Raw genomic sequence first — 56,111 nt, 5'->3', positions numbered from 1 at the left:
GGTGCTGGCGATCATCGCGCCGTACCGGCTCGCGCGGGTCATGTCGTTCGTCTCCGGCGACCCGGACACCAGCGCGGACGGTTTCCAGGCCAACCAGGCGAAACTCGCGCTCGCCGACGGCGGGTTCCTCGGAAAGGGGCTCGGCCAGGGCCAGTCCAACTGGGGCTACCTGCCGAACGTGCAGAACGACTTCATCTTCGCCCTGATCGGCGAGGAACTCGGCTTCGTCGGCTGCGTGGTGGTGCTCGGGCTGTTCGCCGGGGTCGCCGTCGTGGGCCTGCGGATCGCCACCCGCAACCTCGACCCGTGGATCCGCATCGTGTCCGGCACGCTGACCGTCTTCCTGGTCGCGCAGGCGGGGATCAACATCGGCTACGTGGTCGGCCTGCTGCCGGTCACCGGGGTCACGCTGCCGTTGATCTCGTACGGTGGCACGTCGCTGGTGATCACCATGCTCATCATGGGGATCCTCGCCAACGCCGCCCGGCACGAACCGGAGGCGGTGGCCGCACTGCGCTCGCAGGGGCCGGGTAAATTCGGACGCCTGCTGAGGCTTCCCGCGCCCGAGCCGTACCGCCCGCCCGCCAAACGCAAGGGCACCGCGGCCAGGGGAGGCGCCGCCAAGGCGGCGAGGCCCGCGCCGAGGACGGCGAGGCCTTCGCCCGCACAGGAGCGGCGCCGTTCGGTACGGGAACCCGGCAGGAGGACGGCCGCGCGAACGGCGGCGAACCGCGGTACCGCGAAACGGGGTACCGCAAACCGGAGAGGTCATAGGTGAACAACCCCGTCAGAGGTGGCGCCGCAGGCGAGGTCGCCGGCAAGGCACCGGTGGTCGTGGTCGCCGGCGGTGGTACCGCAGGGCATATCGAACCGGCACTCGCCCTCGCCGACGCGGTGATGCGCCTGCGTCCCGACGCGAAGGTGATCGCGCTGGGGACCCAGCGCGGACTGGAGAACAAGCTCGTCCCGGCGCGGGGCTACCCGCTGGAGCTGATCCCGCCGGTGCCGATGCCCCGCAAACCGACACCCGAACTGCTGAAGATGCCGCTGAAGGTCCGCGACGCGGTCAAGCGCACCCGTGAGGTCCTGGACCGGGTCGGCGCGGACGTCGTCGTCGGCTTCGGCGGGTACGTCGCGCTCCCGGCGTACCTCGCCGCGCGCGGCCGCACGCCGATCGTGGTGCACGAGGCCAACGAGAAGCCGGGCCTGGCGAACAAGGTCGGCGCGCGGTTCGCCGTCCGCGTCGCCGTCGCGGTCCCGGGGACGCCGCTGGCGAAGGCCGAGGTCATCGGCATCCCGCTGCGCCGCTCCATCACCTCGCTCGACAGGGCCGCGCTGCGCGCCGAAGCCCGTGAGCACTTCGGGCTCGACCCCGACGCTCCGACGCTGCTGGTCTTCGGCGGTTCGCAGGGCGCGGTGTCGATCAACGGCGCCGTTTCGGGCGCCGCCAAGGAGTTCGCGGATGCCGGCGTCGGCGTCCTGCACGCCCACGGGCCGAAGAACACGCTGGTCGTCCAGGAGTTCCCCGGAAGGCCCGCGTACGTCCCGGTGCCCTACCTGGAGCGCATGGACCTGGCCTACGCCGCCGCCGACGCGGTGCTGTGCCGCTCCGGCGCGATGACCGTGGCCGAGGTGTCCGCCGTCGGCCTGCCCGCGGTGTTCGTCCCGCTGCCTTACGGCAACGGCGAACAGGCGGTCAACGCCCGGCCCGCGGTCGAAGCGGGTGCCGGGCTGATGGTCGACGACGCCGACCTCACCCCCGCCAAGGTCGCGGAGCTGGTGATCCCGCTGGTGTCCGACGCCGACAGGGTCGCGAAGATGAGTGCGGCCGCGGTCGGCCTCGGCCACCGCGAGGCCGACGAGACCCTTGCCAAGATCGTGCTGGAGGCCGCAGGTGCCTGACAATCTCCCCGACACGCTCAGGCGTGCCCACCTGGTCGGGATCGGCGGCGCCGGGATGAGCGGCATCGCGCGGATCCTGCTGGCCCGCGGTGCCCAGGTCTCCGGATCCGACGCCAAGGAGTCGCGCGCGTTCCTTTCGCTGCGTGCCCAGGGCGCCGAGATCGCCGTCGGCCAGCGCGCCGAGAACCTCGACGCGTTCCCCGAAGGCCCGTCCTCGGTGATCGTGTCGACCGCGATCAAGGACGACAACCCGGAACTGGTGGCCGCGCGGGAACGCGGGATCACCGTGCTGCACCGCGCCGAGGCGCTGGCCGGGCTGATGGAGGGGCACCGCGTCGCCTGCATCGCCGGGACGCACGGCAAGACGTCGACGACGTCGATGCTGACCGTCGCGCTGCAGCAGTGCCGTCTCGATCCGTCGTTCGCCATCGGCGGCGACCTCAACGAGTCGGGCGCCAACGCGCACCACGGCGAGGGCGGGATCTTCGTCGCCGAGGCCGACGAGAGCGACGGGTCGTTCCTGGCCTACTCGCCGTCGGTCGCCGTGGTGACCAACGTCGAGCCGGACCACCTGGACCACCACGGCACGGCCGAGGCGTATGTCTCGGTGTTCACCGACTTCCTCGGCCGGATCGTGCCGGGTGGGCTGCTCATCGTCTGCGGTGACGACGAGGGCGCCGAGAAGCTGGGTGCGCGAGCCTCGGAGCAGGGCATCCGCGTTCGTCGCTACGGGCGTTCGGTCACCGGTGCCGAGGACGCCAAGGTGCTGGACTACGCGCCGGCCCCCGACGGCGGTGTCGTCCGGATCTCCCTGCGGGGTGAGGAAATCGTCCTGCGGGTCGCGGTGCCGGGCGACCACATGGCGCTGAACGCGATCGCCGCGCTGCTGGCCGGGATCGAGCTCGGCGCGCCGGTCGAAGGACTGGCCGAAGGGCTCGCCGCGTTCGGCGGCGTCCGGCGGCGGTTCGAGTTCAAGGGCCGCTCGGGCGACGTCCGCGTGTACGACGATTACGCGCACCACCCGACCGAGGTCGACGCGCAGCTGCGCGCGGTGCGGACGGCCGCGGGCCCGGGCCGGGTCATCGTGGTCTTCCAGCCGCATCTGTACTCGCGTACGAAGACGTTCTCGAAGGAGTTCGCGGCCGCGCTGTCGCTGGCCGACGAGGTCGTCGTGCTGGACGTCTTCGGGGCGCGCGAGAAGCCGGAGCCCGGCGTGAGCGGTGCGCTCATCGCCGACCAGATCTCCGGTGTCCCCGTGCACTACCAGCCCGCGTTCGACGTCGCGGCGAAGCTCGCGGCGGATCTGGTCAAACCCGGCGACCTGCTGGTGACCATGGGCGCCGGCGACGTCACGCAGCTCGGCCCGGAGATCCTGGCCGAACTGGACCGGCGGGCAGGCTAGCCATGACGCAGACCGGGGAACGCCGCCGCCCGGCCGAACCCGGTCGGCGTCCGAGCAGTGCACAACGCGCGAAGGCCCGGCGCCGCAGGCGGTCCGTGTACGACCGCCGCCGCACCGCCCGGCCCGCCAGGCACAAGGAGATGCGGCGCCGCTGGGTCGCGCTGCTGTCGGTGCTGACCGCCGTCGCCCTCGTCTACCTGCTGTGGTTCAGCTCGATGCTGGGAGTGCAGCAGGTCGACGTCGTCGGGGCGAGCTCCGTGCCCGCGGACCAGATCCGCGCCACGGCGGCGGTGCCGGACCAGAAACCGATGCTGCGCCTGGACACCGACGAGATCCGGGACAAGGTGGCGCAGATGCCCGGCATCGCCACCGTCGACGTCTCCCGGTCGTGGCCGAGCACCCTCGAGATCACCGTGACCGAGCGGACCGCGATCGCGTTCTTCGACAGCGGGCCCGGCGGCGACGGCGTGCACCTCGTCGACGGCGGGGGAGTGGTGTTCAAGACCGTCAAGGAGCGGCCCGCCGGGCTGCCCGAGCTGAAGCTGCCGTCGGTGTCGGCCGACGACCCGGTGACCCGCGCGGTGACCGGCGTCCTCGGCGTGATCCCGCAGCAGTTGCTCAAGCAGGTCACCACCGCGACGGCGAGGACCCCCGGCAGTGTCGAGTTCGCGCTGGCCGACGGGAAGACCGTGCGGTGGGGGACCTCGGCCGACACCGAACGCAAGGCGAAGGTCCTGGCCGCCCTGCTCACCCGCGAGGGCAAGGTCTTCGACGTCTCGGCACCCGATCTACCGACCGTCTCCTGACGCGTTTCGTCCTCTGAATGCGGTGGTTGGCGATACGAACTACCGCATTCAGAGGACGAAACGCGTCAGGGGTCAGCGGGTGACGAGGGCTTCGATGCCGTCCAGCAGGCGTTCCAGGCCGAACGCGAAGGTCTCGTCGGCGGCCTCGCAGGTGTCCGCGTCGTAACCGCCGCTTTCCCAGATCCGCGTCATCGCCGGATGGCGCTCCACGTCGAAGTACTTCTCCCAGAAGACCGACCGCTGCCCCCACCAGGCGTCGGTCGACTGCCCGGTCTCCTGTTCGACCTGCGCGGTCTCGGCGAACAGCGTCGCGTTGGCCTGCACGTAGATCTCGATGCTGTTCGCGGCCGCGGCCGTCTTGCGCGGCTCCAGCCCGATGTCCGACACCGCCGCGATCAGGTACTCCTGGCCCGCCATCAGCCCGGGGCCGAGCACCGGCCGCACCATCGACGTCGAGCGCAGCCACGGATGCGCGCGGAACACGGCCAGGGTGCGCTCGGCGTAGAGCCGCACCTGCTCGCGCCAGCCGTCCGGCCGCGGGTCGCCGGGGCCGGGGAGGTCCCGCTCGGCGAGCACCGAGTCCACCATGAGATCGAGCAGTTCCGTCTTGCCGGGGACGTAGGTGTAGAGCGTCATCGTGCCGGCGCCGAGTTCCTTGGCGATCTGGCTCATCGACACGGTCGCCTCGCCCGCGCTGTCGGCGAGCGCGACGGCGGTGGCGATCACCTGGTCGAGGGTCAGTTTCGGCTTTCGCCCCCTGGTCGGCTGCCGGGTTTCGCCGCGGTCACGCCACAACAGTTCGAGGCTGCGCTCGAAATCCATCCACACTCCACTCGGCCGTGAAGCTGGATTCTACATTCTCGTATGCGGTACGGTTAAAGTTATCCCGTAGGGCGTACGAAAAGGAGTGGGGAATCGTGACGATCCTGGTGACCGGTGCGACCGGAAGCGTCGGCAGGCTGCTCGTCGACGAGCTGGTGGAGGCCGGGGCGCCGGTGCGGGCGCTGACCGTCAATCCGGTGAAGGCGGCGTTGCCCGAGCAGGTGGAGGTCGCCAAGGGGTACCTGGGCAAGCCGGAGACCTTGCCGGAAGCCCTGAAAGGCATCGAGACCGTGTACCTGGCGCCGCTCGCGGCCAAGGTGGACGACTTCGTGAAGCTGGCGAAGGAGGCCGGAGTGCGCCGGGTGGTGGCGCTGTCGGGCAGCAACGCCGACGATCCGGCGGAGAACTCGAGCGGCGTTGACTACGCGATCATCGAGAAGGCCGTCCGGGAGGCGGGCTTCGACTGGACGTTCCTGCGGCCGGGCGCGTTCATGAACAACACCCTCGGCTGGGCCGAGACGATCAAGGCCGAGCGCGTGGTCCGCGAGGCCTACCCCGAGTCACGGATGACGCCGATCGACCTCGCGGACATCGCCGCGGTCGCGGCGCACGTCATCCTGACCGAAGGGCACGTCGGCAAGAAGCACACGCTGAGCGGGCCGACGGCGGTCAGTCAGCGTGAACAGGTCGCCGCCATCTCGGCCGCGCTCGGCGAAGAGGTGGTCTTCCAGGAGCTGACCCGGGAAGAGGCGAACAAGCAGTGGGCCGCCGCCGGGATCCCGGCGGAGATCGCCGAATGGCTCCTCGACGGCTTCGCGTACTTCACGGAGAACCCCGACAAGCCGACGGGGGTAGTCCAGGAACTCACCGGACGGCCCGGCGTCACCTATGCGGAGTGGGCGGTGGCGAACGTCGAAGCGTTCCGCTGAATGGTCGTGAGTGGCGATTCGGGTTCTCTGGAGGGGTAAGGGCAAAGGGGCCGTTCGGGGCATCAGGGTACGACGTTGGGGCTGCGGTGTTCCCGATGTGGCATTGGGGACGCTCAGCGCCTCCAGTGCCACATCGGGGGCGTCGAACCGGGGTGGCGAGGGCCTCCTTCACTGCTGTCAGGGTAAGCAAGGAGGCCCTCGCGGACACGCCACATTTGCCCATCCCCCTTCCCGAATGTCCATAAGGGACACTTTCGAGATAATGGTGCCCGATTTGGGTAATTTGCACGGCTTGCAAGGGGGCGTAAGTGATAAAGAGGGTTAGAACCCTGCTTGCCACTCACGGCCCCCATCGGAAACCACGCATATAGTCACAACTCGGACATTCAGCTGGAAGAAGGTGTCCTTTGTGGACACTCAGGGGCACGACCGGCTCCCTCCACTGCCTCGGAGTCAGCGAAGGGGTCCTTCACCGCAGAGGGTCGGTCACGCCGCATTTGACTACCCTCGATAACCCGAATCGCCACTCAAGACCCGCTGTACCGATGACGGTCCGGGCGGGTGATCGCAACAGCCTTACCGGTCCTCAGCGAGCCCGGCGGGGGAGGCGGGTCGGCAGTGGCGCACCACGCCGCGGCTGATCCGCCGCCGGAGCGGTCGCCTCGGCGGGCGGCGAGGACGGCCGCTGCGGCTGCGGCAAGGGCGGCGGGGCCTGTGAATCGCGGGGCCAGGCCGGGGTGATCATCGCCTGTGCCCCGACCCGGCGGACCGGCAGTCCGTGCGCCTCCCGTGCGGGCAGGCCTGGCCAGATCTCGCCCGCCTCCTTGGCGGCGTCGCGGATCGCGGTGCCGTCGAGCGAGGTGTGCGTCTCCTCGATGTCGCGGTCGAGCCATTGGACGATGAGCTCCAGCGGCCCGTCGGGCGGCAGCGGCCACAGGAAGATCTCGTGTTCGACGTGGAACGCCGAACCGCCCAGCCCCTGCGCGCGCAGCACCGGCTGGTCCGGTTTGGTGGCCGACGGCACGGAGATGGTCTCCGAACTGGCGCGCCTGCCGTCGGGGAAGAGCACTCCGACCAGCAGCGCGTTGTAGTCCGGGACCCGGCGGTGGTCGATCAGGCCTTCGCCGGGTTCGTCCAGCAGCAGATCACGCGAGTACACCGACAGCTGGAAGGACGCAGACTCCGGCCACACCTCGATCCCGCGCAGCGCCACGATGGTCCGCTCGGCGCGGCCCAGCGGCATCGACCAGGGCAGGATCGCCGGGACGATGTACTCGTGCGGCGGCTCCACCCAGGGGCGGCCGTTGTAGCCGAACAGTTCCTGTTCCGGCACCGGGAACAGGGGGCGGCTGCGCGGACCGTCCGTGAAGAAGCTCATCGCGGCGCGGCAGGACGCGGGGTGAAGCTGTCCGACCTGCCGTTCACGCCGTCAACGACCACCATGCGCTCACGGTAGCCGATGACCATGCCGGTACTGAACGGTTTCAAGGTACCTTTCGCGTCACCCGAAGCCCTTGATCTTCACTTTCGTGCCCTTCGGCACCTTGGTGCCCGGCTGCGGATCCTGTTCCAGGACGAAGTCGAAACCACCGTTTCCGCCGCCGTGACCGTTCCCGTTTCCGCGACCCTGGCGGTCGGGCTCCAGACCCGCCTGTTTCAGGATCTGAATCGCCTCCTCCATCCGTTTGAAGGTCACGTTCGGTACTTCGACGGCGTTCGAAACGAACACTCCGATACGGCGGTTGCTCGCCTTGCCGCCGCCCTTCGGGTCGGTGCGGATCACCTGACCGGCGGCGAACTGGTCGGAGAACTCCTCGCCGGCCTGGAACGGCTGGAAGCCCGCCTGCTGCAGGATCTGGAACGCGGCGTCCTTGCTCTGCCCGGTGACGTCCGGGACCGGCGGCAGCGGCTCGGGGCCCTTCGACAGGATGATCGTGACCTGCCCACCGATGTTCAGCTGCGAACCGGGGCTCGGGTCGACGCGGATCACCTTGTTCTTGGCGACGTCGCTGTACTCCTGCTCGCCCTGGACCGGGGTCAGCTGTGCGGCCTTGATCGCCGTCTCCGCGTCCTGCGGGCTCGTCCCGGCCTGGATGTCCGGCACGATCGGCCGGCCCTTCGAAAGCACGACGTTGACCGTGGAACCCGGCGCGAGCGACGTGCCCTCGCCCGGGTCGGACCGGATCACCGTGTGCTGGGCGGCGGTGTCGCTGTACTCCTCGGTGTAGGCGGGGGTCAGCTTCGCCGAGCGGAGCGCGTCCCCGGCGGCGGCCTGGTTCATCCCCGCCAGTTTCGGCACCGACGACGAGCTCGGCCCGGTGTCGTTGAGGATGAAGGCGAACGCGCCGATCAGGCCGCCGAGAACCAGCACCGCGGCGGCGATCATGACGTAGAGGCGCTTGCGCGACCCCGGCTGCTCGTCGTCGGCGGCCGGTTGGGGCCGTGGGGGAGGCGTGCGGGGTGGCTGGGCGGCGGGGATCTGCGGCTCACGGTGCAGTGCCTGCGTTCCGCGCGGGCCGGTGACCGGCATGGTCGCCTCGGCGACCGGGGTCAGCACCGTCGTCGCCAGGGCCGGGTTCGCCGCCGGGACGGCGGGGATGCCGGGAGTCGTGCGTTCGGCGTCGGTCTCCCGGTCGGCGTCGGCGGGCAGCGGCACGGGCACCGGGACGGCCGGGACGCCGAGGACGGTACGCAGGTGGTTCAGCTCGGCGAGGAACGCCGCGGCGTCGGCCGGACGCTGCTCGGGGTCGCGGCGCGTGGCGCGCAGGATCAGTTCGTCGAGCAGCGGCGGGATGCCCGGCCGCAGCTCGCTCGGGCGCGGGACGTCGTCGTTGACGTGCCGGTACGCCACCGAGAGGGCGGTGTCGCCGGTGTACGGCGGACGTCCGGTGAGCATTTCGTACAGCAGGATCCCGGCCGAGTAGACGTCGCCGCGCGAGGTGGTCGCGCCGGTCGCGACCTGCTCGGGGGACACGTAGGCGACGGTGCCGAGGATGACGCTCGAACTCGTGGTGCCCGCGCTCGCGATCGCGCGGACCAGACCGAAGTCGCCCACCTTGACCACGCCGCCCGAAAGCGCCGTGCCGCCGCGGCCGATGAGCACGTTCTCCGGTTTGACGTCGCGGTGCACCAGCCCCGCGGCGTGCGCCGCGGCCAGCGCGGAGAGCACCGGTTCGATGATGCTCAGCGCGAGCGCGACGTCCAGTGGACCGCGTTCGGCGAGCAGTTCACGCAGGGTCCCGCCGTCGACGAGTTCCATGACCAAGAACGCGCGGCCGGACTCCTCGCCGCCGGGGGTGTCGAAACCCTGGTCGTGCACCGCCACCACGTGTGGATGATGCAGCCGGGCCGCTGACCTGGCCTCCCGCTCGAAACGCTCGACGAACGACCTGTCGTCGGCGAACCGTGGGTCCATGATCTTGATGGCGACCTGGCGGTCCAGGCGGGTGTCGACGCCGCGGTACACCGACGACATCCCACCGCGTGCGAGCAGCTTGTCCACCCGGTAGCGGCCCTCGAGCAGAGTGCCCACCAGCGTGGGGTCCGTGCGTGTCACGGCTATGGATCGTACGGAAGTACCCATGTTCTGGTGTACGGGACCTGGCTCGCCGGGGATCACGATTCCCGCCATTTCGTCGAATCGGCGGTATACGTGACCGGGTGGGCACTCTCCGTCATGGTCCGGGTCGTCACCCATGCGTACTAACGGAGCGGGAGACGGAATGTGGCACAGTGTCACCTGTGAGTGGTATTCCCGTCGCCGACGACGTTCTCGATGCAGATGTGGCCGTTCTCCCGGTTCCGGAGGTCGCGACCGCGCTGAACGTCTCGGCCAACAAGGTCCGCCAGATGCTGCGCGACGGCCACCTGATCGCCGTCCGGCGGAAGGGCGAGCTGTACGTCCCGGTCGCGTTCCTGGTCAAGGACGGCGTGGTCAAGGGCCTGGCGGGCACCATCACCGTGCTCGCGGACGCCGGTTTCAGCCGGACGGAGATGCTGCGCTGGCTCTTCGCCGCGGACGAGACCCTGCCGGGGACCACACCGGTCAACGCGCTCCGCACCAGCCACGGCACCGAGGTCAAGCGACGCGCGCAGGCGATGGCGTTCTAGCTCTGACCAGCATGAACGTCGCGGCCGCCAGAAGCTGGCAACCCGCCGCGGCGCTCAGCGCGGCGGTTACGGAGAGTGCGCTCAGCGGTCCCGCGAGCGCGGCACCCGCCGCGAGTCCGGTGATTTTCACGCTCGCGGCCGTCGTGAATACCTGAGCCCGCACTCGCGCGGGCGCTTCGCGGTGCCGGATGGCGAAAAGCGCCGAAAGCTGCGGTCCTTCGGCGAATCCGGCGAGCACGGCGGCGGCCAGCAGAGTCACCCTGTCGTGCCCCGATGCCGCGAGCAGGAAGCTCGCGCCCAGCAGGACGGTGCTGGCGAGCACGGTGCGATCCGGCGGCGGCGGCCTGCGGGCCAGCACCGCGTTCGCGACCAGTGACGCGGCGGCCAGCACGGTGAGCAGCAGCGCGCCGAAGCCCGGATTCCCCAGCCGTTGGGCGCCGAGCAGCGGATAGCAGACGATGGCGACCCCGATGCCGAGGAAGGACATCGTGGACGTCGCGGTGGCGCGCAGCAGGGTGCGGTTGCGGAAGAGGACCGCGAACCCGTCGGCGAGTTGACGGCGGATCGGTGTCGCGGGTTTCGCCTCGGCCGCGGGGAGCGACCACGCGGCCGGGAAGGCCGCGGCGACCAGCGTGATCGCGACAGCCACCGCCGCCGGCGCTCCGGCGTACGCGGCCACGAGGCCGGCGAGTCCCGGACCGGCGAGGCTCGCGGCGGTGAACGTCATCGCGTCCAGGGTGCTGGCCCTCGTCAGCGGTGTCTCGCCGCGGACGTTCGGCAGCTGCGCCGTCCACCCGCCCGCCAAGGCCGGGTTGAGCAGCCCGGCCGCGACGGCCACCGGGATCGCCGCGGGGATTTCGACCAGCGCGAGCACCGCGCCGAGTCCGCCCGCGTAGGCGAGAAGCGCCCACGCCAGCAATCGGCCTGGTCTGGGACTGCGGTCGAGCAGAGCGCCGAGCAGCGGCCCGCCCGCCGCCGCGGAGATCGTCAGTCCCGCGAGCAGCGCGGATCCGGTGGCGGCCGAACCGTCGACACCGATGCCGAGCAGCAGCAACGCCGGCCCGGACAGCTCGTCGCCGGTCCTGGCGATCGTCGCGCCGGTCAAGTAGGCGGCGAGTCTGTAACGGCCTCTCATGGACAAGACGTTACAGTGGGATATGATTTCAGCGCAGCGGGATTTTTTGCCGGGCCGTTCGGCTCGGGCGGCGGCGCAACGGGCGGTGGATCTGCTGACGGTGCTGCTGGCGCCGGAACCGTCGGTCGCGTCGGTTCGCGCCGTACTCGAGGCGCACGGCGAGACCTCTGTCGAGTTGAAGCCGTTGGACGTGGCTTCGTTGCGTGAGGCGGCCGCGGAACTGCGCGACGTCTTCGCGGCGCGGGATGTCGCGGAGGCGGCCGGAGTGCTCAACCGGCTGCTGGCTCGTTACGCGCATCCGCCGCGGCTGACCGATCACGCCGACGGGTTCGGCTGGCACCTCCACGTGGACGCCGACGACGACGGGCCGTGGGGCGCGTGGCTGGTGACGTCGTCCGCGCTGGCGCTGGCGGTGTTGCTGGCGGACCGTCAGGCGCCGCCGGGTGGGTTGTGTGCGGCCGCGGGTTGCGGGAAGCCGTTCGTGCACTTGGGCGGGGGGAGCCCGCGGCGGTACTGCTCGACGCGGTGCGCCACCCGGGAGAGGGTCGCGGCTCACCGTCGCGATCGGTCCTGAACGCCATGAAAGGTCCTTTCCTTGCAAAATTTGCAAGGAAAGGACCTTTCCTAGCGCGTGTGAGAGGTCAGGACTGCTGCTTGTCCCGCCAAGCGATCCAGGACCGCAGCTTGTCGAGGTTGTAGTCCGGCCCGCCGGTCGCCACGGTGAACAGCGAGACACCCAGTTCCAGCAGCTTCGGGCCCAGCTCCTCGGGCTCACCCTCGACGGCGACCGAACGCTCGATCTCCTTCGGGTCCCGGCCGACGTCGGCGCAGTGCTGGTCGAGGATCTTGACCTTGCGCTCCACGACCTCCGGGTCGCCGAAGCCGTGCCAGATGTCGGCGTGCTTCGCGACCAGGCGCAGGGTCTTCTTCTCGCCGCCGCCACCGATCAGCACCGGGATGTCCCGGACCGGCTGCGGGTTCAGCTTGCCCAGCCTGCTTTCGATCCGCGGGAGCGCCTCGGCGAGGTTGTCGAGCCGCCCGCCCGCGGTGCCGAACTCGTAGCCGTACTCGTCGTAGTCCTTCTCGAACCAGCCGGAGCCGATGCCGAGGATCAGCCGTCCGTCGGAGATGTTGTCGACGGTGCGGGCCATGTCGGCGAGCAGCTCGGGGTTGCGGTAGCTGTTGCACGTCACCAGTGCGCCGATCTCGACCCGCGATGTGGACTCCGCCCAGGCGCCCAGCATGGTCCAGCACTCGTAGTGCAGGCCCTCGGGCTCACCGTAGAGCGGGTAGAAATGGTCCCAGTTGAAGACGATGTCCACGCCGAGGTCTTCGGCCTCCGAAGCCGCCCGGCGGATGGCCTTGTATTCGGCGTGCTGCGGTTGCAGCTGGACACCGATCCGAATCTTCCTGTTCGCAGCAGTGGTCATGTTCGCAGCCTAAGCCTGGAGTTGCTCCACGCGCTCGCCAGCATCCTCGGCAGCGCGACTCCCAGCCGGCGACGGCGCGGGACGACCGCGCGGGTGTTCAGCACGTCGTAACCCAGTGCCGCGATTTCGTCGAGGATGCCTTCGTAGAGCACGAGCGCGGTCCGCACGCAGTCGCGGGATTCCGCGCGCAGCAACGGGACGCCCGCTTCGGCGCGGCGGTACACCGCCCGGTTGCGCGCCACCGCGACGGCGAGCGCGCGCCGCACCCGCCGGTCGGGCAGCCCGCGGGCACGGGACCATTCGAGCAGTTCGCGGTCGACGCCGAACGCGGCCAGCTCCTCGGTCGGCAGGTACAGCCTTCCCCGGTCGAGGTCTTCGCCGACATCGCGCAGGAAGTTGGTCAGCTGGAACGCTTCACCCAGCGCGGCGGCGCCCGGCACGGCTTCGGCGACCGGGACGACGGTGCCGAAGACGGGCAGCATCTGCAGGCCGATCACCTCGGCCGAACCGTGGATGTACTCCCGGAGATCGGCGTAGGTCGCGTATTCGGTGATCTTGAGATCCATCGCCATGGACCGCATGAAGGCGTCGAACAGCTCGCGGTCCAGGTCGTGGCGCCGCACGGTGTCGGCGAGCGCGGTCAGCACCGGATCGGCGGGCGTGCCGCCGTCGAAGACCCGCGCGACCATGACGGCGACCTCGTCCAGGGCGACCGCGGGATCCGTGCCGGGCGCGGGGTTGTCGACCACTTCGTCCGCCATCCGCGCGAAGCCGTACAACGCGTGCGCGAACGGACGCGTCCGCGCCGGCAGCAGCCGGGTCGCGAGGAAGAACGTGCGGCCGTAATGCGCGTTGATGCGGCGGCATTCGGTGTACGCGGCCCGCAACGACGGCTCGGTGATCCCCGCGGCGTCGAGTTCGTTCATCGGCCGGTGACCCTTCCCGCCGCGAGCCTGCCGGAGATCACCACCGGAGGGATTCCGACGCCCGGTGTGGTCCCGCAGCCCGCCAGTACGACATTTTCCGCCGCTCGCACGAGGTTCCCCGGCCGGAACGGGCCGGTCTGGGCGAAGGTGTGCGCGAGTGAGAACGGTGTGCCCGCGGTGAGCCCGCGCTCCGCCCAGCCCTCCGGGGTGATCGCCTCGTCGACGGAGAAGTCGTCCGCGAACCCGGTGAGGCCGCGCTTTTCCAGTGTGCGCACCAGTTCCGCGCGATAGGCGGGACCGACCCGACGCCAGTCGATCTTGCCGCGGCGCAGGTTCGGCGCCGGGGCCAGCACCGAGATCACCTGGCCGCCGCCGGGGGAGAGGCCCGGTTCGGTCGCGGTCGGCCGGGTCACCAGCAGCGACGGGTCGCTCATCAGCTTGCCTTCGCGGATGATCTCCGAAAACGTCTCTTCCCAGGCGTGACCGAAGAAGATGTTGTGGTGGCCCAGATCCGGCCAGGAGTCCGGCGCGTGCCCGTGCAGGACGACGGCCGATGGCGAGTACCGCAGCGGCAGCGGCCGCCGGGGGCGGGCACCGAGCAACCGGTAGGCGGTGCCGAGTTCGGTGGCGAGAACCACGGTGTCGCAAGGAATCCGCTCGCCCGAGCGGGTCCGCACCGCGCGTACCCGCGAGGAAACCCTTTCCAGCCAAGCGGCTTCGGTGCCGAGCCGCAGTTCCGCCCCGGCGCGCTCGGCGGCGCTCGTCATCGCCCGCGCGATCTCGCCCATCCCGCCCGACGGGTAGTAGACCCCGCCGACGGTGTCCATATAGGAGATGACGCCGTACGCGCCGATCGCGCGCGCCGGATCGAGGCCCGCGTAGAGCGCCTGGAAGGAGAACAGGCGGCGCACCCGGTCGTCGCGCAGGAACCGGCCGATCTTCGGGCCGAGACGGCCGAAACCGCCCAGTGCGGCCAATTTCGCCAGTTCCGGGCGGACGAGATCGAGCGGGGAATCGAAGTTCGCGCCGATGAAGTGGTCCTTCTGGACCGCGTACAGCTCGGTCAGCCAGCGCCGGAGCCTGCGGTAGCCGTCGGCTTCGGCCGGGCCCGCGGCCGCGCGGATCTCGGCCTCCATCGCCGCCGCCTCGGTGTGCACGGCGATCGTGCTGCCGTCGGCGAACCTCGCGCGGTAGGCCGGGTCGAGCCGGGTCAGCGTGAGGTTGTCCGCCACGGATTCGCCGACCGCGGAAAAGGCCTCGTCGAGCAGCTCCGGCATGGTCAGCACGCTGGCGCCGGTGTCGACGGTGTTGCCGCCGAAATCCGCCTGACCGGCCCGGCCTCCAGGGCTCTTGTCCTGCTCCAGCAGGGTCACCCGGCGGCCGGCGCCGAGCAGGTGCAGCGTCGCCGACAGCCCGGCGAGCCCGCCACCGATCACCACCACGTGGTCACTCGGACCGGTGACAGTGCGCATCAGTACGTCCGCTGGGTCGCCTTGACGACCAGCCCGGTCAGCGCGGCGGGAGCGGGCTCGGCCAGGTGAGCGCGGTCCAGCGTCGCCATCGCGGAGTCGGTGAGCTCGTCGATGCGGCGTTCCACCGCGTCGACGGCGCCGACGTCCTGCAGCGCCTCGCGCACGGTCTCGACGGCGTCTTCGGACAGGTGAGCGTCGCCGATGGCGTCGGAGATGACCTTCGCCGCCGCGTCCTTGCCCTGCTCGGCCGCGCCCTGGAGACCCAGCGCGACCAGCAGTGTCCGCTTGCCCTCACGCAGGTCGTCGCCCGCGGGCTTGCCGGTGACCGACGGGTCGCCGAACACCCCGAGCAGGTCGTCCCGCAGCTGGAACGCCACGCCGACCTCGTCGCCGAACTCGCGCAGCGTCGCGATCAGGGCGTCGTCGGCGCCACCGAGCGCGGCACCGAGGTGCAGCGGGCGCTGGACGGTGTACGCGGCCGTCTTGAGCTTGCAGATGTGCAGCGCAGCCTCGGGGGAGGCGTCGCCGGTGGCCTGGGTGCGGACGTCGAGGTACTGGCCGGCGAGGACCTCGGTGCGCATAGCGCGCCACGCCGGCCGCGCCGCCGCGAGGGCCGCGGGCGGCAGCGGTGCCTCGGCGAACATGTCGTCGGCCCAGGCCAGCGCGAGGTCGCCGACCAGAACGGCGGTCGCGAGCCCGAACGTGCTCGGCGAACCCAGCCAGCCGCTGTCGGCGTGGAGCTTCGCGCCCGCGATGTGCACGGTCGGTGAACCGCGGCGCGAGTCGGAGGAATCGATGAGGTCGTCGTGGATCAGCGCGCACGCCTGGATCAGCTCCAGGCTCGCCACCGCCTGCAGCACGCCTTCGACGTCCGGTCCCGCCGGATCGCCGCCCGCGCCGCGCCAGCCCCACCAGGCGAAGGTCGGGCGCAGGCGTTTTCCGCCGCCCAGGACGAACCCGGCCAGCGCGTCGATCCCGACGCCGACGACCGGTTCGGTGCGGCGGATCTCGGCACCGGCGCGCTCGAGGAACCCGGCCAGCGCCCGCTCGACGTGGGCGGGCAGATCGGCGTCGTAGGCGGACGTGTCCATGAGCACATCCTCCGGGAAGCACGTCCCCGTGACCCAGTCGGGTGCCTTCGAATGTGGCGGAACTCGCCGCGTTTAGTCCTCTGAATGCGGTAGTTGCACGCGCAAGGACCGCATTCAGAGGACTAAACGCGGGTCTTGTCGTAGTGCCGCTTCGCCCGCGCCCGGTTGCCGCAGTCCGACGAACTGCACCAGCGCCGTGACCGGTTGCGCGTGTGGTCGGTGAAGACCCAGCCGCAGCCCGGCCCCTCGCATTCGCGGATCCGTTCCATCTTCGTGGATCGAAGCAGTTCCTCGGCCTCCAGCGCGAGGAAGTGCGGCAAGGCGGCGTCGCCCGTCAGCGGCACCGTCCACCGCAACGGCAGGGACGGCGCGAGCTCGGCGTGCCGATACGCCGCGAGCAGGGGCTTTCGCAGTGCCGTGGGGTCCGGCGGAGCCGAGACGAGGACGCGGTAGAGCGTCTCGCGGAAGGCCTTCACCGCCTCCAAGACGGCTTCGGAGATCTCCAGCCGTTCGGTGCGGGCGCCGACCAGGACCACCCACTCGGACAGCCGTTCCGGGGCCGAAAGCCGGTCTTCCCGCCGGGCCGGATCGCGCCGCCAGGAAACGGTGTTGACCAGGTCCAACGGCACGCTTCCGCCGATGCTGTCGTATCCGTTCCAGTGGCCGTCCATGGTTCTCCTAATGGTCAAAAGCAGTTTAGCTTGTTAGTGTCGAGGTCATGACGACGCTCCGGCGGAACTATCTGGCCGGCGCCCGCATCGGGCTCGGGCTGGGTGTCGCGACCTTCGTTCTCGGTGTCACCTTCGGCGCGTACAGCCAAACGCTGGGCTGGGGGATCGCGGCCCCGATCGTCGCGTCGATCCTCGTGTTCTCCGGCTCGGCCCAGTTCGCGATGGCCACCGCGCTCGCGGGCGGCGGGAACCTCGCCGTCGCGGTCGGCGCGGCGGCCCTGATCAACGCCCGGTTCCTGCCGATGGGCGCCGCCGTCGCCTCGGATCTGCGCGGTGGACGCCTGCGTCGCGCGTGGGAGGGCCAGGCCGTCGTCGACGGTTCGTGGGTGGCCGCCCACCTTGGCGAAGGGCGCTTCGATCGCGAAAAGCTCATCGGTTGCACGGTCGTCCAACTGCCCGCATGGGTGCTGGGGACGGTGCTGGGCGTTCTGGCCGCGCCACCACCGGACGTCGTCTCGCGGTTCGGGCTCGACGTCGTGTTCCCCGGCTTCTTCCTGGTCCTGCTCGTCGACGAACTGCGCCGTTCACGGCAGGCTGTCCTCACCGCGGCGCTCGCCGCCTGCCTGGCCGGGGTCCTGGTGCTGTTCGTCCCGGTCGGGCTCGCGCTGATCGGCGCCTCCGCCGCCGCGCTGCTCGGACTGGGGGCGCGGCGATGACGCTCTGGCTCGCCATCGTCCTCGTCGCGCTGGTCAGCATCGGGTTCAAGGCGGCGGGCCCGGTCCTGCTCGGCGACCGGACGCTGCCGCCGCGGCTCGCGAGCGTGATCGCGCTGCTCGCGCCCGCGTTGCTGGCCGGTCTCGTGCTCACGGACGTGGCCGGTCCGGCCTGGTCCGGGCTCGACTGGACCCTCTGCGCCGGCCTTGCCGCGATCGCGGTGACCTACGCGCTGCGCGTGCCGGTGCTCGCCGCGATCCTCTGCGGGGTCGTCGTCACCGCCGTTCTGCGCTTCCTGGTCTAGCTCCAGAACGGGCCGCTCAACCCGGCCTGGGCGAAGTACGCGGCCGCGGCGGCCGGATCCCGGCGGGTGTACCCGTGCTCCAGCCTGCCCTCGTACCACCCCGCCGCGAGCCGCCACAGCGTCGCCAGATCCATGACGTATCCCTTGTCCTGCCCCGTTTCCGCCAGCCATCCGTCCACACAGGACTCACCGCAGAACAGGCGCTGGTTGTCGCAGGTGTGCACGACGTCGTCCCACATCCGCGCCACCGGCACCAGGAAGTGCGCGACCAGCCTGCCCTTCGGCGGAGTGCGGTCGTTCACCAGCAGGGCGTGCGGCTCGCCGCAGCCGCGGCAGCGCGTGGACACCAGCACCTCGGGTTCGGCCTTGACCAGATGGGGGATCGCGAACGCGTCCCACGCGCAGCCGCCCCACCACAGCGTGTGCGCGCCCATCACGGAGAATCCCAGCGGAATCGCCGCGAACGGATGCGCCAGCACGACGTGTTCGCATTCGTCGAGCACGAGATGCCGTCGCTCCGCGAGCCGGTGCAGTGCCTGTTTCGCCACCGCGAGTGATCCGTGGGCGGCGTCGGCCAGTTCGGGGGCCGTCGGCGGCCTCCCGTGCTCGGCGAACGCGCGGTAGACCGTGACGCGGACGTCCTCATCCCAGCTTGTGTCGGTTTCGGCGCTCATGGCGGCTCCCTGTGCTCGTCACCGAGTCTCCCCAGCCCGGCTCCACTCGGCAACCGCTCGTACGTGGCTGAAGTCGCACGCCCATAGCCTGAGAGGGGGCTCCCAGCCAGCGGACATTCCCCCCTAAAATGGCGGAATGACTTCGGTGGTCGAGCGGTTGCAGGGTGATGGACCCGTGTTCTCCATCGAGTTCTTCCCGCCCCGCGACGCGGCAGACGAGGCCGTGCTGTGGAAATCGATCCGGGAACTCGAGCCGCTGGACCCGGCGTACATGTCGATCACCTACGGCGCCGGCGGCTCCAGCCGGGACGGCACGATCCGCAGCATCGCCCGCGTCGCCACCGAAACCACGCTGGTGCCGATGGCGCACCTCACCGCCGTGAACCACTCGGTCGCGGAACTGCGCAACGTCATCGGCTGGTACGCCGCCGTCGGCGTGCGGAACATCCTCGCGCTGCGGGGCGACCCGCCGGGCGACGTCTACGGCGACTGGGTCCCGCATCCGGAGGGGCTCAACTACGCCGAGGAACTCGTCGAGCTGGTGCGTTCGCTCGGCGACTTCTGCGTCGGCGTATCGGCCTTTCCGTACGGCCACCCCAGGTCGGCGAACCTCGAAGCCGACACCGAGTACCTCGTGCGCAAGCTCCGCGCCGGCGCGGATTTCGCGATCGCGCAGCTGTTCTTCGAGCCGGAGGACTTCCTCCGCCTGCGCGACCGGGTGGCGGCCACGGGCTGCGAGGCGCTGGTCATCCCCGGCATCATGCCGCTGACCACGCCGCGGACACTGCACACGTCCATCAAGCTGTCCGGCGCGCCGGCGCCGCGGCGGCTGCTGGACCGGCTCGAACCGCTGGCCGGCGACCCCAAGGCCTTCCGCGCCGAAGGGATCGACGCGGTGACCGAACTGGGCGAGCGGCTCATCGCCGAAGGCGTCCCCGACCTGCACTTCTACACGTTCAACCGGTCCAAGGCCACGCGTGAGGTGGTCAGCAGGCTCGGGCTGGTCCCGGCCCGCGCGTAACTCCGTACCGAAGTCGCCCGCCATCCCGGTAGCGTGCCGGTCATGGCTTCAACCGCGCGAAGTGTGCACCAGATCTGTGACCGGTACGTCGACGACTACGCCGCGGCCGACCCGGTCGCCGCGACGACGTTCGGCATCTCCGGATACGACGACCAGCTGACCGACTACTCGCCCGCCGGGCACGCGGCGCGGGCCGCCATCGCCGCCCGTGCGCTGGCCGACATCGAAGCGGCCGAACCCGCCGACGACGGCGAGCGCGCGGCCAAGGCGGTGTTCACCGAGCGGATCGGGTTGCACCTGGAGATCCACGAGGCGGGTCTCGACATCGCGGCGCTGAACGTGATCGAAAGCCCCGTGCAGGAACTGCGCATGGTCTTCGACTTCATGCCCACCGACACCGCGGAGGACTGGGCGACGATCGCCGCCCGGATGGCGAGGGTGCCCGAAGCGCTCGACGGTCTCCGCGCCTCGCTGCTCGCGGCCGCGGACGCCGGCCGGGTGTCGGCGTTGCGGCAGGTCGGCAAGGTCGCCGAACAGGCCGAAACCTGGGCCGGTCTGAAGGACGAGGCCGGTTTCTTCGAAACTCTCGTCTCGGGCGCGAAGGACGTCGACGAGAAGCTCCGCACCGAACTCGGTCAGGCCGCTCACGCCGCGCAGGAGGCGTACGCGGAGTTCGCCGGTTTCCTCCGCGCCGAACTCGCCCCGCTGGCGCCGGTCAAGGACGCCGTCGGCGCCGAGGTCTACCGGCTGTGGTCCCGGTTGTTCACCGGAGCCACCTTCGACCTGGACGAGGCCTACGCCTGGGGCTGGGCCGAGTTCACCCGTATCGAGACGGAGATGCGCGAGGTCGCCGGCCGGGTCAAACCCGGCGCCACCCTCGCCGAGGCGGCCGCCGTCCTCGACGCCGACCCCAAGTACGTCGTGCGCGGCCGGGCGGAATTCCAGGCCTGGATGCAGAACCTGTCCGACAACGCGCTGAAGTCGTTGCGCGGCAAGCACTTCGACATCTCCGACCGGGTGATGGCGCTGGAGTGCAAGATCGCCCCGCCCGGTGGCACCGTCGGCGCGTACTACACCGGCCCGAGCGAGGACTTCTCCCGCCCCGGCCGCATGTGGTGGTCGCTGCCGCAGGGCCGGGACGAGTTCACCACCTGGCGCGAGGTCAGCACCGTCTACCACGAGGGCGCGCCGGGTCATCACCTGCAGATCGCGACCGCGGTCGACCAGTCGGAGTCGCTCAACAAGTACCAGCGGCTGCTGGCGTTCACCTCCGGGCACGCCGAGGGCTGGGCGCTGTACTCCGAGCGGCTGATGGAGGACCTCGGGTTCCTCTCCGACGACGGCGAACTGTTCGGCATGCTGTCCGAGCAGCTGTTCCGTGCCGCGCGGGTGATCGTCGACATCGGCATGCACCTGGAGCTGGAGATCCCGGCGGGTACCGGCTTCCACGAGGGCGAGCGGTGGACGCCCGAACTGGGCCTGGAGTTCATGCTCACCCGGACCGTCACCGACCCGGCCCACGTGCACGACGAGATCGATCGCTACCTGGGCTGGCCGGGGCAGGCGCCGTCGTACAAGCTCGGCGAACGGCTCTGGCTCACCGCCCGCGACGAGGCCCGCGCGCGGCAGGGCGACGCGTTCGACATCAAGCAGTTCCACACGCGGGCGCTGGCGCTCGGCGGGATGGGGCTGGACACCCTGCGGGAGATGCTGGCCGCGCAGGACTGAGCCCGCCGCTCCCCTTTGGACGTGCTAGGAACGGTCCTTTCCTTGCGAAATTCGCAAGGAAAGGACCGTTCATTGCATCCGGAGGACGCCTCCGCATGCCGGAATTCACGTGCGTCCGGTGCCAAGGCCTTGGTAGGTTCCGTCCGTGCACCGGATCTTTCTCGTCACCCCACCCCCCGCTTCCTGAGCGGGGTGTCTCCGGCCGCGCGGCGTTCCAGCCGCCCGGCCGATCCGTGCTGCACTGAAGCACCCCGCGTCGTCGACGTCCTTTCCGACAGACACAGACGCAGGAGCGTTTCCCCATGTCCGTTGCCGTACCCACGCGCGCCCGATCGTCGGCCGCGCTCGTCCTCGCCGGAGTCCTCTGGGGGACCGGCGGTCTCGCCGGATCCCTGCTCGCCTCCCGGGCGGGCCTCCATCCACTGAGTGTCGCCGCGTACCGGCTGCTCATCGGCGGCGTGATCGCCACCGGCTATCTCTGTCTCACCGGGAGCCTCCGCGGTTTCCCCCGCACTCCTGAGGTCCGCCGCCGTCTGCTCGCCGTCGGCGGCCTGTTCGCCCTCTTCCAGACCAGCTACTTCGCCGCGGTCTCGCTGAGTTCCGTGAGCGTCGCGACGATGACCACCATCGGCAGCGCGCCCGTCCTGCTCGCCGTCGCGACGGCCGTCAAGACCCGCCGCCTGCCCGGAGCGTGGACGGCGGTGTCCGTGGCCGGGTCCCTCGTCGGGCTCGCGCTGCTGCAGTGGACGCCCGGACAAGAGGTCGACGTCGCCGGAGTGCTGTTCGCCCTGCTCGCAGCGGCTGGGTTCGCCGTGCTGACGCTGGTGACCGCGACCCGCGTCGAAGGCCTCGATCCCTTGCCCACCACGGCTTTCGGCTGCCTGATCGGCGGCGCCGCGCTTGCCCCGGCCGCGCTGTGGTTCGGGATGGCGGTGCCGGTTCAGGCCGACGTGCTCGCGCTCGTCGTCTACTTCGGCGTCGTGCCGACGGCGCTGGCGTACGCCGCGTACTTCCGCGGTCTCGAAAGCGCGCATCCCGTACTGGCCGCGTTGTCCGCCCTGCTCGAACCGTTGACCGCCGCGCTGCTGTCCATGGCCGTGCTCGGGGAACGGCTCGGCGCCGTGGGCTGGTGCGGCGCGGTGGTGCTCATCGCCGCGCTCACGGTCGCCTACTCGAAACCCTAGAGCGGCAGCGTCCGGCCGAGGATCGCGAACGGCCGCGGATCCCCGGCGAAGTGGTAGTCCCGCAGCACGTCGACGAAGCCGACCCGCCGGTACAGGTTCCAGGCCCGGCTGGTGCCTTCCGGCGTGGAAAGGAGGACGTGGGCGCTGGGCACGCCGTCGAGCAGCCGTCGCAGGAGGTCCTCGCCGATCCGCTTCCCCTGGCTTTCGGGGCTGACGTGGATCTCGGTGAGCTCGAAGTAGTCGGACATCCAGTGCTCGGCGGCGGCCTGGCCCTCACGCCGGGTCAGGCCGTGGCGGACCTGCTCGTGCCACCACTGGCCGCCGCGGCCCTTGTAGCCGTAGGCGAGCCCGAGCAGGACGCCGTCCGCGTCGAGCGCGGCCATGCAGCGCCAGCCTTCGCGCAGCGCGTGCGTGAGCCACATCGGCGCGCGTTGCTCCGCCGTGCCTTCGGGGTAGCGCATGGCGTTGACGTAGATGGTCAGCGCCTCGGGGAGCCGGGCGCGGAACTCGTCCGCGGACAGCTGGACGTAACGGGTGCATTCCGAGGACATCGCGGTCACGGGCGCCCATCCTGCCCGTCGCCCGCGACGTCCGCGGGAGTGCCCCCGGTCAGCGCGACGAGGCCGTCGAACGTCGTGGGGTACACCGACTTCGGATGCCCGGCGGCGGCCCAGACGACTTCGTGGGCACGTAACGCGGTGTCGACGAGGGTGGTCAACGCCTTCGGGTGACCGACCGGGGCGACGCCGCCGATCGGCTGCCCGGTGTGCGCGCGGACGAACTCCGCGTCCGCCTTGCCGATCTCGTCGGCTCCGGTCAGCGAGGCCAGCAGCCCGGTGTCGGCGCGGTGCGCGCCCGACGTCAGGACGAGCAGGGCCGTTTCGGTGTCGCCGGTGCGGCTTCGGAAGACGAGACTGTTCGCGATCGCGCCGACCTCGACACCGAGCGCTTCGGCGGCCTGCGTGGCCGTACGGACTTCGGCGGGGAGGATGCGGATCCCGTCGGCGGCGGCGTGCTGGCCCGCCTCGGCGAGCGCGGCCGCGACCTTGGCCACCGAGGGATGACCGGACCGGTCGATGGTGCTCATACGCCTATGAGATCACGTGGCCGATGCCGTGTCCCGCACCACATGCGGCGATCACCCCGGTACGGGGTTGAGGAATGGGGCACTTCGGGGTTACATTGGAGTTGTTCGAACAGACGTTCGACATTCGGTGAGCGCGCACCGGTAGGTGCCCGGCGCGGGGGCGGGGGAAGCGCCTCGGCGCCGGGCACCGGCAGGCGCTCACGTACAGGAGGAGGGTCGTCATGTCCGTTTCGGTCGTGTCCCCCGACGAAGCCGAGAGGCCGGGGGGCACCGCGCAGCCCGCCCTGCCGATGTCGTTGCGCCCGCCGGCACCACCCGCGGCGGTCTCCTTGTACGCACAGGCGAGGCGGGGGCTCGCCGAAGCAGAGCGGGAGAGCGATCCCGCGGAGCGGTTCATCGGGGCGTATCTCGCCGCGCTGCGGGGCGCGGCAGCGGTACTGGAGGCCCGCGGCCGTCCGCACCGGGGCCGTGCCCGGCCGGCGAGCGGCTGGGTACTGCTCGACTCCGTCGCGCCCGAGCTGAAGGAATGGGCGGCGTTCTTCGCGGCCAATTCGGCGACGCGGGCCGCCGCGCAGGCGGGCATCACCGGAAAGGTCACCGTCGAGCTGGCGGACGAGCTGACCCGGGCCGCCACGGTGTTCCTGGAATTGGTGCGACGGGTGGTGCACGGGCTGCCGATGGGTGACTCGGCGCATGTGGCCTGAGCAGCCTGTCGGCCGGAGCGTGAACCCGCTGTGCCGATTCACACGCGGGTTCACCTAGAGACAGAGTCACCGCGGAGAGGGGGTGCCCGATGGCCGGGCAGGCCATGATCGACCAGGGCAGGTTCCTGGAAGTGATCGGCGCCGAAACCGAGTTGATGGCCCAGGTGGCGCACACCGCGTCCGCCGACGCGCCGGTCCCGACCTGCCCTGGCTGGACGCTCGGCGAGGTCCTCAGGCACGTGGGCAGCGTGTACCGGGTCACCCGCCGCTGGATCACCGACGGACGGCGTCCCGAGCACTGGCAGCGCAAACCGGGGCCGGGACAGCACCTGGAGGAGTACTTCCGCGAGGGCAGGGACGAACTCGTCGCCGAACTGTCCGCCCACGACCCGGACGAACTGGCGCCGACCTGGTGGCCGGCGGACCGCAGCTACGGGTTCTGGCGGCGGCGGATGGCGCACGAGACGACGATCCACCGGATCGACGCGGAGAGCGCGGCAGGCCGGGAAGTGTCGGAGATCCCCGAAGACGTGGCACTCGACGGGATCGACGAGGCGCTGGTGCTCTGGTTCGGCCAGCGGCTGCCGTTGCTCGGACTGTCCGGCACCAAGACCGGCTCGGTCGGCGTGCGCACCGCGGGCCACACCTGGATCGCCAGGGCGGGGCCCACGGAAACGGTCGCCTGGCGGTGCTCGGCCGAGGAGGCCCAGCGCGCGGACGACCTGATCACCGGGAAGCCGGACAAGATCTACCGCTGGCTCTGGGGCCGGGCGGGCCCGACGGCGGTGACGGTCAGCGGAGACCAGGACATGGCGGGACAACTCTGGGCCCTTCTGCGGCTCGCGACCCGATGACCGGTCGGTGGGGAAGCCAAACCGGTCACGCCAGTCGGCGGAGCTGAAGATGTGCCCGAGAAGCGACCGAACTCCGGTTCACCTGAGACGCACAGAAGTGTCGGTGGTGCCGTCTAGGTTCACCGGTGTGGCAGCACAGCTGGTGAACCTGGTCTTCGACTCGGCCCTTCCCAGAGATCTGGCGGGTTTCTGGGAAGGGCTGTTCAGCTGGGACGCCCCGTTCCAACCGGCGTTCCGCTCCGAGGCGGGCCCCAAACGGGGCAAGAACCGCCTGCACCTGGATCTGGCGAGCCGTTCGCCCGAGCACCAGGCCGAGCTGGTGGACCGCGCGCTGTCCCTCGGCGCACGGCATATCGACATCGGCCAGGGCCCGCCGGAGGAGAAACGGGTGCCGTGGGTGGTGCTCGCGGACCCCGAGGGCAACGAGTTCTGCGTCCTCGAGCCGCGCGAGCAGTACGAGGGCGCCGGCGCGATCGCTTCGGTCGTCACCGACGCCCTCGACCCGGAGCGGCTGGCGCGGTTCTGGGCGGCCGCCCTGGGCTGGGAGGCCGGCGTCCGGGAAGAGGCGATCGTCGGCCTGCGGCCACCGGACGGCCGCGGCCCGTGGATCGAGTTCCTCGCCACGCGGGAGGAGAAACGGCACAGGAACAGGCTGCGCTTCGAGATCGCGCCACGGCGAGGCAAGAGCCGGGCGGCCGAAGTCCGGCGCCTGCGGGAGCTGGGCGCGTCAGGGCAGCGTGGCGATGCGATGGTGGATCCGGAGGGCAACGAGTTCAGCGTGCTTTCTCCCCGCTGAGTGTTTCGCCGGGGTTGCGCGGTGGCGTCGAACGCTGACCTGAGCGAAACACTCGCGCCGTGGGCAGGCAACAACCGGCCGGGACCGTGGAGTCATGGAGACCTATCGAGCCCGGCCCACCCTGGTCCATCCCGGCGAAGAGACCGCGGCCGCGTCGGCATGGCGTGTCCGGATCCGCGTGGACGACCGGCCCGGCACCCTGGCCAGGATCGCGATCCGGCTCGCCGACCTCGAATGCAATATCCTCGGACTGTCGGTGCTCCCGGTCCCCGGCGGCGTGCTCGACGAGATCGTCCTGCGGCCGGCCACCGGTCTGCCGCGTCAACTGCTCATCGACGCGATCCGCGACGAAGGATGCGAATGCTCCGCCGTCATCGACGCGGATCTGGCCGAACTGGTCGACCCTGCCACCGCGACGCTCACCGCGGCCAAGAGGGCCGTCGAGGAGCCCGGTGGCCTCGCGGAAGTGCTCCGCGGCGTCCTCGCGGCCGACGTCGTCACCAAGGTCCCGTCGATCGAGGCGAACCCGGCCCGCACGGAAGGCGGGCACCGCGCGGTGTTCCCGGCAGGGGACGGCGCCGCGTTCGTCGCGCGCCGCCGGTGGTCACCGTTCGTCGAACTGGAACTGAGCCGCGCCGTCGCGCTGGTCGGCCTGACCACCGCCGTCCGCGACAACGTGACCGGTCCGATCGTGCTCGACCGGGCCGACGGCGCCGCGATCGTCCTGCGCAAGGGCGTCCCCGGTGACGCGGAAGCGGTGTCCGCGCTGCACCAGAGATGCTCGATGACGACGCTCTTCCACCGCTATCACACCGGAATGCGCGCCGTGCCGCGTCGCTGGCTGCACCGGCTCCTGATGCCGCCGCGCGGGATCAGCCTGCTCGCGGTCTGCGGCCGTGACGTGATCGGTCTCGGCCAGCTGATCCCGGCTGCCGAGGGCGGCGCGGCCGAAGTCTCGCTCCTGGTCGAGGATTCCTGGCAGCGCCAAGGCATCGGCACGGCTTTGCTCGCCCGGCTCGCCACTCTGGCCGTGGCCAAGGGGGAGCGCGAACTCACCGCCGTCTGCCTGCCCGGCGACGACTCCCTCCACCGCACCGCCACCCGTGTGGGGCTCCGGCCCGAACGCGCCCCCGGCGACCCCGGCACCCTGCGCTTCCGGCTCCCCGACCCGCGCGTTTAGTCCTCTGAACGCGGTAGTTCGGGTTACCAACCACCGCATTCAGAGGACGAAATGCGGGAGTGGGTCAGCGGTTCCAGAACCAGTCTTTGCCGCGGGCCTCGCCCAACGCGCGCTTCTTGCGTTCCGGGGTGAGCCGTTCCAGGTAGAGCTTGCCGTCGAGGTGATCGGTCTCGTGCTGCAGGCACTGGGCGAGCACGTCGACGCCTTCGACCTCGACCGGCTCGTTACGCAGGTCGACACCGCGCACCACGGCGTGCTTCGCGCGGACGACCGGGAACCACAGCTCCGGCACGGACAGGCAGCCCTCGCCGATCTCGTGTGTTTCTTCGGACAGCTCGACGATCTCGGGGTTGATCACGTACCCGCTCAGTCCGCCGACGTCGTAGCTGAACACCCGCAGCCCGACCCCGATCTGCGGCGCCGCGAGACCCGCGCGCCCGGCCGGTTTCACCCCGTCCATCAAATCGGTCACCAGCGACTCGATCTTCTTGTCGAATGTCGTGACCGGGTCGCATACGGTCTTGAGCACGGGATCCCCGAAATAGCGCAGGTCGCGCATCACCATGGTCGAACGTCCTTCTCCGCAGGTCTGAGCGGTGATTCTAGGCCCGCAGGCGCAACCCTTTGGGAGTCGCCCGGAAACCCGCCTCCTGAAGGACGGCCGAAAGCTCCGAAGTGAGCGCCACCTCGCCGTCGGCCTTCTGCACCGCGAGCTGCCCCAGCCAGCCTTCCCGCACCGCCGTGGACAGCGCCCGCGCGGCCGAGCGCAACCTGTCCTGATCCTCGGTGAAACTCAGCAGCGACCGGCCGCCGCGTTCGACGTACATCGCCGGGACACCGTCCACGAGTACTGCCAGCGCGCCCGCTTTCCTTGCCGGACGGTGCTTCGTGTCTCCTGTCGCGGCAGGCCATGGCAACGCGGCACCGTAGGGCTGGGCCGGGTCGGCGGCGGCGAGGACGACGGCGCCTTCGGTGGTGGTGCGCTGGTTCCCCGACTGCGCGCGCAGCCTGTCGACGGCGCCCTTCGCCGCGAACTGCGCCGCGCCGAGTCCTTCGACCACGTACCCCCGGACGACCTGCCCCGAATCCTCCATGCCGCGTAAAACCTTGTAGATTCCTGAAAAACCGCCCGTCACACGCTCGGTATCGAGGGCGCCGCGGGTGAGGACGCCGTGCCGTTCCAGGAAGGCCTCCGTCCGCGCCAGCGCGCGCCTGGTCGGATCGGCTTCGCGTCCCGGGGCCAGTGCCCAGCGGCCGGCCACCGTCGGCGGCCCGGTGCGCGAAGGCATCGCCGGACGCCCGGCCCGAAGCCGCGCGTACCGGCCGCGAGGAGCCTGTCGCCGTGGCTTGTGCGCCGCGCCGGAACCGGAGACCTGCGCCCGCAGCGGGCCCAGCGTGTCCCCGGTGACCAGACCGGCCCACACGAGATCCCACAGCGCCGCCACGACTTCGCCGTCGCCGGGCGGGGTTTCGACCATCGGCGACACCCGGTCCACGAGCTGACGGAAGAACTGCGCTCCACCCTCCAATGTGGACAGAATGGCCTCGTGGAGCGGGCCGGAGGGCAAATCGTCGTCGAGATCCGGCAACAGCAGATCGGCGACGTCCGTGGGGGCGAGCGCCAGCCAGCCGTCCCCGCCGGACAGGGATCCGCAGCCGCACCAGGTGACCTCGCCCGCCGTGGTGAGTTCGTCCAGCAGCGACGGGGTGTAGCCGGGCAGCCTGCTCGGCAGGATCAGCGACTCGACGGCGCTCGCCGGGAGCGGGGCACCGGCCAGCTGCTCGACCACGGACAGCACGTCGTCCGCCGTCGGCGCGGACCGCACTCGTGCGCCGATGCCGTGCCACGAGGGCAGGAACCGCCCCAGTGCGGCCGGTTCGACCGGCTCCACCTCGGCCCGCAGCCGGGCCAGCGACGCCCGCCGGAGCCTGCGCAGCACCGACGCGTCGCAGAACTCCATCCCGACGCCGTGGGTCTCCGGATGCCCGACGGGGCTCAGCTCGCCGCGGACCAGCCTGCCCTGCGCGGTCAGCCTGTCCAGTACGCCGGTGACCACGGCAGTCCCGAGGCCGAACCGCTCGGCCGCCTGCCGGGCGCTGAACGGGCCGCGGCTGCGCGAATAGCGCGACAGCAGGTCACCGACGGGATCCTCGACCGGCTCGGTGAACGCCTCCGGCACCCCGACCGGAAGCGCGGTGCCCAGCGCGTCGCGTACGCGGCCGGCGTCCTCGATGGCGATGAAGCGTTCTCCGCCGCCGATACGGACCCGGATCACCCGCCGCGCGGCCTCCAATTCCTCCAGCCATTCCCGCTGGATGCCGCGCGCGGCGGCCTCCTCGATCGAGAGATCGCCGAGGAACCGCAACAGATCCGCGGCGTCTTCGGCGTTGCGGGCGTGCCTGTCCGGATCGAGGCGTTGCAACGAGCGCTCGACTTCGGCGACGACCTCGGCGTCCAGCAGTTCGCGGATCGCCTCGGTGCCGAGCAGTTCGGCCAGCAGCGTCGAATCCAGTGCCAGCGCCGCCGCGCGCCGTTCCGCGAGCGGGGCGTCGGTCTCGTACAGGAACATCCCGACGTAGCCGAAGAGCAGGCTGCGCGCGAACGGGGACGCCGACGGTGTCTCGACCTCGACCAGCTTGACCTTGCGGGACCGGACGTCGGTCATCAGCTCGCGCAGCCCGCCGACGTCGTACACGTCCTGCAGGACTTCCCGCATCGCCTCCAGTACCACGGGGAACCGCTCGTACTTGGCCGCGACCGAAAGCAGCTGGGACGCGCGCTGCCGCTGCTGCCACAGCGGGGTGCGGCGGCGCGGATCCCGGCGGGGGAGCAGCAGCGACCGTGCCGCGCATTCCCGGAACCGCGCGGCGAACAGCGCGGAACCACCGACCTCGGCGACGATCAGCTGCTCGACTTCTTCCGGATCGAGCAGCACGTCCTCGACGCCGATGGTGACCTCGGCGCCGTCCATGTCCAGCGCCTCGGGCAGCCGCAGCACGATGCCGTCGTCGGAATGCGCGACCTGGGCGTCGACCCCGCGGTTCTCCCGCAGCCGGGCCGCGATCGCGAGCGCCCACGGTGCGTTGACCTGCGCGCCGAACGGCGAGTGCAGGATGACCCGCCAGTCACCCAGCTCGTCGCGAAACCGTTCCAGCAGCACGGTTTTGTCGTTCGGCACATGCCGCGTGGCCGACTTCTGCTCTTCCAGGTACGCCAGCAGGTTGTCGCAGGCGTACTCGTCCAGCCCGGCGACGGCCGCGCGTTCCCTGGCCGCCGATGGCTCCGAAGTGGACAGTTCGCGGACGAACGCGCCCAGCGCCCGCCCCAGTTCCAGCGGGCGGCCGGGGGCGTCGCCCTTCCAGAACGGCATCCGGGCGGGCTCGCCCGGCGCGGGGACCACGATCACGCGGTCGTGGGTGATGTCGGTGACCCGCCAGGAGGAGGTGCCGAGCAGGATCGTGTCCCCGACGCGGGACTCGTAGACCATCTCCTCGTCGAGCTCGCCCACGCGCGACCCGGGCTTGCCGTCGGAACCCGGCGTCATCACGGTGAACAGGCCGCGGTCGGGGATCGTGCCGCCCGAGGTCACCGCCAGCCGCTGCGACCCCGGACGGCCGTGCAGTTCGCCGGTGACCCGGTCCCAGGTGATCCGGGCGCGCAGTTCGCCGAACTCCTCACTGGGGTACCGGCCGGCGAGCATGTCGAGCACGGCCAGCAACGCGTCGTCCGGCAGGGACGCGAACGGCGCCGCGCGGCGGGCCAGGGCGGCCAGCTCGTCGACCGTCCACGATTCGAGCGCCACCATCGCCACGATCTGCTGCGCGAGCACGTCCAGCGGATTCCGCGGATACCGCACCGCCTCGATCGCCCCGGACGCCATCCGTTCCGCCACCACCGCGCAGGAGACGAGGTCGCCGCGGAACTTCGGGAACATCACCCCGCTCGACACCGCGCCGACCTGGTGCCCGGCCCGGCCGACCCGCTGCAGTCCCGAAGCGACCGTCGGCGGCGCCTCGATCTGCACGACGAGATCGACCGCGCCCATGTCGATGCCCAGTTCCAAGGAGGACGTCGCCACGACGCACGCCAGCCGCCCGGACTTGAGCTCCTCTTCCACATGGGTGCGCTGCTCACGCGACATCGAGCCGTGGTGCGCCCGCGCGATCACCGGTGCCGCGCCGGTGGTGAGCCCGGACTGGCCGATCGCCTCGGCCGGATACCGCTGATCCGGCTCCAGCTCGCTCTGTTCCGCCACGAGTTCGTTGAGCCGGGCGGTCATCCGCTCGGTGAGCCGCCGCGAGTTGGCGAACACGATGGTCGACCGGTGCGCCTGGATCAGTTCGAGGACGCGTTCCTCCACCGCGGGCCAGATCGACGGCCGCCGCGGCGCACCGTCGATGTCCTCCAGCGATCCGGGCAGACGCGCGAGGCCGGCGTCGAGGTCTTCGTTCTGCTTCGGCCCCTGAGGACCGTCGAGATCGGCCATGTCCTCGACCGGAACTTCGACGCGGACCTCGATCGTCTTCGCGAGCTTCGGCTGGACGACGGTGACCGGCCTGCCGCCCGCCAGGAACGAGGCGACCTCGTCGATCGGCCGGACCGTCGCCGACAGCCCGATCCGCTGGGCGGGTTTCTCCAAGAGGGCGTCGAGCCGTTCCAGGGACAGGGCCAGATGCGCGCCGCGTTTGCCGCCCGCGACCGCGTGCACCTCGTCGATGATCACCGTCTCCACGCCGCGCAGCGAATCGCGGGCGGAGGAGGTGAGGATGAGGAACAGCGACTCCGGCGTGGTGACCAGCACGTCCGGCGGGGTCTTGCCGAACGAGCGCCGCTCGGCGGCGGTGGTGTCGCCCGTCCGCATGCCGACGCCGATGTCCGGGACCGGCAGCCCGAGCCGCCGCGACGCCTGCGAGATACCCGCCAGCGGTGCCCGCAGGTTGCGCTGGACGTCGACCGCCAGGGCCTTCAGCGGAGAGACGTAGAGGACGCGGCAGCGTTTCCTCGGCTCGGACGGCGGAGGCTCGACCGACAGCCTGTCCAGCGCCCAGAGGAAGGCCGACAACGTCTTGCCCGATCCCGTGGGGGCCACGACCAGCGCGTGTTCCCCCGCGTGCGCGGCACGCCACGCGCCCTCCTGCGCGCGGGTGGGCGCGGCGAAGGCCCCGGTGAACCAGTCCCTGGTCGCGGGGGAGAAGAGGTCGAGTACGTGTGCCACGCCCTCCATACTGCGCCGGACCACCGACAGTTTCGCTCCGAGGGCTGTGACGAGGCACCCGGTCGGGGACGAGTTCGGCGGGTTCCGCACGTGCGGTGACCTCGCTCGTGGGAGCATCACCGCCAGCGCGGCCGGATCGGTACTGGGGCGGTCGCCGTTCGTCTGTGAAGGGGTATGAGCTGTGCGGATCCTGTCGGTGGACCTCGGGACGTCCAACACCGTGGCCGTCCTTTCGGCGCACGGGAGGCCCCCGCGCGTGGTCGAAGTCGACGGTTCGGCCAACATGCCGTCCGCGGTGTTCGCCACCGAGGACGGCACGATCATGGTCGGCCGGGACGCCGAGCGCCGCGCCCGCCTCGACCCGACCCGCTTCGAGCCCAACCCCAAACGCCGCATCGACGAGCAGACGCTCCTGCTGGGCACCGACGTCATCCCGGTCAGCGAGGTGCTGGCCGCGATCCTGCGCCGCGTCCTCGACGAGACCACCCGCCAGCTCGGCGGGGACCTGCCCGACGAGGTCCGGCTCACCCACCCCGCGCAGTGGGGCCCGACCCGCCGCAACGTGCTGCTGTCCGCCGCCCGGCTCGCCGGGATGGGCGGCAACCTGGTGCTCGTCCCCGAGCCGGTCGCCGCGGCCGCGCACTTCGCGTCGTTCCCCGGCAAGACGCTCGCTCCCGGTCAGGCGCTCGCCGTGTACGACCTCGGCGCCGGCACCTTCGACGTCGCGATCGTCGGCGCGACCCCGAACGGCGGCTTCACCGTCGTCGCCGAAGACGGCCTTCCCGACCTCGGTGGCCTCGACGTCGACCAGGCGCTGCTGGTGCACGTCGGCCGCGAGGTCTCGCACAAGGATCCCCAGCGCTGGCAGCGGGTCCTGCGGCCCGAGTCCACTCCGGACCGTCGTACGCGGCGCGCGCTGCAGGAGGACGTGAAGGCGGCGAAGGAAGCCCTTTCGCGGCACCCGCAGACCGAGGTCCCGATGCCGGAGCCGTTCGAGGACGTCCTCGTCACGCGAGGGGAACTCGAAGCGCTGGTGCGGCCGTCGATGCTGCGCAGTGTCGAGCTGATGTCCCGGGTGGTCCGCTCGGCCGGGATGACCCCGGACCGGCTCGCCGGTATCTACCTCGTCGGCGGTTCGAGCCGTCTCCCGCTGGTCGGCAGCCTGATCGCGGAGAAGCTCGGCGTCGTCCCCGGCAGCCTGGACCAGCCCGAGACCGCGGTCGCGCTCGGCGCCCAGCACGTCGCTTCCGACGGCATCAGCTCGCGCACGCAGGGCGTCGAAGGGCAGGTCGCCGCGGGAACCGGCCAGCATCAGGTCGGGCCCGGTGCTTCGGGCCCGTACGCGCCGCCGCCGCAGCAGGTCGCGTCGATCCCGGGGTATACGGGCGGCGGCCCCGGCCAGTCCGGCGGTTTCCCCCAGTCGGGTTACCCGAACAGCGGTCCGCAGCAGGTGCAGCAGCCCGCGCCGACGAATTTCCCGACGTACTCGCTGGCCGGCCAGACCTCCGGTGACAAGGCGCCCGCGCGCAAGAAGAAGCCGCTCGTCATCGGCGCCATCGTGGCCGTCGTCGTGCTGCTCGCCGCCGGGCTCACGTACTTCCTGACGTCCTCGTCGGTGACGACGTACACGGCAGACGAATGCAAGGTGCCCGGCGCGGCCGACGACAAGGGCCTCACCGGCTGCCTGCGCCAGCTCGCCGGGAAGATCGCCGACACCGGCGACTGCAAACCCGGGATGGGCAACGGGCCGGCGAAACCGGCGGAGGATCTCGGCGTGACGTCGACCTGCTCCGCCCCCGGCCGTGCCGGGACCCAGGTGACCTACCTGCAGAGCGACTCCGCGGACAAGCTCAAGGCCTACACCGACGGGCTGCTCAAATCGGCCGGTGGGGACCGCACCGAGGCCAAGTGGGCGGGCAACGCCCTGGAAGGCCAGTACTCCTCGGCCGCCGGGCGGAACGCCGCCGTGCTGGTGTTCACCGTGACCGACCGGCCGCTGGTCGGCTTCATCTACCAGGTCCCGGCCGAAGGCCAGAACCCGACGCCGGGCGAGCTCGCCGACTACTTCGAAAAGAGCGTCCAGCCGGGCGAATAGCCGCTGTTCGCGCGTGAAGGCCCCCTTCCCCTTGGGCTCAGCTGAGGGAAGGGGGCCTTCACGCGTTTCCGCCCGAGGCGGGGCTAGACTTCACCTGATGCGTATCACGGTCTTCCGGCGGCTGATGGCCGACGAATTCGGTCCCGGACGTGCGGAAACCCTCGCCAGGGATCACGTCTTCGGCGAACTCGCGGGCCGGACCGTCGAACAGGCCCTCGACGCGGGAACCTCTGCCAAGGACGTCTGGCGGGCGGTCTGCGAAGCCTTCGAGATCCCGCCTGAGCGGCGCTGACCTCGGCGAAAGGACAAGAACCCCAGCGCGACGGCGTGTCGGTCGCGGCCTCGAACACACGTTCGTCTAGGGTGTTGTCCACAACGGGGTCAGCGATCCACAGCTTGGGCGCGAGGCCTGGAATTGTCGGTGGTCGCCCGTAGCGTCGGACCCGACAGCTCAGAACTGAACAAGCCCTACCCGGCTCAACCAACGAGGTGGACTCCATGGCACCAGCAGCACCCGACAAGGACAAGGCGCTCGAACTGGCCCTCGCCCAGATCGACAAGCAGTACGGCAAGGGCTCGGTCATGCGCCTCGGCGAAGAGGGCCGCGCGCCGATCGAGGTCATCCCCACCGGCGCCATCGCACTCGACGTCGCGCTCGGGATCGGTGGCCTTCCCCGCGGCCGGGTCATCGAGATCTACGGTCCGGAGTCCTCCGGTAAGACCACCGTCGCGCTGCACGCGGTCGCCAACGCGCAGAAGAACGGCGGCATCGCCGCGTTCATCGACGCGGAGCACGCGCTGGACCCGGAGTACGCCAAGAAGCTCGGCGTCGACACCGACGCGCTGCTGGTCTCCCAGCCGGACACCGGTGAGCAGGCGCTCGAGATCGCGGACATGCTGATCCGCTCCGGCGCGCTCGACATCCTGGTCATCGACTCGGTCGCCGCGCTCGTGCCGCGCGCCGAGATCGAGGGCGAGATGGGCGACAACCACGTCGGCCTGCAGGCCCGGCTGATGAGCCAGGCGCTGCGGAAGATGACCGGTGCGATGAACAACTCCGGCACCACCGCGATCTTCATCAACCAGTTGCGCGAGAAGATCGGCGTCATGTTCGGCTCCCCGGAGACCACGACCGGTGGTAAGGCGCTGAAGTTCTACGCGTCGGTCCGCCTGGACGTCCGCCGTATCGAGACGCTGAAGGACGGCGGCGAGCCCGTCGGCAACCGCACCCGCGTCAAGGTCGTCAAGAACAAGGTCGCGCCGCCCTTCAAGCAGGCCGAGTTCGACATCCTTTACGGCAAGGGCGTCTCCCGCGAGGGTTCGTTGATCGACATGGGCGTCGACCAGGGCATCCTGCGCAAGTCCGGCGCCTGGTACACCTACGAGGGCGACCAGCTGGGCCAGGGCAAGGAGAACGCCCGGAAGTTCCTGCTGGACAACCCGGACATCGCCAACGAGATCGAGAAGCGCATCAAGGAGAAGCTCGGCATCGGTGCCGCTGTCGACGCCGAAGCCGCCCCCGCGCCGGTCGACTTCTGAGTTCGTTCAGCCCCGCCTGGGGTGAAGTCGCCGATCGATCGTTTCGACTGGAGTGATGGCTGAATGCGTGCGCCCAAAGTGGATCCGGCGGAGCTGCCGCCGGACGAGCGGAGGAAGAAGGCCAAGGAGATCTGCTTCGATCTCCTGGCCGCGCGCCCGCGTTCCACGGAGGAACTGCGTCAGGCCCTCAAGCGCAAGGGCTTCGACGAGGAGACGACGGAGACCCTGCTCGGTAAGCTGGACAAGGCAGGGCTCATCAACGACGCCGAGTTCGCCGAGATGTGGGTACGTTCCCGTCATGCCAACATGGGCCTGGCACGGAACGCCCTCGTAGCCGAACTCAAACGCAAAGGAATCGATGGGGATATCGCCGTCCAGGCCGCCGAAGAGGTGGACCGAGAGGCAGAGGAGCAGCGCGCCCGAGAGCTGGTACGGAAGCGCATGCGCTCCTTGGGCAACGTCGACGAGCAGACGGCGATCCGCCGCCTGCTGGGCTTCCTCGCCCGCAAGGGCTATCCCCAGGGGCTGGCCTACACCGTGATCCGCGACGAACTCCGCGAGTTCGGCGCCGAGTCGGCGCTGCTGGACGACGCCACCCTCGACTGACCTCCGTCATCTGAGCCGCTCACCGGCCGTGCGGGCCCGATTGCCCGCCGGCCGGTGTTGTGCGTTCAGGCGAAGTACATGAAGGGGCACTGGTCCGGCCACGGAGGTAGTGAGGGCCTCCTTCACTACCTTGAGGGTAGGTAAGGAGGCCTTCACGGACCCGGACGCCCGAGACGGCTCCCCGAACCAAGGCTCTGAACAGCGCAGATACGACCGATCAGGAATCAAGAAGCACCGGAAGCCCGCCGCGAAATAGCGTTACCGGCATGAACTTCATCGACGCCATCACCCTCGAAGTGGCCGACACCGAGGCCGCCGAACGCTTCTACACCACCGCCTTCGGGCTCGGCCCCGAGCTGCGTCTGCGGGCTTCGCAGGAGCCGTCCACCGGCTTCCGCGGCTACACCCTCTCCCTCACGGTTTCCCAGCCCGCCAACGCCGACGCGCTCATCGACGCCGCCGTCGCCGCCGGGGCGATCGTGATCAAGCCCGCCGCGAAGTCGATGTGGGGTTACGGCGGAACCGTGCGGGCCCCGGACGGCGCGATCTGGAAGATCGCCACCTCGGCGAAGAAGAACACCGGACCGGCGGCCCGCGAATTCGACGCCATCGTGTTGCTGCTGGGCGTCGCCGACGTGGCCGCGAGCAAGAAGTTCTACGTCGAGCACGGCCTCACCGTGGGGAAGAGCTTCGGCCGCGTGTACGTCGAGTTCGAATCCGGCTCGAGCCCCGTGAAGCTGGCGCTGTACAAGCGCAAGGCCCTGGCCAAGGACGCCGGCGTGTCCCCGGAGGGCACCGGCTCGCACCGCATCGCGATCTGCGGTACCGCCCCGTTCACCGATCTCGATGGGTTCGTCTGGGAGACCTCGGCTCTCGCCGCCCAGTCCTGATGTGCCACTACCGGATGCCCCCGCTCGCCGCTTACCAAGGAGAAGCCGCAATGACCACCACGTACGAAGGATTCACGGCCGAAGAGAAGACCGCGATGAAGGAACACGCCCGGGACATGAAGAAGGCGGCGCGCCGCGGTTCGGCCGCCGACAAAGCGGCGGCGGCGGAGCAGGACGTGGTCGCGAAGATCGCCGAGATGTCCGATGAGGACCGGGCGCTGGCCGAGCTGGTCCACACCGTCGTGAAGGCGAACGCCCCGATGCTCGCGCCGAAACTCTGGTATGGCCAGCCCGCCTACGCGCTGGACGGCAAGATCGTCTGTTTCTTCCAGGCGGCGGCCAAGTTCAAGACGCGGTACGCGACGCTCGGTTTCAACGAGGCCGCTCAGCTGGACGACGGCGCGATGTGGGCGACGGCCTTCGCGCTGACCGGCGTCACCCCCGAGGTGGAACAGCGCATCGCCACGCTGGTGAAGCAAGCCGTCAGCTGAGCGACCGCAGGCGATGCCCGGCAGCGAGCTCGCGGGAGGTTGTTGCGAAAGCCACAGTGCAACGTCCTCTCGCCAGGCCACTCCACAGCGCGAGTGGCAGCTCGTTTTACCGCGTGAGTGGCCACACGCGAGACTGCGGCGAAACCCTAGGCTCGGGTGATCACTGGGAGGACCACATGATCACCATCGAGCCGTTGAAATCCGAAGACCGCGAAGCCTGGGAACACCTGTTCCGCGCGTACATCGCCTTCTACGAACGTGTCGCGCCCCAAGAGGTCTACGACCGGGCCTGGCGAGAATTCCGGACCGGGGAGCGGATGCACGCGCTCGGTGCCCACCTGGGCGGCGAGCTCGTCGGGATCACGCATTTCCTGGTGCACCCCAGTACTTCCGCGCTCACCGACGTTTGTTACCTGCAAGATCTGTTCACGGCGCCGCAAGCCCGGGGCAAGGGGGCCGCGCGGGCGTTGATCGAGGCCGTCGCGGACTGGGCGCGCGACCGCGATTGCGACAGGGTTTACTGGCACACCAAGGAATCCAACGCCACCGCGCGCCGCCTGTACGACCAGGTCGCGGTGAACCGGGGCTTCATCCAGTACCAGCTCCCGCTCTGAAAACAGTGAGGGCCACCCGGCGCGCGAGTGGCCCTCACAACACGGATCAGAGCTTCGAAGCCTCCGCCGCGAAAGCTTCGATCTTCCCGAAGTCCTTGGCCGCCAAGGCGTCCTTCGGCGTCAGCCACGAACCACCGATGCAGCCCACATTGGACAGTGCGAGATAGTCCGGCGCGGTCTTCACGGTGATCCCACCGGTCGGGCAGAACTTCAGCCCGGGCAGCGGCCCGCCGATCGACTTCAGGTACGCCACGCCGCCGCTGGCCTCGGCGGGGAAGAACTTCAACGCGGTCAGCCCGCGTTCGGCCAGCCGCATCGCTTCGGACACCGTGCTCGCGCCCGGCAGGAACGGGAGCCCGGTCTCGAACGCGGCGTCCAGCACGGCGTCCGTGCAGCCCGGGGTCACCAGGAACTTCGCGCCGGCGGCGGCCGCCTGCTTCGCGTGCTCGGGCGCGGTGACCGTCCCGGCGCCGATGACGATCTCCGGGACCTCGGCGGCGATCCGCTCGATGGAGGCGAGTGCCGCCGGGGTGCGCAGGGTCAGCTCGATCACGCCGATCCCGCCCGCGAGCAGGGCCCGCGCGGCGGGCACGGCGTCGGCGGCGTCGTCGAGCACGACGACGGGCATCACAGGGGACAGGCCGAGCAGGTCTGCGCCGGTGGTCACTGGGTTACCTCCACAGGGTCAACGTGTGCGCCGGGGCGCCGAAGTGTTCCGGCGTGAGCGGTCCGAAGACGCTCGCGCCCTGATCGGCGGGGCCGACCGCGCGGCGCAGCGCCGCGAACAGCTCCCGGCCGGTGCCGGTCCAGGATGCCTCCGAAGGCGGGTAGTCCACCAGTTCACGGCGGGCGAGTTCTTCGTCACCCACGAGGACGTCGAGCGTCCCCGCCTTGGCGTCGAGACGGATGACGTCGCCGTCGGCGATCCGCGCGATCGGGCCTCCCGCGGCGGCTTCCGGGGTCACCTGGATCGCCGCCGGGATCTTCCCGGACGCACCCGACATCCGGCCGTCGGTGAGCAACGCCACCTGGTGCCCGCGGTCCATCAGCACTCCCAGCGCCGGGGTGAGCCCGTGCAGTTCCGGCATCCCGTTGGCCTGCGGGCCCTGCTGCCGGATGACCACGACGACGTCGCGGTCCAGCTCGCCGGCCTCGAAAGCGGTCTTGAAGGACTTCTGGTCGGTGAACACCCGCGCCGGGGCCTGGACGATCCGGTGCTCCTGCGCCACCGCCGACACCTTGATCACCGCGCGGCCGAGGTTGCCCGCGACCATGCGAAGCCCGCCGTCGGAGGCGAACGGCCGCCACACGGGACGCAGGACGTCCTCGTCGAGGCTGCGCGTCGGGACGTCACGCCAGACCAGTTCGCCCTCGGAGAGGATCGGCTCTTGCCGGTAGCGGTGCAGGCCAGGTCCGGCGACGGTCTGGACGTCCTCGTGCAGCAGGCCCGCGCTGAGCAGGGTGCCGACCAGGAACTGGATGCCGCCGGCGGCGTGGAAGTGGTTGATGTCGGCGCTGCCGTTCGGGTACACGCGGGCCAGCAGGGGGATCACCGCAGACAGGTCGGAGAAGTCGTCCCAGGTCAGCTGGATGCCCGCGGCGGCTGCGATCGCGACGAGGTGCATCGTGTGGTTGGTCGAGCCACCCGTGGCGAGCAGCGCGATGACACCGTTGACGACGGCCTTCTCGTCGATCACGCGCGAGACCGGCGTGTACTCCTCGCCTCGCGAAAGCTTTACGACGCGCCGCCCGGCCTCTTCGGTGAGCGCCTTGCGTAGCGTCGAGTTCGGCTGCACGAAGCTGGCGCCCGGAAGGTGCAGGCCCATCACCTCGACGACCATCTGGTTCGAGTTGGCGGTGCCGTAGAAGGTGCACGTGCCCGCAGAGTGGTACGAAGCCGCTTCGGCGTCCAGCAGGTCTTCGCGCGTCGCCTTGCCCTCGGCGTAGAGCTGGCGCACGCGCGCCTTCTCCTTGTTCGGCAGGCCGGAGTTCATCGGCCCGGCGGGCACCAGGATCGCCGGGAGATGCCCGAACGACAGCGCCCCGATCAGCAGGCCGGGCACGATCTTGTCGCAGACGCCGAGCAGCAGCGCCGCGTCGAACATGTCGTGGGACAGCGCGATCGCGGTCGACATCGCGATCACCTCGCGGCTGAACAGCGACAGCTCCATCCCCGGGCGCCCCTGGGTGACGCCGTCGCACATCGCGGGCACGCCACCGGCGAACTGCGCCACCCCGCCCGCCTGGCGGACCGAGCCCTTGAGCATCGCGGGGTACTCCTGCATCGGCTGGTGCGCCGAAAGCATGTCGTTGTAGGACGAGACGATCGCGACGCCCGGCGCTCGCACGGCGCGCAGTGCCGCTTTGTCGACACCTTCCATCGCGGCGAAGCCGTGGGCGAGGTTGCTGCAGTCGAGACCGCGCCGCATCGGTCCTTCTTCGTGGGAGGCGGCGACGCGCTCGAGGTACGCGGCGCGGGTTTCGGCGCTGCGGGCGGCGATGCGTTCGGTGACTTCGGCGATGATGGGGTGGACGTTCGGGGCGGTGCTCATTGTCCGGCTCCGGATCACTGGTCGTGGTGGTCCGCGGGACGGCAACGCTGACGTCGCTGGGTCGTGACAGTGGCCACAGTACCTCGGGGGAAAGCCCGAATCAAAATCGATACAGAAGATCGACTCGCGTGACCTCCGTCACGTCACTAGGTTCCACTGTGCTACTTGTCACATTGCACAACGCGCGGCAGAGTCGAGACGGCGAGGAGTCGCCGGCCTTCGAAGGCTCAAGCGGCCAACCGAACCGACCATCGGGAGGTACCGATGTCCACCACAGAGATCGCCGAGCTTCGGCGAGCCATCGGTCAGTTGAGGCAGTGCGTCGGCGCGCTGCGCTCCCGATACGGCGACGCTTCGGCGGTACGACGCCTGGCGAACGACGTCGAGCGGCTCGACATCGACGCGACCGACCTCGACACGACCCCGAACGCGGTGCCCGCGCAGGCGAAGGCCGCCGATCGTGTCCAGGTTCCCGATACGCCCTATGACCCGGCGCTCTGGCAAGGCGCCGATGACGAAGGCGTCGGCGGCTACAAGCGCGACCAGCGGTGAGCGCCCCCGCCGGCAACGAGGCCGGACGGGGTACGGGGGTCCGCGCACCGTCGCGGGCCCGGATCGCCGAAAAAACGCTGCGCACCGACCGGTGGTGGCTGTCCCCGCTGCTGACCGTCCTCGGCCTCTCCGCCTTCATCATCTACGCGACGATCAGGTCCTTCGCGCGCACCGCGTACTGGGTGCCCGAGTACCACTACCTGACGCCGTTCTATTCGCCCTGCGTCTCGGAATCCTGCGTCGAAGGCTCCCGGCATTTCGGGGCCTGGATCGGCGAACTGCCGGGCTTCATCCCGCTCGGCTTCCTCGTCCTGCCGTTCCTGCTGGGCTTCCGGCTGACCTGCTACTACTACCGCAAGGCCTACTACCGGGCCGTCTGGTTCTCACCGCCCGCCTGCGCGGTCGCCGAACCGCACGCGAAGTACACCGGTGAGACGCGGCTGCCGCTGATCATCCAGAACGCCCACCGCTACTTCTTCTACGTGGCCGTGGTCGTCTCGCTGATCAACACCTACGACGCGATCACCGCGTTCCACGGCAAGACCGGCGGATTCGGTTTCGGGCTCGGCAACATCGTGCTGACCGGCAACGTGATCCTGTTGTGGGCCTACACGTTGTCGTGCCACTCGTGCCGTCACGTGACCGGCGGCAGGCTCAAGCACTTCTCGAAACATCCGGTCCGCTACTGGATCTGGACGCAGATCACGAAGCTCAACACCCGGCACATGGCACTGGCGTGGACGACGCTCGGCACGCTCGTGCTGACCGACCTCTACGTGATGCTCGTGGCCAGCGGCGCCATTTCGGATCTGCGGTTCATCAACTAGCGGCGCGGGAATCTCCCGTCCCCGGCGACAAGCTTTGAGGTGGCTCTTTTCATGACCGAGGTCGAACGGCTCAACTACGACGTGGTGGTGATCGGTGCCGGCGGTGCCGGTCTCCGCGCGGTCATCGAAGCCCGCGAACGCGGCTTCAGTGTCGCGGTGGTGTGCAAATCGCTCTTCGGCAAGGCGCATACGGTGATGGCCGAAGGCGGCTGCGCGGCGTCGATGGGCAACGCGAACTCGAACGACAACTGGCAGGTGCACTTCCGCGACACCATGCGCGGCGGGAAGTTCCTCAACAACTGGCGGATGGCCGAACTCCACGCCAAGGAGGCGCCGGACCGGGTCTGGGAACTGGAGACCTACGGCGCGCTGTTCGACCGCACCGCCGACGGCCGGATCAGCCAGCGCAACTTCGGCGGGCACACGTACCCGCGGCTGGCGCACGTCGGCGACCGCACCGGGCTCGAACTGATCCGCACGATGCAGCAGAAAATCGTTTCGCTGCAACAAGAGGACTTCAAGGAGACCGGTGACTACGAGGCGAGGATCAAGGTCTTCGCCGAATGCACGATCACCGAACTGCTGACCGACGACGGCCGGATCTCGGGTGCCTTCGGGTATTGGCGCGAGAGCGGCCGGTTCATCCTGTTCGAGACGCCGGCGGTGGTGCTGGCCACCGGCGGCATCGGGAAATCGTTCAAGGTCACCTCGAACTCGTGGGAGTACACCGGTGACGGGCACGCGCTGGCGCTGCGGGCCGGGGCGGCGCTCATCAACATGGAGTTCGTCCAGTTCCACCCGACCGGCATGGTCTGGCCGCCGAGTGTGAAGGGGATCCTGGTCACCGAAGGCGTTCGCGGTGACGGAGGGGTTCTCAAGAACACCGAGGACAAGCGGTTCATGTTCGAGTACGTCCCTGATGTGTTCAAGGGGCAGTACGCGGACAGCGAGGAGGAAGCCGACCGCTGGTACACCGACCAGGAGAAGAACCGCCGCACCCCGGATCTGCTCCCGCGTGACGAGGTGGCGCGGGCGATCAACTCCGAGGTCAAGGCGGGCCGGGGATCGCCGCACGGCGGGGTCTTCCTCGACATCGCCAGCAGGCTGCCCGCGGAGGAGATCCGCAAACGGCTGCCGTCGATGTACCACCAGTTCAAGGAACTCGCCGACGTCGACATCACGAAGGAGCCGATGGAGGTCGGCCCCACCTGTCACTACGTGATGGGCGGGATCGAGGTCGACCCGGACACCGCGTCGTCGAGCGTGCCAGGACTGTTCGCCGCCGGTGAGTGCTCGGGCGGGATGCACGGCTCGAACCGGCTCGGCGGCAACTCGCTTTCGGATCTGCTGGTCTTCGGTCGTCGTGCGGGCCTCGGCGCCGCGTCCTACGTGTCGGAGCTGAAGGACCGTCCCAAGGTCAGTCAGTCCGATGTGGACGCTGCCGCGGCGATGGCGCTCGCGCCGTTCGACCCGCCGGGTGACGGCGTCGAAGAGAATCCGTACAGCCTGCACACCGAACTGCAGCAGTCGATGAACGACCTGGTCGGCATCATCCGCAAGGCGGAGGAGATCGAGCGGGCGCTGGAGAAGCTCGGGGAGCTGCGCGAGCGGATCAAGCGGGTCACCGTCGAAGGGCACCGGCAGTTCAACCCCGGCTGGCATCTCGCCGTCGACCTGCGGAACATGCTGATGGTCAGCGAATGCGTTGCCAGGGCCGCGCTCACCAGGACCGAGAGCCGGGGCGGGCACACGCGGGACGATCATCCGGGCATGGACGCCCAGTGGCGCAACAAACTCCTGGTCTGCTCGGCCACGCCGGGCGACAACCCGGTGGTGCCGGACATCGGCGTCGAGGTCAAGGCGCAGACTCCGCTGCGGCAGGACCTGCTGGAGCTGTTCGAACTGTCCGAGCTGGGGAAGTACTACACCGACGAAGAACTGGCTTCGCACCCCGGGAGTCCGGCATGAGCTACAAGGCGAGTTTCCGGGTCTGGCGCGGTGACGCCGATTCGGGTGAGCTGCAGGACTACAGCGTCGAGGTCAACGAGGGCGAGGTCGTCCTCGACATCATCCACCGGTTGCAGGCCACGCAGGCCTCGGATCTGGCGGTGCGGTGGAACTGCAAGGCGGGCAAATGCGGTTCGTGCTCGGCGGAGATCAACGGCAAGCCGCGGTTGCTGTGCATGACCCGGATGTCGACCTTCACCGAGGACGAGGTCATCACCGTGACCCCGATGCGGACGTTCCCGGTGATTCGCGACCTGGTGACCGACGTGTCGTTCAACTACACCAAGGCCCGCGAGATCCCGTCGTTCACGCCGCCTCCGGAGCTGAAGCCGGGGGAGTACCGGATGCAGCAGGTGGACGTCGAGCGCTCGCAGGAGTTCCGCAAGTGCATCGAGTGCTTCCTGTGCCAGAACACCTGCCACGTGGTGCGTGACCACGAGGAGAACAAGGAGGCCTTCGCCGGGCCCCGGTACCTGATGCGGATCGCCGAACTCGAAATGCATCCCCTCGACGTCGCCGACCGGCGTGACGAGGCGCAGGAGGAGCACGGGCTCGGGTACTGCAACATCACCAAGTGCTGCTCGGACGTGTGCCCGGAGGGCATCCACATCACCGACAACGCGCTCATCCCGATGAAGGAACGCGTCGCGGACCGGAAGTACGACCCCATCGTGTGGCTGGGGAACAAACTGTTCCGGCGGGACAAGTAGTCGCCTCTCGTGAGTGGTAAGGACGGTTCTAACCGTCCTTACCACTCACGAGCTAAATCGGTTGCCGCCGCCCTCATACCTGACGCACACTTACCCGCACACCACCAAGGGAGGACACATGACGCAGTACCGCATGGCCTGTCCTTTCCTTGGCATGGAAGAAAAACGTGGCTCCCCGCCGTCGTCCTAGCACGACGTCGCATACGTGGAGCCGCCCTTCGGGAAACCGAACCGGGCGGCTTTTCTTTCGGTGACCCTGATTTCTGGAACGAAGCAGTCCGGTGCGCGGTGCGCGCCGGACTGTGTTCCAGGCCAAGGCGCGTTGGTCCAGCGGAAGGGATACCGGGTTTTCACCCCGGTGACGTGGGTTCGACTCCCACACGCGCTACGCCCCGGCACGGCGGGGAAACCTGTTCCGTCGTACCGGTGCGGCGGTGTGGGGTCCGTGTGTCCCATACCGCCAGACGCGCACGGTCCGGCGACCGGCCGGGATTCATAGCCCCGGCCAGCCTGGCTCGACACCAGGGTGCGCGACTCAGCCCACCTTGCGGGCGCTGTGCACGTCGCCGCTTTCGTGGCGGCGCAGGACGATGTCTTGGAAACCGTTGTCCCGCAACGCTTCCTCCAGGTCGATGCCGTTCGTGGCGACGGTCACGAGCAGCCCGCCCGTCACCAGGCTCGCGGCGACGCGACCGAGATGGGCGGGGGAGTCCAGGAAGGCCAGGACGACGTCGAAGGCTCCCATCACCGGCAGCCGGGCGAGCTGGTGAACCTCGTACGAGATCCCGACGGGGTCGCGTTCCTCTTCGCGTTGGGCTGCCGCGATCAGCGCCTTATCCGCGTCGACGCCGACCACACGGCGCGCGCCCTTTCCTCGGAACAAGCGGGGATAGCGGCCATCACCGCACCCGACGACCAGGACCGCCCTGCCCGCCAGGTCCGGCAGCGCTTCGAGCAGCGTCGCGGCCTTGTCCGCCATACGGCCGACGTTAGCCGACGGGGGCACCGTCCCGACAGGACCAAGAGGCCTATCCCGAAAACAGGAAGGCCCCCTTCCTGCACCTGGGCGCAAGGAAGGGGGCCTTCGTGTACTTACGGAGCTACAGTGCCCCACCGCTCGCGTCATCGCGCTGCATGACCACGCTGGACGGTGCGGAGTGCACCGGCTTGGCGCCCTTGGGAGCCTTCTTCCGCCGCGCCAGCTTGTTCTCCAGCCAGCTCGCGACCCAGCTCAAGAGCAGGTTCAGCACGATGAAGATGATCGCGACGACGATCAGCGTCGGAATGGTGTTGCTGTAGAGGCCGGTGAGCGGCCCGGTACTCCGGATCAACTCGTCGAAACCAATGGTCAGCTGACCGGCCAGCGCGGTGTCCTTGAGGATGACCACCAGCTGGCTGACCAGCGCGGGCAGCATCAGGGTGACCGCCTGCGGAAGCAGGACGGTCACCATGATCTGGGTCTTGCGCATGCCCAGCGCGGAGGCGGCCTCGCCTTGGCCCTTGGGCAGCGAAAGGATGCCCGCACGGAACACCTCGGCCATGACCGAACCGTTGTAGAGCACCAGACCGGTCACCGCCGCGAACAGCGGCCGGATCTCGGCGTCGATGTCGGTGTAGAACGCGTAGAACGCCGCGGCGAAGACCATCAGCAGCAGCACCGGGATCGCCCGGAAGAATTCGACGACGGCGCCGACCGGGACCCGCACCCATTTGTGGTCGGACAGCCTGCCGATACCGAGCAGCGCGCCGATCGGCAACGCGATCACGATCGACAGCGCCGCGGCCTTCAGGGTGTTGAGCAGACCGGGCAGGATGAATTCGGTCCAGGTGGAGCCCTTGAGGAAGGGCTCCCACAGCGCGCCGGCCCACTGGTTCTTCTCATCGAACCCCGCGTAGACGAAGTACACGGCCAGCGCCAGGACGAGCACGAAAAGCACCGAGTAGAGCCAGTTCCGTGCCCGCGCCTTCGGCCCGGGAATGTCATAGAGAACGGTCTGCGTGCTGCTCATCGCTTGACCTCGACCTTCTTGGCGACCCAGCCCAGCAGCAGGCCGAGGGGGAGGACCAAAACGACGAACCCGGCGGCGAAGAGGGCGAAGACCAGGAGCAGCGAGTCGGACTCGTTCTCCACCATCGCCGACATCAGCAGCGCCGCTTCGGCCACGCCGATGACCGACGCGACCGTGGTGTTCTTCAGCAAGGCGATCATGACGTTCGCCAGCGGCGCGATCACCGATCGGAACGCCTGCGGCAGCACGATCAGCGTCAGCACCTGGAGGAAGCCGAGCCCCAGCGCGCGGGCCGCTTCCGCCTGGCCGACCGGAACGGTGTTGATACCGGACCGCAACGACTCACAGACGAACGTCGCGGTGTAGGCGACGAAACCGAGGATCGCGAGCCGGAAGAAGTTGTCCTCCAACGACGTCGTCGAATCCTTCGAGGCCAGGTTGATCCCCAGGGTGGAGGACAATCCCAGCGACGTGAAGACGATGATCACCGTCAGCGGGGTGTTCCGGAAGATGTTGACGTAGGCGGTGCCGAACGCCCGCATGATCGGAACCGGGCTGACCCGCATCCCCACCAGGATGGTCCCCCAGATCAGGGAACCGATGGCGGAGAAGAAGGTCAGCTTGATCGTCATCCAGAAGGCGCCGAGCAAGTCGTAATTGGGATTGTCGAGGAAATCGAACAAGGTGCTCAACCCAGCCTCGGTATGGGAACGGTGCGCCGCGGTACACGGCGCACCGTTCGATTCCTTCAGTTCAGCGGCTCAGCGAGCCGGGTGTCAGGAGATGGCCGGGGGCTCCGGGATCTTGTAACCCGACGGGCCGACGTTCTTCTCCAGAGCGGCCTTCCAAGCGCCGTCCTGCTGCATCTTCTTGATCGCGTTGTTGATCGCGGTGATGCTCTCGTTGTCGTCCTTCTTCAGGCCGACGCCGTACTTCTCGTCGGTGAAGCCCTTGCCGACCAGCTTCAGCTTGCCTGGCTGCTGCGAGGCGTAGCCGGCGAGGATCACGTCATCGGTGGTCATCGCGTCGACGGTCTTGTTGAGCAGCGAGGTGACGCAGTCGGTGTACTTGCCGACTTCCTGGAGCTGAACTTCCTTGGCGTACTTTTCCTTGACGTTCTGCGCCGGGGTCGAACCCTTGACCGAGCAGAGCTTCTTGTTGCCGGTCAGCGACTCCGGGCCGGTGATGTCGGAGTTGTCGGCCTGGACGAGCAGGTCCTGGTGGGCGATGAAGTACGGGCCGGCGAAGGAGACCTCGTTCTTGCGCTTGTCGGTGATCGAGTAGGTGGCGACGATGAAGTCGACCTCGCCCTTCTTGATCAGGTCCTCACGCTGCGCGGACTGCGCTTCCTTCCAGGTGATCGCCGACTCTTCGACGCCGAGCTCCTTGGCGATGTACTTCGCCACGTCGACGTCGAAGCCGGCGTACGTGCCGTCGGCCTGCTTCTGGCCGAGACCGGGCTGGTCGAACTTGATGCCGATGGTCAGCTTCTTGTCGTTCTTGGCCTTCGCCACCACGTTCTTGGCGCCGCTGGAGCCGCTGCCGGCGTCCGACCCGCCGCCGCCACAGGCGGAGAGGGCGAGACCGGCCGCCACGACGGCCGCGCTCATTCGCAGAACTCGGTTCAACCGCATTGTTCTCAGTTTCCTTCCGAATCTTGTCCGGCCATACCGGCCGGCGGGGAAGTCCTCAGTGGGTGAGGATCTTGCCGAGGAAGTCCTTGGCGCGATCCGTCTTCGGCTTGGTGAAGAACTCGTCCGGGGTGGAGTCCTCGACGATCTCGCCGTCGGACATGAACACCACCCGGTTCGCCGCGCGCCGCGCGAAGCCCATCTCGTGGGTGACGACGAGCATCGTCATCCCGTCCTTGGCGAGCGTGGTCATCACGTCGAGGACCTCCTGGACCATCTCGGGGTCCAGCGCCGAGGTCGGCTCGTCGAACAGCATCACCTTGGGGCGCATGGCCAGCGCGCGGGCGATCGCCACACGCTGCTGCTGCCCGCCGGAAAGCTGCGCCGGGTACTTGTCGGCCTGGTTGGCGATGCCGACGCGTTCGAGCAGGTCCATCGCGGTCTTGCGGGCCTCGGCCGTGTTGACCTTGCGGACCTTCATCGGCGCGAGCATGACGTTCTCGAGGATCGTCTTGTGCGCGAACAGGTTGAACGACTGGAACACCATGCCGACGTCGGCGCGCAGCGCGGCCAGCGCCTTCCCTTCGGCGGGCAGCGGAACGCCGTCCACCGCGATCTCACCGGAGTTGATGGGTTCCAGCCGGTTGATCGCCCGGCACAGCGTCGACTTGCCAGACCCGGACGGCCCGAGCACGACCACGACCTGCCCGCGCGGCACCTCGAGGTTGATCTCCTTGAGCACGTGCAGGTCGCCGAAGTACTTGTTCACGGCGGCCGCCTTGATCATCGGCGCCGCCACCTCCGCGGTCATCTGGCCTCCAGGAGCGTTCGTTTGCAGGGGACTGCGGGGTCAGGCACCACGCGATGGCGGAAACCTACTCCCGTCGGACCGCTTGTAAAGACGGCTTGACCAATACTTAGGGTTTCAAGTCCGTATCGTTCTCAAGCCACCGGACGGCCCCGGTCCACCTCCGTCCGGCGCTGATCAGCCTAGACAAGGCGGGGGTCTCCCGTAACCGGGGTCACAGCAGATCTGTGACGCATCGTGACCATTACCGCGTGCAGCGGGTCGCTCACAGGGCCATCCGGCCCAGCGGTACGGGCAGCGCGAGAGGTGACTCACCCCATAGAGTCGTTCTTCAAGTCGTCGCGGTGGCGGTGACGGCGTGAAAGGGAAACACGGGTGCGGGTACTGCTGGTGGAGGACGACGACCGGGTCGCGGGTGCCTTGACGCCCGCGCTGACCCGGCGCGGCCTGACGATCAAACGCCTCGCCTCCGGTGCCGGGGTGCTCGATCTGGTGCACGAGGTCGACGTGGTGCTGCTCGACCTCGGGCTCCCCGACATCGACGGGATCGTCCTGTGCCGCCGGATTCGCGCGGTCAGCGACGTCGCGGTGATCGTCGTTTCGGCGCGGGGCGAGGTCGACGACCGGATCCAGGGGCTCCGGTCCGGCGCCGACGACTATCTGGTCAAGCCCTACGACGTCGACGAACTGGTCGCCCGTGTCGAGGCCGTGCGCCGTCGCCGCGGGGAACGGCCTGCCGCGCCCGAACCAGCGGGCGTCATCCGCGCGGGTGATGTCTCGGTCGATATCGGGCGCCATGAGGTGCAGGTCGACGGGCAGCCGGTTTCGTTGTCCCGCAAGGAATTCCAGGTGCTCGCGCTGGTGGTCACCGCCCGCGGCGCGGTCTGCGCCCGTGATCACGTGCTGAACGAGGTCTGGGGTCACCGCGGCCCCGCGGAGAGCCGGTCGCTCGACGTCCACGTCGCCACCCTGCGGACCAAACTGGGCAGGCCCGCGCTGATCGAGACCGTCCGCGGCGTCGGGTACCGCCTCGGCGGCGCCTACGGTCCGGCCGAAGAGGGCTGAGCCGGTGCGCGTCCGGCTCCAGGCGATCGTGCTGACGCTGGTCGCGGCGCTCGTGTTCGGCCTCGGCATCCCGCTCGCGCTCAGCGTGGCGGCCAGTGTGCAGCTCGACCTCTTCCTCGACCGCCTCACCGACACCTCCCGGTTCGCGTCGCTGGCACAGCGCCCGCTGGTGGAGAACCGGCCGGACCTGATCGAGGACGAACTCCTCCGCTACACCGAGGTCTACGGGGTGCCGGTGGCGATCGTCGACCAGGACGGCGAATCCGTCGCCAGGGGTCCGGGTGAGACGGCCGGGATCGACCTGAAGGACCCCGTCATCGCTTCGCATCTGCAGCAGGCGCTGGCGGGACGGCGTTCGGAGCCCGGACCGCTGCTGATGCCGTGGAACACCGAGCCGCTGGTGCTGGCCGAGCCGATCCTCATCGACGGCGAGGTGCGGGGCGCGGTGATCACGGTGTCCTCGACGGACAAGGCCCGCACCGAACTGCTGTGGTGGTGGCTGCTCATCGCGGCGGGCGCGGTGCTGGCGTTCGGTATCGCACTCCTGGTCGCCGTGCCGGTGGTGCGCTGGATCCTGCGCCCGGTCCGGCGGCTCGACGACGCCACCGGCGAACTGGTCGCCTCCGTGGTCAGCGGCCGCGAGGTCAAACGGGTGGGGGAGACCGGCGGCCCGCCGGAACTGCGGCAGCTCGAACGGTCCTTCGACCGGATGGCCGCCAGCGTCGACGAGGCACTGTCGGCGCAGCGCGCGTTCGTCGCCGACGCCTCCCATCAGCTGCGGAACCCGTTGACCGCGTTGAAGATCCGGCTCGGCAACCTCGACGGCCACGTCGACGACGACCTCGCCGCTGCAGACCTCGAAGCCGCCGTCGTCGACGCGCGACGGCTCAACCAGATCCTCGACGAACTCCTCTCGCTGGCCCGCGCCGAGGCCTCGGGCGGCGAACTGGTGCCGGTCGGCCTCGACGAGATGGTGGGCGCCCGGGTCGCCGACTGGACCGTGGTCGGCGCGGCACGCGACATCACGCTGGTGGCGACCGGGCTGGGCGGCGGACTGCGGGTGCTCACCCCGGCACGCGGCCTCGAAGTGGTCCTCGACGCGCTGCTGGACAACGCGCTCAAGTTCACCGAGCCGGGGACCGAGGTGCGGGTGGACGTCACCACCACGGACGGGAAGGTCGACATCGCCGTCCGTGACCACGGCCCCGGCCTGCGCGAAGACGAGCTGGAACGCGCGGCGGACCGGTTCTGGCGCAGCACCGCGCATCAGAACGTGCCCGGATCCGGCCTCGGCCTGGCGATCGTCACCGAGATCCTGGCCCGTTCGGACGGTTCGCTGCGGCTCGGCTCACCCGAAGGCGGCGGCCTTCAGGTGACCGTGACCCTGCCGTTAATCCTTGAGTGACCGGAAGTAGCGCAGCGCGCCCGGGTGCAGCGGCAGGGGAGCGGTCTCGATGGCGGGATGGATGTCGATCGACAACGCCGCGCCCGCCGCCTTGACCAGCTGGTCCCGCGCGTCGAACAGCCCGCGCACGAGCGCCTCGGCGACGTCGTCGCGCATCGACGTCGGCACCACCAGGAAGTTCGGCAGCACGAGCGTGGTCACCGGTGAGGGCAGGTTGTAGGCCGTCACCGGGATGGTCGCCGTCCGGTACACCGGGCTGGTGGCCCGCAGCGCGTCCGCGAGATCGGTGATGTCGAGCAGCCGCAGGCCGACCGTGTGCACCTTCTCGGTGATCGACGGCGTCGGCAGGCCACCCGACCAGATGACGGCGTCGATCTGCCGGTTCTCCAGCGCGGGCAGCGCCTCGGGGAGGCCGAGATTGCGCCGGTCGATCGCGCCGGTCAGCCCCGACGCCTTCAGCAACTGCTTCGACAGGAACTCGACACCCGAATCCGGCGAACCGATCGCGACCTTGTGCCCGCGCAACTGCGCGAAGGACCTGATCGACGAGTCGGCGCGGACGATGACGTGCAGATAGTCGTCGTGCACGCGGGCCAGCGCGGCCAAACCGGCGGTGTCGTCGGCGGCCACGTCGGCGGCCACGAACGCCACGTCGGCCTTCCCCGCACGCACCCGTCCGACGTTGTCCGGCGACCCCTGGGTCTCCTGGATCACGGGCCGCTCGGTGTCCAGTTGCGCGGCCCACGCGTCGGCCAGCGCCTCGGCCAGCTTGTCGTAGACGCCACCGTCGAGCCCCGCCGCGATCCGCACCTTCGTCCCGGAGAGATCGGGCCCGCACCCGGCGACCAGGGCACAGACGACGGCGATCACCACCGCGAGCACCCCTGGTCTCCTCATGAGGGTCGATCGTGCCATGGAACCCCGCCCGCGTACCCTCGAAGGCGAGATGAGCGCGCGCACTTACCAGATCCGCACCTTCGGCTGCCAGATGAACGTGCATGACTCCGAACGTCTTGCCGGGCAGCTCGAGGACGCCGGCTACGTACCGGGTGACGGCGAGTCCACACCCGACCTGATCGTGTTCAACACCTGCGCGGTGCGGGAGAACGCGGACAACAAGCTGTACGGCACCCTCGGCCACCTGCGGCCGCAGAAGACGGCGAAGCCGGACATGCAGATCGCCGTCGGCGGCTGCCTCGCCCAGAAGGACCGCGGCGAGATCGTCAAGCGCGCGCCCTGGGTCGACGTCGTCTTCGGCACGCACAACATCGGTTCGCTGCCGACGCTGCTGGAGCGCGCGCGGCACAACGCCGAGGCCGAGGTCGAGATCCTCGAATCGCTCGAGACCTTCCCTTCGACGCTCCCGGCGAAGCGCGATTCGGCGTACGCGGGCTGGGTGTCGATTTCGGTCGGCTGCAACAACACGTGCACCTTCTGCATCGTCCCGGCGCTGCGCGGCAAGGAACGCGACCGCCGCCCCGGCGAGATCCTCGCCGAGGTCGAGGCGCTCGTCGCCGAAGGCGTGCTGGAAGTGACCCTGCTCGGCCAGAACGTGAACTCCTACGGCGTCGAATTCGGCGACCGGCTCGCGTTCGGGAAGCTGCTGCGCGCCTGCGGTTCCGTGGACGGGCTGGAGCGCGTCCGGTTCACCTCGCCGCATCCGGCGGCGTTCACCGAGGACGTCATCGACGCGATGGCCGAGACGCCGAACGTGTGCCACCAGCTGCACATGCCGCTGCAGTCCGGTTCGGACCGGGTGCTGCGCGAGATGAAGCGGTCCTACCGTTCGGCGCGCTACCTCAAGCTCCTCGACCGCGTGCGCGAGTCCATGCCCGACGCCGCGATCACCACCGACATCATCGTCGGCTTCCCCGGCGAGACCGAGGAAGACTTCCAGGCGACGCTCGACGTCGTCGCGCAGGCGCGGTTCTCGAGCGCGTTCACCTTCCAGTACTCGATCCGGCCGGGCACGCCCGCCGCCGAGATGGACGGGCAGCTGCCGAAGGAGGTCGTGCAGGAGCGCTACGAACGGCTCGTGAAGCTGCAGAACGACATCTCCTGGGAAGAGAACAAGAAGATCGTGGGGCGGCGGGTCGAGCTGCTGGTGGCCTCCGGCGAAGGCCGCAAGGACACCGAGACGCAGCGCATGAGCGGCCGCGCGCGGGACGGCAGGCTCGTCCACTTCACGCCGACGGGCCCCCTCGTGGACCGCTCGGTGCGTCCCGGCGACGTCGTCGAGACCGTGGTGACCTACGGCGCTCCGCACCATCTCGTCGCCGACGGCGACCTGCTGTCGCACCGCCGCACCAAGGCGGGCGACAACTCCGAGGCCGGGCTGCGGCCGAAGACCAACGGCGTGACGCTGGGCCTGCCGGGCTTCGGTGCCCCGGCCGTCACGCCGGAACCGGTGAGCGGGTGTGCACTGTGACCGAACCGAAGATCGACGAACTCGCCGCCGAGATCGACGAAGCCGGCGAACGCGCGGCCAAGACGATCGAACTGGGCAGGCGCGGGTTCTCCATCGCCGTGCTGGTGTTCGTGCTGCTGGTCGCGCAGCTGCTGCCCTGGGTCGGCGAGCACGCCGGCTGGGAGGTGCTGCTCGGCAAGGGCGGCGGGATCCCGCAGCTGTTCGCCGCGACCTCCACCGGGGTCGGCGTGTTCGTCTCCGCCGTCACGCTGGTGACCCGTCGCTGGTGGCTGGCCTGGGTCTGCGCCGCGGGCGGCTGGTTCGCCTCCGTCGACGGAATGCTCGCGATCTGGTCCCAGCAGTCCTCGAACGCGACCGGCGCGGCCGGTGGCGGTCCGGGCTTCGGGCTGATCGTCGCCTGGATCGCCACCGTCGCGCTGGCCATCTACTGGATGCGTGCCGCCTTTTCCCGCAGCTAGCCGACCCTCAAGGTGAGGTTGCTGGACGTGTAGGCGCTCGCGTAGAGCGTCGTTTCCGGGTGATAGGCCCGCAGCGTGATCACCGCGCTGAGGGAGAAGCTCAGCTTCAGGGAGAACGTCGAGTTGGGCCGGCAGGTCGTGTCGGCGATGTTCACCCAGACACTTCCTTGAAGCTGCTGCACGATGATCGCTTCGAGGCTGTCCGTCCCGTCGGCCCGGGCGCCTTCCGCGGCCTGCAGAGTCCCCTTGAGGGTGACCTTTTCGTTGACCTTGACCTGCTTCTTGCTGAGCGAGGCGTCGAGCTTGACTTTCTTCTTTCCGGCTTCGGAGGAGGCCGGGAGCGGTGCCGGGGAGCCGGTCGCCGCCGCGGCCGGGGCGAGCCCGGCCACCAGAGCACAACTGATCGCCAGGGCGGCGAACGCCCGGCGTACTGGGGGAATCAGTGTCTGGTTCATGATCGAAGTCGACCACGGTTGAGCGCGGAGAGCGCCCGAATACGCACGAAGGTGCTAGGCGTCCCTCCACAGTGGAGTGAAGGCCCAGCCCCTGCCCGCTATGACCGACCGCCTGCCGTGAAGGCCTCCTTCACTACCCTCAGGGTAGGTAAGGAGGCCTTCACGGACGGTGCCGGCGGATCAGCGGTCCGCGATGGCCGCTTCCGCCGCCTCGAGCCACTCACGCCACTGCGCGGCCTGCTCGTCCGCCTTCTTCGCGCGCCGCTCGTCGCCCGCCGCACGGGCCTTCGCCGCCTGCGACTCGAACTGCTCGACCCGCTCGCGGAACTGCGCCGCCCTGGCCTGCGCCTCCGGGTCGGTCCGGCGCCACTTGCTGTCCTCGGCCGCCTTGATCGCGTCCTGCACGGCCTTCAACCGCCCGTCCAGTTCGCGGATGCGCTCGCGCGGGACCTTGCCGATCTCGTCCCACTGGTCCTGGATGCGCCGCATGTGCTGCTTCGCCGCGTCGAGGTTGGCCGCGGGATCGATCTTCTCGGCCTCGACGAGCAGCTCTTCCTTCTGCTGCGCGTTGGTCGCGAACTCGGCGTCCCGCTCGGAGAACACCGCGGACCGCCGGGCGAAGAACTTGTCCTGCGCGGCGCGGAAACGCTGCCAGAGCGCCTCGTCGCTGTCCTTGGGGGCGCGGCCGGCGGCCTTCCACTCGGTCATCAGGTCCTTGTAGCGACCCGCCGTCTCGCCCCAGTCCTCGGACTCCGAGAGCGCTTCGGCCTCGGCGATCAGCTCTTCCTTGCGATGCTTGGCACCCGCGCGC

At 69.7% G+C, this 56,111-nt stretch carries 55 protein-coding genes and 1 tRNA gene (2 of these 56 cut by a window edge); 32 read left to right on the top strand and 24 right to left on the bottom strand.

Going from position 1 to position 56,111, the window contains the following annotated elements:
• The 4 genes in view from ftsW to AC0685_RS31230 are tightly spaced (at most 2 nt apart) and all read left to right on the top strand, a layout consistent with a single transcriptional unit that may run on beyond the window.
• Positions 1–778: the 3' portion of a putative lipid II flippase FtsW gene (gene ftsW / locus AC0685_RS31245; protein WP_478228767.1), read on the top strand. Its footprint begins 701 nt before the window's first position; 778 of the gene's 1,479 nt are visible here — the last part of the coding sequence; the start codon falls outside the window, past its left edge; it ends in the stop codon at positions 776–778.
• Complete coding sequence (gene murG, locus AC0685_RS31240; RefSeq protein ID WP_478228766.1) at positions 775–1,902, top strand: undecaprenyldiphospho-muramoylpentapeptide beta-N-acetylglucosaminyltransferase; 1,128 nt, start codon at positions 775–777, stop codon at positions 1,900–1,902. The genes ftsW and murG overlap by 4 nt, the downstream gene beginning before the upstream one ends.
• A complete protein-coding gene (gene murC / locus AC0685_RS31235) occupies positions 1,895–3,304 on the top strand; it encodes a UDP-N-acetylmuramate--L-alanine ligase (RefSeq protein WP_478228765.1) in 1,410 nt (469 codons plus the stop codon). Before murG ends, murC begins: the two co-directional genes overlap by 8 nt.
• Positions 3,305–3,306: 2 nt before the next feature.
• Complete coding sequence (locus AC0685_RS31230; RefSeq protein ID WP_478228764.1) at positions 3,307–4,110, top strand: cell division protein FtsQ/DivIB; 804 nt, start codon at positions 3,307–3,309, stop codon at positions 4,108–4,110.
• Between the two features lie 72 nt (positions 4,111–4,182).
• On the opposite strand, the gene AC0685_RS31225 is transcribed toward AC0685_RS31230, so the two are convergent.
• The gene (locus tag AC0685_RS31225; protein WP_478228763.1) at positions 4,183–4,932 is read right to left on the bottom strand and encodes a TetR/AcrR family transcriptional regulator; all 750 of its coding nucleotides are present in this window, start codon (positions 4,930–4,932) and stop codon (positions 4,183–4,185) included.
• 95 nt (positions 4,933–5,027) lie between these two features.
• Between AC0685_RS31225 and AC0685_RS31220 the strand changes: the two genes are divergently transcribed.
• Positions 5,028–5,861 carry an NAD(P)H-binding protein gene (locus tag AC0685_RS31220; protein WP_478228762.1) on the top strand — a complete coding sequence of 278 codons (834 nt, stop codon included), beginning with the start codon at positions 5,028–5,030 and terminating at the stop codon, positions 5,859–5,861.
• A gap of 586 nt (positions 5,862–6,447) precedes the next feature.
• On the opposite strand, the gene AC0685_RS31215 is transcribed toward AC0685_RS31220, so the two are convergent.
• A complete protein-coding gene (locus tag AC0685_RS31215) occupies positions 6,448–7,239 on the bottom strand; it encodes a hypothetical protein (RefSeq protein WP_478228761.1) in 792 nt (263 codons plus the stop codon).
• 123 nt (positions 7,240–7,362) lie between these two features.
• Positions 7,363–9,417, bottom strand: coding sequence for a PASTA domain-containing protein (locus AC0685_RS31210; protein WP_478228760.1), 2,055 nt, complete (start codon positions 9,415–9,417; stop codon positions 7,363–7,365).
• A gap of 185 nt (positions 9,418–9,602) precedes the next feature.
• On the opposite strand from AC0685_RS31210, the gene AC0685_RS31205 reads away from it, so the two are divergent.
• Positions 9,603–9,971: an Rv2175c family DNA-binding protein gene (locus tag AC0685_RS31205; protein WP_126734959.1), complete on the top strand. Its 369-nt coding sequence runs from the start codon at positions 9,603–9,605 to the stop codon at positions 9,969–9,971.
• Here the strand turns inward: AC0685_RS31205 and AC0685_RS31200 are convergent.
• Positions 9,940–11,106, bottom strand: a complete 1,167-nt coding sequence (locus AC0685_RS31200; protein ID WP_478228759.1) for an MFS transporter — start codon at positions 11,104–11,106, stop codon at positions 9,940–9,942. The genes AC0685_RS31205 and AC0685_RS31200 overlap by 32 nt on opposite strands.
• 22 nt (positions 11,107–11,128) lie before the next feature.
• Between AC0685_RS31200 and AC0685_RS31195 the strand changes: the two genes are divergently transcribed.
• Complete coding sequence (locus tag AC0685_RS31195) at positions 11,129–11,680, top strand: CGNR zinc finger domain-containing protein (RefSeq protein WP_478228758.1); 552 nt, start codon at positions 11,129–11,131, stop codon at positions 11,678–11,680.
• 67 nt (positions 11,681–11,747) lie between these two features.
• Here AC0685_RS31195 and AC0685_RS31190 read toward each other — a convergent pair whose 3' ends face one another.
• The 5 genes from AC0685_RS31190 to AC0685_RS31170 all read right to left on the bottom strand — a co-directional run bounded on the left by AC0685_RS31190 (position 11,748) and on the right by AC0685_RS31170 (position 16,696).
• On the bottom strand, positions 11,748–12,536 hold the full coding sequence (locus AC0685_RS31190; protein WP_478228757.1) for an LLM class F420-dependent oxidoreductase: 789 nt from the start codon (positions 12,534–12,536) through the stop codon (positions 11,748–11,750).
• Positions 12,533–13,462: a phytoene/squalene synthase family protein gene (locus tag AC0685_RS31185; protein WP_478228756.1), complete on the bottom strand. Its 930-nt coding sequence runs from the start codon at positions 13,460–13,462 to the stop codon at positions 12,533–12,535. Before AC0685_RS31185 ends, AC0685_RS31190 begins: the two co-directional genes overlap by 4 nt.
• Positions 13,459–14,934, bottom strand: coding sequence for a phytoene desaturase family protein (gene crtI / locus AC0685_RS31180; protein ID WP_478228755.1), 1,476 nt, complete (start codon positions 14,932–14,934; stop codon positions 13,459–13,461). Before crtI ends, AC0685_RS31185 begins: the two co-directional genes overlap by 4 nt.
• Positions 14,934–16,025: a polyprenyl synthetase family protein gene (locus AC0685_RS31175; RefSeq protein WP_478228754.1), complete on the bottom strand. Its 1,092-nt coding sequence runs from the start codon at positions 16,023–16,025 to the stop codon at positions 14,934–14,936. The genes crtI and AC0685_RS31175 overlap by 1 nt, the downstream gene beginning before the upstream one ends.
• 122 nt (positions 16,026–16,147) lie before the next feature.
• On the bottom strand, positions 16,148–16,696 hold the full coding sequence (locus AC0685_RS31170; protein ID WP_478228753.1) for a CGNR zinc finger domain-containing protein: 549 nt from the start codon (positions 16,694–16,696) through the stop codon (positions 16,148–16,150).
• A 47-nt stretch (positions 16,697–16,743) separates the two neighbouring features.
• On the opposite strand from AC0685_RS31170, the gene AC0685_RS31165 reads away from it, so the two are divergent.
• Together AC0685_RS31165 and AC0685_RS31160 are read left to right on the top strand one after the other, a co-directional pair.
• Positions 16,744–17,412: an AzlC family ABC transporter permease gene (locus AC0685_RS31165; protein WP_478228752.1), complete on the top strand. Its 669-nt coding sequence runs from the start codon at positions 16,744–16,746 to the stop codon at positions 17,410–17,412.
• Positions 17,409–17,714, top strand: a complete 306-nt coding sequence (locus AC0685_RS31160) for an AzlD domain-containing protein (protein WP_478228751.1) — start codon at positions 17,409–17,411, stop codon at positions 17,712–17,714. Before AC0685_RS31165 ends, AC0685_RS31160 begins: the two co-directional genes overlap by 4 nt.
• On the opposite strand, the gene merB is transcribed toward AC0685_RS31160, so the two are convergent.
• Positions 17,711–18,388: an organomercurial lyase gene (merB, locus tag AC0685_RS31155; RefSeq protein WP_478228750.1), complete on the bottom strand. Its 678-nt coding sequence runs from the start codon at positions 18,386–18,388 to the stop codon at positions 17,711–17,713. The genes AC0685_RS31160 and merB overlap by 4 nt on opposite strands.
• Before the next feature lie 136 nt (positions 18,389–18,524).
• Between merB and AC0685_RS31150 the strand changes: the two genes are divergently transcribed.
• The 3 genes from AC0685_RS31150 to AC0685_RS31140 all read left to right on the top strand — a co-directional run bounded on the left by AC0685_RS31150 (position 18,525) and on the right by AC0685_RS31140 (position 22,321).
• On the top strand, positions 18,525–19,409 hold the full coding sequence (locus AC0685_RS31150; RefSeq protein ID WP_410647071.1) for a methylenetetrahydrofolate reductase: 885 nt from the start codon (positions 18,525–18,527) through the stop codon (positions 19,407–19,409).
• 42 nt (positions 19,410–19,451) lie between these two features.
• Entirely contained in the window at positions 19,452–21,137 is a 1,686-nt protein-coding gene (locus AC0685_RS31145; protein ID WP_478228749.1) for a DUF885 domain-containing protein, read from the top strand.
• Positions 21,138–21,439: 302 nt separating this feature from the next.
• On the top strand, positions 21,440–22,321 hold the full coding sequence (locus AC0685_RS31140; RefSeq protein WP_478228748.1) for a DMT family transporter: 882 nt from the start codon (positions 21,440–21,442) through the stop codon (positions 22,319–22,321).
• Here the strand turns inward: AC0685_RS31140 and AC0685_RS31135 are convergent.
• On the bottom strand, positions 22,318–22,881 hold the full coding sequence (locus tag AC0685_RS31135; protein WP_016332697.1) for a GNAT family N-acetyltransferase: 564 nt from the start codon (positions 22,879–22,881) through the stop codon (positions 22,318–22,320). The genes AC0685_RS31140 and AC0685_RS31135 overlap by 4 nt on opposite strands.
• Positions 22,878–23,408, bottom strand: coding sequence for a YbaK/EbsC family protein (locus AC0685_RS31130; RefSeq protein WP_478228747.1), 531 nt, complete (start codon positions 23,406–23,408; stop codon positions 22,878–22,880). The genes AC0685_RS31135 and AC0685_RS31130 overlap by 4 nt, the downstream gene beginning before the upstream one ends.
• Positions 23,409–23,629: 221 nt before the next feature.
• On the opposite strand from AC0685_RS31130, the gene AC0685_RS31125 reads away from it, so the two are divergent.
• The 4 genes from AC0685_RS31125 to AC0685_RS31110 all read left to right on the top strand — a co-directional run bounded on the left by AC0685_RS31125 (position 23,630) and on the right by AC0685_RS31110 (position 26,942).
• A complete protein-coding gene (locus AC0685_RS31125; protein ID WP_340683906.1) occupies positions 23,630–24,112 on the top strand; it encodes an SAV_6107 family HEPN domain-containing protein in 483 nt (160 codons plus the stop codon).
• A gap of 89 nt (positions 24,113–24,201) precedes the next feature.
• Positions 24,202–24,966 (top strand): maleylpyruvate isomerase family mycothiol-dependent enzyme, encoded by a 765-nt coding sequence (locus AC0685_RS31120; RefSeq protein ID WP_340683905.1) that lies wholly within the window; start codon positions 24,202–24,204, stop codon positions 24,964–24,966.
• Positions 24,967–25,093: 127 nt separating this feature from the next.
• Entirely contained in the window at positions 25,094–25,762 is a 669-nt protein-coding gene (locus AC0685_RS31115) for a VOC family protein (protein WP_478228746.1), read from the top strand.
• A 94-nt stretch (positions 25,763–25,856) separates the two neighbouring features.
• Positions 25,857–26,942 carry a GNAT family N-acetyltransferase gene (locus AC0685_RS31110; protein WP_478228745.1) on the top strand — a complete coding sequence of 362 codons (1,086 nt, stop codon included), beginning with the start codon at positions 25,857–25,859 and terminating at the stop codon, positions 26,940–26,942.
• Positions 26,943–27,006: 64 nt separating this feature from the next.
• Here the strand turns inward: AC0685_RS31110 and def are convergent, their stop codons facing one another.
• Both def and AC0685_RS31100 read right to left on the bottom strand, forming a co-directional pair.
• The gene (gene def / locus AC0685_RS31105) at positions 27,007–27,507 is read right to left on the bottom strand and encodes a peptide deformylase (protein ID WP_037343240.1); all 501 of its coding nucleotides are present in this window, start codon (positions 27,505–27,507) and stop codon (positions 27,007–27,009) included.
• A gap of 37 nt (positions 27,508–27,544) precedes the next feature.
• The gene (locus AC0685_RS31100) at positions 27,545–32,167 is read right to left on the bottom strand and encodes an ATP-dependent helicase (protein ID WP_478228780.1); all 4,623 of its coding nucleotides are present in this window, start codon (positions 32,165–32,167) and stop codon (positions 27,545–27,547) included.
• A 172-nt stretch (positions 32,168–32,339) separates the two neighbouring features.
• Between AC0685_RS31100 and AC0685_RS31095 the strand changes: the two genes are divergently transcribed.
• The 7 genes from AC0685_RS31095 to AC0685_RS31065 all read left to right on the top strand — a co-directional run bounded on the left by AC0685_RS31095 (position 32,340) and on the right by AC0685_RS31065 (position 38,393).
• Entirely contained in the window at positions 32,340–34,253 is a 1,914-nt protein-coding gene (locus AC0685_RS31095; protein WP_340683902.1) for an Hsp70 family protein, read from the top strand.
• A 97-nt stretch (positions 34,254–34,350) separates the two neighbouring features.
• Positions 34,351–34,545, top strand: a complete 195-nt coding sequence (locus tag AC0685_RS31090) for a DUF3046 domain-containing protein (protein WP_478228744.1) — start codon at positions 34,351–34,353, stop codon at positions 34,543–34,545.
• Positions 34,546–34,751: 206 nt separating this feature from the next.
• Entirely contained in the window at positions 34,752–35,792 is a 1,041-nt protein-coding gene (recA, locus tag AC0685_RS31085; RefSeq protein ID WP_005164741.1) for a recombinase RecA, read from the top strand.
• Between the two features lie 78 nt (positions 35,793–35,870).
• Positions 35,871–36,398: a regulatory protein RecX gene (locus tag AC0685_RS31080; RefSeq protein ID WP_340688761.1), complete on the top strand. Its 528-nt coding sequence runs from the start codon at positions 35,871–35,873 to the stop codon at positions 36,396–36,398.
• Between the two features lie 266 nt (positions 36,399–36,664).
• The gene (locus AC0685_RS31075; protein ID WP_478228743.1) at positions 36,665–37,288 is read left to right on the top strand and encodes a VOC family protein; all 624 of its coding nucleotides are present in this window, start codon (positions 36,665–36,667) and stop codon (positions 37,286–37,288) included.
• 50 nt (positions 37,289–37,338) lie between these two features.
• A complete protein-coding gene (locus tag AC0685_RS31070) occupies positions 37,339–37,779 on the top strand; it encodes an iron chaperone (RefSeq protein ID WP_478228742.1) in 441 nt (146 codons plus the stop codon).
• Positions 37,780–37,955: 176 nt separating this feature from the next.
• Positions 37,956–38,393: an N-acetyltransferase family protein gene (locus AC0685_RS31065; RefSeq protein ID WP_478228741.1), complete on the top strand. Its 438-nt coding sequence runs from the start codon at positions 37,956–37,958 to the stop codon at positions 38,391–38,393.
• Positions 38,394–38,439: 46 nt separating this feature from the next.
• Here AC0685_RS31065 and eda read toward each other — a convergent pair whose 3' ends face one another.
• Together eda and edd are read right to left on the bottom strand one after the other, a co-directional pair.
• Positions 38,440–39,060, bottom strand: coding sequence for a bifunctional 4-hydroxy-2-oxoglutarate aldolase/2-dehydro-3-deoxy-phosphogluconate aldolase (gene eda / locus AC0685_RS31060; RefSeq protein ID WP_478228740.1), 621 nt, complete (start codon positions 39,058–39,060; stop codon positions 38,440–38,442).
• A gap of 4 nt (positions 39,061–39,064) precedes the next feature.
• Complete coding sequence (gene edd / locus AC0685_RS31055) at positions 39,065–40,945, bottom strand: phosphogluconate dehydratase (protein ID WP_478228739.1); 1,881 nt, start codon at positions 40,943–40,945, stop codon at positions 39,065–39,067.
• Between the two features lie 264 nt (positions 40,946–41,209).
• On the opposite strand from edd, the gene AC0685_RS31050 reads away from it, so the two are divergent.
• From AC0685_RS31050 to AC0685_RS31030, 5 genes are all read left to right on the top strand, one after another.
• On the top strand, positions 41,210–41,497 hold the full coding sequence (locus AC0685_RS31050) for a hypothetical protein (RefSeq protein ID WP_016332714.1): 288 nt from the start codon (positions 41,210–41,212) through the stop codon (positions 41,495–41,497).
• A complete protein-coding gene (locus tag AC0685_RS31045; RefSeq protein WP_478228738.1) occupies positions 41,494–42,324 on the top strand; it encodes a hypothetical protein in 831 nt (276 codons plus the stop codon). The genes AC0685_RS31050 and AC0685_RS31045 overlap by 4 nt, the downstream gene beginning before the upstream one ends.
• 51 nt (positions 42,325–42,375) lie before the next feature.
• Positions 42,376–44,292, top strand: a complete 1,917-nt coding sequence (locus AC0685_RS31040) for a fumarate reductase/succinate dehydrogenase flavoprotein subunit (RefSeq protein ID WP_478228737.1) — start codon at positions 42,376–42,378, stop codon at positions 44,290–44,292.
• Positions 44,289–45,041 (top strand): succinate dehydrogenase/fumarate reductase iron-sulfur subunit, encoded by a 753-nt coding sequence (locus AC0685_RS31035; protein WP_005164720.1) that lies wholly within the window; start codon positions 44,289–44,291, stop codon positions 45,039–45,041. Before AC0685_RS31040 ends, AC0685_RS31035 begins: the two co-directional genes overlap by 4 nt.
• Positions 45,042–45,357: 316 nt before the next feature.
• Positions 45,358–45,429: transfer RNA gene (locus AC0685_RS31030), tRNA-Glu, on the top strand.
• 147 nt (positions 45,430–45,576) lie between these two features.
• On the opposite strand, the gene AC0685_RS31025 is transcribed toward AC0685_RS31030, so the two are convergent.
• From AC0685_RS31025 to AC0685_RS31005, 5 genes are all read right to left on the bottom strand, one after another.
• Positions 45,577–46,020, bottom strand: a complete 444-nt coding sequence (locus AC0685_RS31025) for a class I SAM-dependent methyltransferase (RefSeq protein WP_478228736.1) — start codon at positions 46,018–46,020, stop codon at positions 45,577–45,579.
• Between the two features lie 121 nt (positions 46,021–46,141).
• Positions 46,142–47,050, bottom strand: coding sequence for an amino acid ABC transporter permease (locus AC0685_RS31020; protein ID WP_478228735.1), 909 nt, complete (start codon positions 47,048–47,050; stop codon positions 46,142–46,144).
• A complete protein-coding gene (locus AC0685_RS31015) occupies positions 47,047–47,742 on the bottom strand; it encodes an amino acid ABC transporter permease (protein WP_478228734.1) in 696 nt (231 codons plus the stop codon). The genes AC0685_RS31020 and AC0685_RS31015 overlap by 4 nt, the downstream gene beginning before the upstream one ends.
• An 84-nt stretch (positions 47,743–47,826) precedes the next feature.
• Positions 47,827–48,660: a glutamate ABC transporter substrate-binding protein gene (locus AC0685_RS31010; RefSeq protein WP_478228733.1), complete on the bottom strand. Its 834-nt coding sequence runs from the start codon at positions 48,658–48,660 to the stop codon at positions 47,827–47,829.
• A 79-nt stretch (positions 48,661–48,739) separates the two neighbouring features.
• Complete coding sequence (locus AC0685_RS31005) at positions 48,740–49,468, bottom strand: amino acid ABC transporter ATP-binding protein (RefSeq protein WP_378436610.1); 729 nt, start codon at positions 49,466–49,468, stop codon at positions 48,740–48,742.
• A 396-nt stretch (positions 49,469–49,864) separates the two neighbouring features.
• Between AC0685_RS31005 and AC0685_RS31000 the strand changes: the two genes are divergently transcribed.
• Both AC0685_RS31000 and AC0685_RS30995 read left to right on the top strand, forming a co-directional pair.
• Positions 49,865–50,554 (top strand): response regulator transcription factor, encoded by a 690-nt coding sequence (locus tag AC0685_RS31000; RefSeq protein WP_038516335.1) that lies wholly within the window; start codon positions 49,865–49,867, stop codon positions 50,552–50,554.
• Between the two features lie 4 nt (positions 50,555–50,558).
• Positions 50,559–51,959, top strand: a complete 1,401-nt coding sequence (locus tag AC0685_RS30995) for a sensor histidine kinase (RefSeq protein ID WP_478228732.1) — start codon at positions 50,559–50,561, stop codon at positions 51,957–51,959.
• Here the strand turns inward: AC0685_RS30995 and AC0685_RS30990 are convergent.
• Entirely contained in the window at positions 51,945–52,856 is a 912-nt protein-coding gene (locus tag AC0685_RS30990; protein ID WP_478228731.1) for a TAXI family TRAP transporter solute-binding subunit, read from the bottom strand. The genes AC0685_RS30995 and AC0685_RS30990 overlap by 15 nt on opposite strands.
• Before the next feature lie 16 nt (positions 52,857–52,872).
• On the opposite strand from AC0685_RS30990, the gene miaB reads away from it, so the two are divergent.
• Both miaB and AC0685_RS30980 read left to right on the top strand, forming a co-directional pair.
• Positions 52,873–54,387 (top strand): tRNA (N6-isopentenyl adenosine(37)-C2)-methylthiotransferase MiaB, encoded by a 1,515-nt coding sequence (miaB, locus tag AC0685_RS30985; protein WP_478228730.1) that lies wholly within the window; start codon positions 52,873–52,875, stop codon positions 54,385–54,387.
• On the top strand, positions 54,384–54,845 hold the full coding sequence (locus tag AC0685_RS30980) for an Rv2732c family membrane protein (protein WP_340683326.1): 462 nt from the start codon (positions 54,384–54,386) through the stop codon (positions 54,843–54,845). The genes miaB and AC0685_RS30980 overlap by 4 nt, the downstream gene beginning before the upstream one ends.
• Here AC0685_RS30980 and AC0685_RS30975 read toward each other — a convergent pair.
• Positions 54,842–55,300, bottom strand: coding sequence for a hypothetical protein (locus AC0685_RS30975; protein WP_478228729.1), 459 nt, complete (start codon positions 55,298–55,300; stop codon positions 54,842–54,844). The genes AC0685_RS30980 and AC0685_RS30975 overlap by 4 nt on opposite strands.
• A gap of 180 nt (positions 55,301–55,480) precedes the next feature.
• Positions 55,481–56,111 carry the final stretch of a DUF349 domain-containing protein gene (locus AC0685_RS30970; protein WP_478228728.1) on the bottom strand. It continues 683 nt past the right edge of the window, so 631 of the gene's 1,314 nt are visible here — the last part of the coding sequence; its start codon lies off the right edge, out of view — the gene reads right to left on this strand; it ends in the stop codon at positions 55,481–55,483.

This window comes from Amycolatopsis sp. NPDC043889, from assembly GCF_056435645.1.
The sequence above is the reverse complement of the archived record's forward strand: the minus strand, read 5'-3'. Positions and strand labels throughout refer to the sequence as shown.

Bases quoted from the DNA above. Each gene is read 5' to 3' on its own strand.
- AC0685_RS31075 (WP_478228743.1), top strand. From the start codon at position 36,665: ATGAACTTCATCGACGCCATCACCCTCGAAGTGGCCGACACCGAGGCC.
- AC0685_RS31065 (WP_478228741.1), top strand. From the start codon at position 37,956: ATGATCACCATCGAGCCGTTGAAATCCGAAGACCGCGAAGCCTGGGAA.
- AC0685_RS31145 (WP_478228749.1), top strand. From the start codon at position 19,452: ATGGCTTCAACCGCGCGAAGTGTGCACCAGATCTGTGACCGGTACGTC.
- AC0685_RS31165 (WP_478228752.1), top strand. From the start codon at position 16,744: ATGACGACGCTCCGGCGGAACTATCTGGCCGGCGCCCGCATCGGGCTC.
- AC0685_RS31125 (WP_340683906.1), top strand. From the start codon at position 23,630: ATGTCCGTTTCGGTCGTGTCCCCCGACGAAGCCGAGAGGCCGGGGGGC.
- AC0685_RS31190 (WP_478228757.1), bottom strand. From the start codon at position 12,536: ATGACCACTGCTGCGAACAGGAAGATTCGGATCGGTGTCCAGCTGCAA.
- AC0685_RS31195 (WP_478228758.1), top strand. From the start codon at position 11,129: ATGATTTCAGCGCAGCGGGATTTTTTGCCGGGCCGTTCGGCTCGGGCG.
- recA (WP_005164741.1), top strand. From the start codon at position 34,752: ATGGCACCAGCAGCACCCGACAAGGACAAGGCGCTCGAACTGGCCCTC.
- AC0685_RS31035 (WP_005164720.1), top strand. From the start codon at position 44,289: ATGAGCTACAAGGCGAGTTTCCGGGTCTGGCGCGGTGACGCCGATTCG.
- merB (WP_478228750.1), bottom strand. From the start codon at position 18,388: ATGAGCGCCGAAACCGACACAAGCTGGGATGAGGACGTCCGCGTCACG.
- edd (WP_478228739.1), bottom strand. From the start codon at position 40,945: ATGAGCACCGCCCCGAACGTCCACCCCATCATCGCCGAAGTCACCGAA.
- AC0685_RS31100 (WP_478228780.1), bottom strand. From the start codon at position 32,167: ATGGAGGGCGTGGCACACGTACTCGACCTCTTCTCCCCCGCGACCAGG.
- AC0685_RS31140 (WP_478228748.1), top strand. From the start codon at position 21,440: ATGTCCGTTGCCGTACCCACGCGCGCCCGATCGTCGGCCGCGCTCGTC.
- AC0685_RS31130 (WP_478228747.1), bottom strand. From the start codon at position 23,408: ATGAGCACCATCGACCGGTCCGGTCATCCCTCGGTGGCCAAGGTCGCG.
- AC0685_RS31200 (WP_478228759.1), bottom strand. From the start codon at position 11,106: ATGAGAGGCCGTTACAGACTCGCCGCCTACTTGACCGGCGCGACGATC.
- AC0685_RS30990 (WP_478228731.1), bottom strand. From the start codon at position 52,856: ATGAGGAGACCAGGGGTGCTCGCGGTGGTGATCGCCGTCGTCTGTGCC.
- crtI (WP_478228755.1), bottom strand. From the start codon at position 14,934: ATGCGCACTGTCACCGGTCCGAGTGACCACGTGGTGGTGATCGGTGGC.
- AC0685_RS31215 (WP_478228761.1), bottom strand. From the start codon at position 7,239: ATGAGCTTCTTCACGGACGGTCCGCGCAGCCGCCCCCTGTTCCCGGTG.
- AC0685_RS31090 (WP_478228744.1), top strand. From the start codon at position 34,351: ATGCGTATCACGGTCTTCCGGCGGCTGATGGCCGACGAATTCGGTCCC.
- AC0685_RS31050 (WP_016332714.1), top strand. From the start codon at position 41,210: ATGTCCACCACAGAGATCGCCGAGCTTCGGCGAGCCATCGGTCAGTTG.
- AC0685_RS31010 (WP_478228733.1), bottom strand. From the start codon at position 48,660: ATGAGCGCGGCCGTCGTGGCGGCCGGTCTCGCCCTCTCCGCCTGTGGC.
- AC0685_RS31110 (WP_478228745.1), top strand. From the start codon at position 25,857: ATGGAGACCTATCGAGCCCGGCCCACCCTGGTCCATCCCGGCGAAGAG.
- AC0685_RS31150 (WP_410647071.1), top strand. From the start codon at position 18,525: ATGACTTCGGTGGTCGAGCGGTTGCAGGGTGATGGACCCGTGTTCTCC.
- AC0685_RS31120 (WP_340683905.1), top strand. From the start codon at position 24,202: ATGGCCGGGCAGGCCATGATCGACCAGGGCAGGTTCCTGGAAGTGATC.
- def (WP_037343240.1), bottom strand. From the start codon at position 27,507: ATGGTGATGCGCGACCTGCGCTATTTCGGGGATCCCGTGCTCAAGACC.
- AC0685_RS31225 (WP_478228763.1), bottom strand. From the start codon at position 4,932: ATGGATTTCGAGCGCAGCCTCGAACTGTTGTGGCGTGACCGCGGCGAA.
- AC0685_RS31020 (WP_478228735.1), bottom strand. From the start codon at position 47,050: ATGAGCAGCACGCAGACCGTTCTCTATGACATTCCCGGGCCGAAGGCG.
- AC0685_RS31175 (WP_478228754.1), bottom strand. From the start codon at position 16,025: ATGGACACGTCCGCCTACGACGCCGATCTGCCCGCCCACGTCGAGCGG.
- AC0685_RS31040 (WP_478228737.1), top strand. From the start codon at position 42,376: ATGACCGAGGTCGAACGGCTCAACTACGACGTGGTGGTGATCGGTGCC.
- AC0685_RS31070 (WP_478228742.1), top strand. From the start codon at position 37,339: ATGACCACCACGTACGAAGGATTCACGGCCGAAGAGAAGACCGCGATG.
- AC0685_RS31185 (WP_478228756.1), bottom strand. From the start codon at position 13,462: ATGAACGAACTCGACGCCGCGGGGATCACCGAGCCGTCGTTGCGGGCC.
- AC0685_RS30975 (WP_478228729.1), bottom strand. From the start codon at position 55,300: ATGAACCAGACACTGATTCCCCCAGTACGCCGGGCGTTCGCCGCCCTG.
- AC0685_RS31005 (WP_378436610.1), bottom strand. From the start codon at position 49,468: ATGATCAAGGCGGCCGCCGTGAACAAGTACTTCGGCGACCTGCACGTG.
- AC0685_RS31230 (WP_478228764.1), top strand. From the start codon at position 3,307: ATGACGCAGACCGGGGAACGCCGCCGCCCGGCCGAACCCGGTCGGCGT.
- AC0685_RS31160 (WP_478228751.1), top strand. From the start codon at position 17,409: ATGACGCTCTGGCTCGCCATCGTCCTCGTCGCGCTGGTCAGCATCGGG.
- miaB (WP_478228730.1), top strand. From the start codon at position 52,873: ATGGAACCCCGCCCGCGTACCCTCGAAGGCGAGATGAGCGCGCGCACT.
- AC0685_RS31170 (WP_478228753.1), bottom strand. From the start codon at position 16,696: ATGGACGGCCACTGGAACGGATACGACAGCATCGGCGGAAGCGTGCCG.
- AC0685_RS31025 (WP_478228736.1), bottom strand. From the start codon at position 46,020: ATGGCGGACAAGGCCGCGACGCTGCTCGAAGCGCTGCCGGACCTGGCG.